The 55993-nt window shown below is 67.9% G+C and carries 49 protein-coding genes and 1 tRNA gene (2 of these 50 cut by a window edge); 24 read left to right on the top strand and 26 right to left on the bottom strand.

Features of this window, described 5'->3' with window-relative positions; all coding sequences use genetic code 11:
- Together JANGC3_RS0116310 and JANGC3_RS0116305 are read left to right on the top strand one after the other, a co-directional pair.
- On the top strand, positions 1–1361 hold the 3' portion of the coding sequence (locus JANGC3_RS0116310) for an SGNH/GDSL hydrolase family protein (protein WP_017877562.1). It extends 4 nt beyond the left edge of the window; only the last 1361 of its 1365 coding nucleotides appear in the window; the start codon falls outside the window, past its left edge; its stop codon occupies positions 1359–1361.
- Between the two features lie 69 nt (positions 1362–1430).
- Complete coding sequence (locus JANGC3_RS0116305; protein ID WP_017877561.1) at positions 1431–2111, top strand: OmpW/AlkL family protein; 681 nt, start codon at positions 1431–1433, stop codon at positions 2109–2111.
- 81 nt (positions 2112–2192) lie between these two features.
- On the opposite strand, the gene JANGC3_RS0116300 is transcribed toward JANGC3_RS0116305, so the two are convergent.
- The gene (locus JANGC3_RS0116300) at positions 2193–3389 is read right to left on the bottom strand and encodes an acyl-CoA dehydrogenase (RefSeq protein WP_026133071.1); all 1197 of its coding nucleotides are present in this window, start codon (positions 3387–3389) and stop codon (positions 2193–2195) included.
- A gap of 62 nt (positions 3390–3451) precedes the next feature.
- A complete protein-coding gene (locus tag JANGC3_RS0116295; RefSeq protein ID WP_017877559.1) occupies positions 3452–3961 on the bottom strand; it encodes a flavin reductase family protein in 510 nt (169 codons plus the stop codon).
- Between the two features lie 207 nt (positions 3962–4168).
- Between JANGC3_RS0116295 and msrA the strand changes: the two genes are divergently transcribed.
- Positions 4169–4708, top strand: coding sequence for a peptide-methionine (S)-S-oxide reductase MsrA (msrA, locus tag JANGC3_RS0116290; RefSeq protein WP_026133070.1), 540 nt, complete (start codon positions 4169–4171; stop codon positions 4706–4708).
- Between the two features lie 76 nt (positions 4709–4784).
- Here msrA and JANGC3_RS0116285 read toward each other — a convergent pair whose 3' ends face one another.
- A complete protein-coding gene (locus JANGC3_RS0116285) occupies positions 4785–6011 on the bottom strand; it encodes an SAM-dependent methyltransferase (RefSeq protein WP_017877557.1) in 1227 nt (408 codons plus the stop codon).
- A gap of 80 nt (positions 6012–6091) precedes the next feature.
- Entirely contained in the window at positions 6092–7297 is a 1206-nt protein-coding gene (pdxH, locus tag JANGC3_RS0116280; RefSeq protein WP_026133069.1) for a pyridoxamine 5'-phosphate oxidase, read from the bottom strand.
- Between the two features lie 101 nt (positions 7298–7398).
- Here pdxH and tcdA point away from each other — a divergent pair, with 101 nt between their 5' ends.
- Positions 7399–8250, top strand: coding sequence for a tRNA cyclic N6-threonylcarbamoyladenosine(37) synthase TcdA (tcdA, locus tag JANGC3_RS0116275; RefSeq protein WP_035787760.1), 852 nt, complete (start codon positions 7399–7401; stop codon positions 8248–8250).
- Between the two features lie 3 nt (positions 8251–8253).
- Here the strand turns inward: tcdA and thpR are convergent, their stop codons facing one another.
- Positions 8254–8775, bottom strand: coding sequence for an RNA 2',3'-cyclic phosphodiesterase (gene thpR / locus JANGC3_RS0116270; RefSeq protein ID WP_017877554.1), 522 nt, complete (start codon positions 8773–8775; stop codon positions 8254–8256).
- Positions 8776–8864: 89 nt separating this feature from the next.
- Between thpR and JANGC3_RS0116265 the strand changes: the two genes are divergently transcribed.
- Both JANGC3_RS0116265 and cysK read left to right on the top strand, forming a co-directional pair.
- Entirely contained in the window at positions 8865–9338 is a 474-nt protein-coding gene (locus JANGC3_RS0116265) for an FKBP-type peptidyl-prolyl cis-trans isomerase (protein WP_081612012.1), read from the top strand.
- Positions 9339–9439: 101 nt separating this feature from the next.
- Positions 9440–10369, top strand: a complete 930-nt coding sequence (gene cysK / locus JANGC3_RS0116260) for a cysteine synthase A (RefSeq protein ID WP_017877552.1) — start codon at positions 9440–9442, stop codon at positions 10367–10369.
- Positions 10370–10885: 516 nt separating this feature from the next.
- On the opposite strand, the gene JANGC3_RS31690 is transcribed toward cysK, so the two are convergent.
- The 5 genes from JANGC3_RS31690 to JANGC3_RS0116240 all read right to left on the bottom strand — a co-directional run bounded on the left by JANGC3_RS31690 (position 10886) and on the right by JANGC3_RS0116240 (position 13758).
- The gene (locus tag JANGC3_RS31690; RefSeq protein WP_081611886.1) at positions 10886–11299 is read right to left on the bottom strand and encodes a VOC family protein; all 414 of its coding nucleotides are present in this window, start codon (positions 11297–11299) and stop codon (positions 10886–10888) included.
- Positions 11300–11473: 174 nt separating this feature from the next.
- Entirely contained in the window at positions 11474–11806 is a 333-nt protein-coding gene (locus JANGC3_RS34135) for an IS66 family transposase (protein WP_051068318.1), read from the bottom strand.
- Positions 11807–11835: 29 nt separating this feature from the next.
- Positions 11836–12264: an IS66 family transposase gene (locus tag JANGC3_RS34130; RefSeq protein WP_051068316.1), complete on the bottom strand. Its 429-nt coding sequence runs from the start codon at positions 12262–12264 to the stop codon at positions 11836–11838.
- 151 nt (positions 12265–12415) lie between these two features.
- Complete coding sequence (locus JANGC3_RS0116245) at positions 12416–13444, bottom strand: cation diffusion facilitator family transporter (RefSeq protein ID WP_017877550.1); 1029 nt, start codon at positions 13442–13444, stop codon at positions 12416–12418.
- Entirely contained in the window at positions 13441–13758 is a 318-nt protein-coding gene (locus JANGC3_RS0116240) for an ArsR/SmtB family transcription factor (RefSeq protein WP_017877549.1), read from the bottom strand. Before JANGC3_RS0116240 ends, JANGC3_RS0116245 begins: the two co-directional genes overlap by 4 nt.
- 212 nt (positions 13759–13970) lie before the next feature.
- Here JANGC3_RS0116240 and JANGC3_RS0116235 point away from each other — a divergent pair, with 212 nt between their 5' ends.
- Both JANGC3_RS0116235 and JANGC3_RS0116230 read left to right on the top strand, forming a co-directional pair.
- Positions 13971–14408 (top strand): ribosomal maturation YjgA family protein, encoded by a 438-nt coding sequence (locus JANGC3_RS0116235; RefSeq protein ID WP_157406685.1) that lies wholly within the window; start codon positions 13971–13973, stop codon positions 14406–14408.
- A 143-nt stretch (positions 14409–14551) separates the two neighbouring features.
- Positions 14552–15775, top strand: a complete 1224-nt coding sequence (locus JANGC3_RS0116230) for a benzoate/H(+) symporter BenE family transporter (RefSeq protein WP_017877547.1) — start codon at positions 14552–14554, stop codon at positions 15773–15775.
- Between the two features lie 20 nt (positions 15776–15795).
- Here the strand turns inward: JANGC3_RS0116230 and pdxR are convergent, their stop codons facing one another.
- Positions 15796–17319, bottom strand: a complete 1524-nt coding sequence (pdxR, locus tag JANGC3_RS29470) for a MocR-like pyridoxine biosynthesis transcription factor PdxR (RefSeq protein ID WP_017877546.1) — start codon at positions 17317–17319, stop codon at positions 15796–15798.
- A 163-nt stretch (positions 17320–17482) separates the two neighbouring features.
- Between pdxR and JANGC3_RS0116220 the strand changes: the two genes are divergently transcribed.
- From JANGC3_RS0116220 to JANGC3_RS0116205, 4 genes are all read left to right on the top strand, one after another.
- Positions 17483–18610, top strand: coding sequence for an ABC transporter ATP-binding protein (locus JANGC3_RS0116220; protein ID WP_017877545.1), 1128 nt, complete (start codon positions 17483–17485; stop codon positions 18608–18610).
- A gap of 35 nt (positions 18611–18645) precedes the next feature.
- The gene (locus JANGC3_RS0116215) at positions 18646–19677 is read left to right on the top strand and encodes an ABC transporter substrate-binding protein (RefSeq protein ID WP_026133066.1); all 1032 of its coding nucleotides are present in this window, start codon (positions 18646–18648) and stop codon (positions 19675–19677) included.
- Positions 19678–19760: 83 nt separating this feature from the next.
- On the top strand, positions 19761–21041 hold the full coding sequence (locus tag JANGC3_RS0116210; protein WP_026133065.1) for an ABC transporter permease: 1281 nt from the start codon (positions 19761–19763) through the stop codon (positions 21039–21041).
- A gap of 7 nt (positions 21042–21048) precedes the next feature.
- Positions 21049–21885 carry an ABC transporter permease gene (locus JANGC3_RS0116205; protein ID WP_017877542.1) on the top strand — a complete coding sequence of 279 codons (837 nt, stop codon included), beginning with the start codon at positions 21049–21051 and terminating at the stop codon, positions 21883–21885.
- A gap of 17 nt (positions 21886–21902) precedes the next feature.
- Here the strand turns inward: JANGC3_RS0116205 and JANGC3_RS0116200 are convergent, their stop codons facing one another.
- The 3 genes from JANGC3_RS0116200 to JANGC3_RS0116190 form a co-directional block, all read right to left on the bottom strand.
- Positions 21903–24722: a M16 family metallopeptidase gene (locus JANGC3_RS0116200; protein WP_026133064.1), complete on the bottom strand. Its 2820-nt coding sequence runs from the start codon at positions 24720–24722 to the stop codon at positions 21903–21905.
- Between the two features lie 170 nt (positions 24723–24892).
- A complete protein-coding gene (locus JANGC3_RS0116195; protein WP_017877540.1) occupies positions 24893–25402 on the bottom strand; it encodes a hypothetical protein in 510 nt (169 codons plus the stop codon).
- 8 nt (positions 25403–25410) lie between these two features.
- Positions 25411–26139 carry a hypothetical protein gene (locus JANGC3_RS0116190; protein ID WP_017877539.1) on the bottom strand — a complete coding sequence of 243 codons (729 nt, stop codon included), beginning with the start codon at positions 26137–26139 and terminating at the stop codon, positions 25411–25413.
- A 302-nt stretch (positions 26140–26441) separates the two neighbouring features.
- On the opposite strand from JANGC3_RS0116190, the gene JANGC3_RS0116185 reads away from it, so the two are divergent.
- The gene (locus tag JANGC3_RS0116185) at positions 26442–28211 is read left to right on the top strand and encodes a tetratricopeptide repeat-containing diguanylate cyclase (protein ID WP_232429716.1); all 1770 of its coding nucleotides are present in this window, start codon (positions 26442–26444) and stop codon (positions 28209–28211) included.
- Positions 28212–28268: 57 nt separating this feature from the next.
- Here the strand turns inward: JANGC3_RS0116185 and JANGC3_RS0116180 are convergent, their stop codons facing one another.
- Complete coding sequence (locus JANGC3_RS0116180) at positions 28269–28907, bottom strand: SDR family oxidoreductase (RefSeq protein WP_017877537.1); 639 nt, start codon at positions 28905–28907, stop codon at positions 28269–28271.
- 102 nt (positions 28908–29009) lie between these two features.
- A complete protein-coding gene (locus tag JANGC3_RS0116175) occupies positions 29010–29492 on the bottom strand; it encodes a CinA family protein (protein WP_026133063.1) in 483 nt (160 codons plus the stop codon).
- Between the two features lie 344 nt (positions 29493–29836).
- On the opposite strand from JANGC3_RS0116175, the gene JANGC3_RS0116170 reads away from it, so the two are divergent.
- The 3 genes from JANGC3_RS0116170 to JANGC3_RS0116160 are packed head-to-tail and all read left to right on the top strand — an operon-like array spanning position 29837 to position 34658.
- Complete coding sequence (locus JANGC3_RS0116170) at positions 29837–30097, top strand: YfiR/HmsC family protein (protein ID WP_017877535.1); 261 nt, start codon at positions 29837–29839, stop codon at positions 30095–30097.
- A complete protein-coding gene (locus tag JANGC3_RS29465; protein ID WP_017877534.1) occupies positions 30094–32103 on the top strand; it encodes an ATP-binding protein in 2010 nt (669 codons plus the stop codon). Before JANGC3_RS0116170 ends, JANGC3_RS29465 begins: the two co-directional genes overlap by 4 nt.
- Positions 32100–34658, top strand: a complete 2559-nt coding sequence (locus tag JANGC3_RS0116160; protein WP_017877533.1) for an EAL domain-containing protein — start codon at positions 32100–32102, stop codon at positions 34656–34658. The genes JANGC3_RS29465 and JANGC3_RS0116160 overlap by 4 nt, the downstream gene beginning before the upstream one ends.
- A 94-nt stretch (positions 34659–34752) precedes the next feature.
- Here JANGC3_RS0116160 and thiL read toward each other — a convergent pair whose 3' ends face one another.
- Positions 34753–35718, bottom strand: a complete 966-nt coding sequence (gene thiL / locus JANGC3_RS0116155; protein ID WP_017877532.1) for a thiamine-phosphate kinase — start codon at positions 35716–35718, stop codon at positions 34753–34755.
- Between the two features lie 51 nt (positions 35719–35769).
- Positions 35770–36654, bottom strand: a complete 885-nt coding sequence (locus tag JANGC3_RS0116150) for a LysR substrate-binding domain-containing protein (protein WP_026133062.1) — start codon at positions 36652–36654, stop codon at positions 35770–35772.
- 101 nt (positions 36655–36755) lie between these two features.
- Here JANGC3_RS0116150 and JANGC3_RS0116145 point away from each other — a divergent pair, with 101 nt between their 5' ends.
- Both JANGC3_RS0116145 and JANGC3_RS0116140 read left to right on the top strand, forming a co-directional pair.
- On the top strand, positions 36756–37757 hold the full coding sequence (locus JANGC3_RS0116145) for a hypothetical protein (protein WP_035788754.1): 1002 nt from the start codon (positions 36756–36758) through the stop codon (positions 37755–37757).
- A 34-nt stretch (positions 37758–37791) separates the two neighbouring features.
- Positions 37792–38079, top strand: a complete 288-nt coding sequence (locus JANGC3_RS0116140) for a DUF1330 domain-containing protein (RefSeq protein ID WP_017877529.1) — start codon at positions 37792–37794, stop codon at positions 38077–38079.
- A 9-nt stretch (positions 38080–38088) separates the two neighbouring features.
- Here the strand turns inward: JANGC3_RS0116140 and JANGC3_RS0116135 are convergent, their stop codons facing one another.
- A complete protein-coding gene (locus JANGC3_RS0116135; RefSeq protein WP_157406681.1) occupies positions 38089–38805 on the bottom strand; it encodes a hypothetical protein in 717 nt (238 codons plus the stop codon).
- 307 nt (positions 38806–39112) lie between these two features.
- On the opposite strand from JANGC3_RS0116135, the gene JANGC3_RS0116130 reads away from it, so the two are divergent.
- Positions 39113–41431, top strand: a complete 2319-nt coding sequence (locus JANGC3_RS0116130) for an NADP-dependent malic enzyme (protein ID WP_017877528.1) — start codon at positions 39113–39115, stop codon at positions 41429–41431.
- 342 nt (positions 41432–41773) lie between these two features.
- Here the strand turns inward: JANGC3_RS0116130 and JANGC3_RS0116125 are convergent, their stop codons facing one another.
- From JANGC3_RS0116125 to JANGC3_RS0116110, 4 genes are all read right to left on the bottom strand, one after another.
- The gene (locus JANGC3_RS0116125; RefSeq protein ID WP_017877527.1) at positions 41774–42769 is read right to left on the bottom strand and encodes a response regulator; all 996 of its coding nucleotides are present in this window, start codon (positions 42767–42769) and stop codon (positions 41774–41776) included.
- On the bottom strand, positions 42766–46110 hold the full coding sequence (locus JANGC3_RS0116120; protein WP_017877526.1) for an MHYT domain-containing protein: 3345 nt from the start codon (positions 46108–46110) through the stop codon (positions 42766–42768). Before JANGC3_RS0116120 ends, JANGC3_RS0116125 begins: the two co-directional genes overlap by 4 nt.
- A 128-nt stretch (positions 46111–46238) precedes the next feature.
- A complete protein-coding gene (locus tag JANGC3_RS0116115; protein WP_017877525.1) occupies positions 46239–47732 on the bottom strand; it encodes a UdgX family uracil-DNA binding protein in 1494 nt (497 codons plus the stop codon).
- Positions 47708–48979 carry a putative DNA modification/repair radical SAM protein gene (locus JANGC3_RS0116110; RefSeq protein WP_017877524.1) on the bottom strand — a complete coding sequence of 424 codons (1272 nt, stop codon included), beginning with the start codon at positions 48977–48979 and terminating at the stop codon, positions 47708–47710. Before JANGC3_RS0116110 ends, JANGC3_RS0116115 begins: the two co-directional genes overlap by 25 nt.
- Positions 48980–49361: 382 nt before the next feature.
- Here JANGC3_RS0116110 and JANGC3_RS0116105 point away from each other — a divergent pair, with 382 nt between their 5' ends.
- The gene (locus tag JANGC3_RS0116105; RefSeq protein ID WP_017877523.1) at positions 49362–50543 is read left to right on the top strand and encodes a GGDEF domain-containing protein; all 1182 of its coding nucleotides are present in this window, start codon (positions 49362–49364) and stop codon (positions 50541–50543) included.
- A gap of 20 nt (positions 50544–50563) precedes the next feature.
- Here the strand turns inward: JANGC3_RS0116105 and JANGC3_RS0116100 are convergent, their stop codons facing one another.
- Positions 50564–51469 (bottom strand): hypothetical protein, encoded by a 906-nt coding sequence (locus JANGC3_RS0116100; protein ID WP_157406679.1) that lies wholly within the window; start codon positions 51467–51469, stop codon positions 50564–50566.
- Between the two features lie 219 nt (positions 51470–51688).
- Here JANGC3_RS0116100 and JANGC3_RS0116095 point away from each other — a divergent pair, with 219 nt between their 5' ends.
- Positions 51689–52981: a type II toxin-antitoxin system HipA family toxin gene (locus tag JANGC3_RS0116095; protein WP_017877521.1), complete on the top strand. Its 1293-nt coding sequence runs from the start codon at positions 51689–51691 to the stop codon at positions 52979–52981.
- Complete coding sequence (locus tag JANGC3_RS0116090) at positions 52982–53272, top strand: helix-turn-helix domain-containing protein (RefSeq protein WP_017877520.1); 291 nt, start codon at positions 52982–52984, stop codon at positions 53270–53272.
- Positions 53273–53298: 26 nt separating this feature from the next.
- Here JANGC3_RS0116090 and JANGC3_RS0116085 read toward each other — a convergent pair whose 3' ends face one another.
- The gene (locus JANGC3_RS0116085) at positions 53299–53916 is read right to left on the bottom strand and encodes an FMN-dependent NADH-azoreductase (RefSeq protein ID WP_017877519.1); all 618 of its coding nucleotides are present in this window, start codon (positions 53914–53916) and stop codon (positions 53299–53301) included.
- 41 nt (positions 53917–53957) lie between these two features.
- Here JANGC3_RS0116085 and JANGC3_RS0116080 point away from each other — a divergent pair, with 41 nt between their 5' ends.
- On the top strand, positions 53958–54974 hold the full coding sequence (locus tag JANGC3_RS0116080; RefSeq protein ID WP_081611884.1) for a LysR family transcriptional regulator: 1017 nt from the start codon (positions 53958–53960) through the stop codon (positions 54972–54974).
- 164 nt (positions 54975–55138) lie between these two features.
- Here JANGC3_RS0116080 and JANGC3_RS0116075 read toward each other — a convergent pair.
- Positions 55139–55225: transfer RNA gene (locus JANGC3_RS0116075), tRNA-Leu, on the bottom strand.
- Between the two features lie 148 nt (positions 55226–55373).
- On the opposite strand from JANGC3_RS0116075, the gene JANGC3_RS0116070 reads away from it, so the two are divergent.
- On the top strand, positions 55374–55993 hold the 5' portion of the coding sequence (locus tag JANGC3_RS0116070) for an APC family permease (protein ID WP_017877517.1). Its footprint extends 1342 nt past the window's final position; 620 of the gene's 1962 nt are visible here — the first part of the coding sequence; it begins with the start codon at positions 55374–55376; its stop codon lies beyond the right edge, outside the window.

The following is a 55993-nucleotide window of genomic DNA, read 5'->3' as shown; positions in this document are numbered from 1 at the left end:
AGCATAAAAAATTAGCGCTGGCCCTGCTAAGCGCGGCGGCGCTGGCCGCTTGCGGCGGCAACGGCAGCAGCGGCGGCGACCAAAACAACAAAGTCAAATACAGCGCCCAGGTGGTCTTTGGCGACAGCCTGTCAGACGTCGGCACCTATCGGGTCGGTGCGGTATTGGCGCTCGGCGGCGGCAAATTCACCATCAACGGCGACAACACCGCCATCAACAAGGAACTGAACGGGAAAAACTGGATCGAGCTGATGGCCGCGCAATTTGGCTTGCCCGCCCCTTGCCCCGCGCAAACCGGCTTGAACGGCGACGCCAGCCTGGGCTTTGCCGTACCGGTGGTGAACCATGCCGGCTGCTACGGCTACGCCCAAGGCGGCGCGCGCGTGACCGCCGACATCGGACCGAACAATGCGGCGACCGGCTCGCCGCTGGGCGCGCTGACGCTGCCGGTGGCCAAGCAGATCCGCAACCACCTGGCCGCCGTGGGCGGCAAGTTCAAGGGTGACGAGGTGGTCTTCGTGACCGTCGGCGGCAACGACATCGCGGCCTTGCTGGGCGTGCTGAAGAGTGGTGCGACGGCGGCCGGCGTCGCCGCCGGCAAGACCACCTTCGCCACCACGCTGGCCGGCCTGCTGGCCGCCGGCGCCACCAATCCCGCCGCCGCCGGCCCGCTGATCGGCCTGGCGATCCAGACCGAGGCGGCCAAACCGGGCGCCACCGACAACACCATCGTCCAGGCCGCGGCGACCGCCGCCTTTATGCAAGGCAACGCCAGTGCGGCCGACCCGGCCTATGTCGGCGCCCGCGCGCTGCAGGCGAAAACCGCCGGCGAAGCGGCCGGCCAGCAGGCCGGTCTGGATTACGCCACCGCCAGCGCCCCGGGCGCCGTCGCCGCCATGGCCCAGGCCGGCGTCGAGACGGCCGACCTGGTGAAAACCGAGATCATCGGCAAGGGCGCCAACTATGTCGTCGTCAACAACTTGCCGGACTTTGCCAACACGCCGGTCGGCAAGTCGCAGAACGCCCAGATCCACGCGCTGCTGGTGACGATGGTCGACGCCTACAACGCCAAGCTGCTGGCCGGCCTGAACGGCCAGGCCAAGGCCTTGTACGTGGACCTGTATGCGATCAGCCACGACCAGATCACCAACCCCGGCCCGTATGGCCTGAGCAACACCAGCACGCCCGCCTGCGGCGCCAACGTGCTGGAAGGCTCCGCGCTGGGCTGCACCGGCCGGAACGTGATCGCCGGCGACGTCAGCCACTACATGTTCTCCGACGACCGCCACGCGACGCCGTACGAGTATTCGCTCATTGCCAAATTCGTGGCCAAGGAAATGATCGTGCGCGGCTGGCTGTAAGGCAGGCAAGCGGCGGCGCCGTCCCTGCGGCGGGCCGCCGACACAACAATGTAAAGAATAGGAGAGAACATGACATTCAAACTCAATAGCGGCGCGCGGTTGCTGGTCCTGGCGGCGGCGCTGGCGGCCGCGTCGGCGGCGTCGGCGCAAAGCGCCGGCCAGTGGACGCTCAAGGTCGGCGTCAACAAGATCACGCCGAAAGTCGACAGCGGCGACGTGTCCGCGCCGGCCCTGCCGGGCACCAAGGCGGCCGTTGGCAGCGACACCAAGCCGGTGCTCATCGTCGGCTACGGCGTGACGGACAACATTTCGGCCGAACTTCACCTGGGCGTGCCGTACCAGCACACCATCAGCGGCGCCGGCGCGATCGACGGCACCGGCAAGCTGGGCACGGTGGAAGCCTTGCCGCCGACGCTGCTCGCCCAGTACCGCTTCTTCACGCCGGCCGCCAAGTTCCGTCCCTACGTCGGCCTGGGCGCCACCTACGCCTACTTCCAGAAGGCGCGCGGCTCGGCGCAGATGACGGCGATCACCAATGTCGGCGGCCAGTCCACCACTTTCAAGCTCGACAACAAGCTGGCGGCGACGCTGCAGGCCGGCCTGGCGATGGCGATCAACGAGCGCTGGTACGCCGACCTCGCCGTGACCAAGACCTTCCTGAAAACCACCGTCAGATTCTCGACCGGGCAGACGCAGGACATCACGCTCGATCCACTGGCGGTGAGCTTCGGTATCGGCTACAAGTTTTAAACCGGTACGCGGAAAAAAACCAGCGGCAAAGAGCCGGGGTCGGACCTCCAGGTCCGACCCGGTTGCCGCGCCGCCGTGTTGTTACGAGAACGCCTGGATGCCGGTCTGGGCGCGGCCCAGGATCAGCGCGTGCACGTCGTGCGTGCCTTCGTAGGTGTTGACCACCTCCAGGTTGACCATGTGGCGGATGACGCCGTATTCGTCGGATATGCCGTTACCGCCCAGCATGTCGCGGGCGACCCGCGCGATGTCCAGCGATTTGCCGCAGGAGTTGCGCTTCATCATGGAAGTGATTTCCACGGCGGCGGTGCCGGCGTCCTTCATGCGCCCCAGTTGCAAACAGCCTTGCAGGCCCAGCGTGATTTCGGTCTGCATGTCGGCCAGCTTCTTTTGCACCAGCTGGTTGGCGGCCAGCGGCCGGCCGAACTGCTGGCGGTCGAGCACGTACTGGCGGGCGCGGTGCCAGCAATCCTCGGCCGCGCCCAGCGCGCCCCAGGCGATGCCGTAGCGCGCCGAATTCAGGCAGGTGAACGGCCCCTTCAGGCCGCGCACGTCGGGGAACGCGTTCTCTTCCGGGCAGAACACATTGTCCATGACGATTTCGCCGGTGACCGAGGCGCGCAGGCCGAACTTGCCGTGGATCGCCGGCGCGCTCAGCCCGGCCATGCCCTTGTCCAGCACGAAGCCGCGGATCGCGCCCTCGTCGTCCTTGGCCCAGACCACGAACACGTCGGCCACCGGCGAGTTGGTGATCCACATCTTGGCGCCCGACAAGGCATAGCCGCCCGGTACTTTTTTGGCGCGGGTGATCATCGAACCGGGGTCGGAGCCGTGGTTCGGCTCGGTCAGGCCGAAGCAGCCTATCCATTCGCCGCTCGCCAGCTTCGGCAGGTATTTCTGGCGCTGCTGCTCGGTGCCGAACTCGTAGATCGGCACCATCACCAGCGACGACTGCACGCTCATCATCGAGCGGTAGCCGGAGTCGACGCGTTCGACTTCGCGGGCGATCAGGCCGTAGCTGACGTAGTTCAGGCCGGAGCCGCCGTATTCGCTTGGAATGGTCACGCCCAGCAGGCCCAGCTCGCCCATTTCACGGAAGATCGTCGTGTCCATCTTTTCGTGGCGGAACGCCTCGACAATGCGCGGAGCCAGCTTGTCCTGGCAATACGCGGCGGCGGCGTCGCGCACCATGCGCTCGTCATCGCTCAGTTGGTTCGACAGCAACAGGGGATCGTCCCAGTGGAATTGCGCTTTACGGCTGGAGTCTGCTTGGGTCATGGTTTGTCCTGGTCTCGTTAGGCTGTTGGTCTTGTATAGACTGCTTTGCCGATGCGTCAATTCTAGCGCGTTTGTGTGCTGTCAAATTGTCCGTTATGAAAAATCAGTGAAGCTTGGGGTGTCGTCGCGCATTGTTCGACTTCGCCGACGAAAATAACGTGGTCGCCTTCGGGGTAGCGGCTGCGGTTGTGGCATTCGAACCAGGCCGAGACGCCCTTCAGGATAGGCTGGCCGGTGCGCGACAATTCGTAGTCGACGCCGTCGAAGGGGTTGTCGCTGCGGCGCGAGAACAGCTTGGCCAGGTGGGCCTGGTCGGCGCCCAGCACGTTGATCACATAATGCGAGTTGCCGCTGAACACGGGCATGCTGTTGGCGCCGGCGCCCAGGCTCCACAGCACCAGCGGCGGCGTCAGCGACACCGAGTTGAAGGAACTGGCGGTCAAGCCACGGAAGCTGCCGTCGGCCAGGCGCGTCGTGATGACCGTCACGCCGGTGGCGAACTGCGACAGGGCCTGGCGGAAGTGCGCGGTGTCGAATTCGGGTGCCGGTGCGCGGGGGGAGCGAGTGTTCATGGGGGGGCCTGTATCTTTTTTGCCATTATGCCAAAGATTGCGGCGGCGGGCGCGATCACGCACGATCATGCCACATCCGCCCGGCGCGGCGTCCGCGCGCGGCCACTTGCTGCGCCGTCGCAATGGCGCAACGATAGGCAGTGCATCCGAGCACGGTTTGCGTTACAGTAATCGACACAGGTAGTCATCACTTTTTTGGAGCGCGCTATGACAACGGATGGGAAGAATGAAGTTGCCGTACTCGGAGGCGGGTGTTTTTGGTGCCTTGAAGCGGTCTATCTTGAAATGCGCGGCGTTACCCATGTCGAGTCCGGCTATACCGGGGGCCAGCAGACCGATCCGACCTACGAGCAGGTGTGCGCCGGCACCACCGGCCACGCCGAAGTGGTGCGCGTCGAATTCGATCCGACCCTGATCAGCTATCGCGACTTGCTGGAAGTGTTTTTCACGATCCACGACCCGACCACGCTGAACCGCCAGGGCAACGACGTCGGCACGCAGTACCGTTCGGTAATTTACTTCCAGTCGCCGGAGCAGGAGGCGGTGGCGCGCCAGGTCATCGCCGAGATGGCCAACGTCTGGGACGCGCCCATCGTCACCCAGCTGCAGCCGCCGCAGACCTATTACAAGGCCGAGGATTACCACCAGGATTATTTCCGCCAGCATCCGCTGCAAGGCTATTGCGCCTTCGTCGTCGAACCCAAGGTCAGCAAGTTCAGGAAAACCTTTTCCAATCGCTTGAAGTAGGCTGGCGTTCGCGCGCCGCCCGCCTCGTTGAAACCACGGGCGAAGGGCCGGCGGCGGTCAAGCTAGTTGTCGCCTGTCACGGCGCCGCCGAGCGCCCCTGCGCCTGGTACATGTACTTGCGCGACCACGGCAGCGCCGCCGCCGGCCGGCCCGCCTTGCCGCAGACGATTTGGTACAGGCTGATCAGGTCGTGCTCGAAGGCGTAGCTGCAACCGGCCAGGTAGACGTGCCAGATGCGGAAGCGCTTGTCGCCGGCCAGTCGGCGGATCTCGGCGGCGTTGGCCTCGAAATTCTCGGTCCAGATCGCGCATGTGCGGGCGTAGTGGCGCCGCAGGTTTTCGACGTCGAACGCTTCTAGCTGTCCCTGCTGCATCGCCTTCAAGACTTGTCCGATGTGCGCCAGTTCGCCCTGCGGAAACACGTAACGGCCGATGAATTCGCCGCCGCCGTACGGCGCGCCGCCGTTGTCCGGGTCGGTCGTGGTGATGCCGTGGTTCATCGCCAAGCCGTCCGGCGCCAGCAGCGCGTGGACCGCGCCGAAATAGTCGGGCAGGTGGCGCAGGCCGACGTGCTCGAACATGCCGACGCTGGTGATGCGGTCGAACTGGCCGCGCACGTCGCGGTAGTCTTGCAGGCGGATGTCGACCAGGTGGTCCAGGCCGGCCCGGGCGACGCGCTCGCGCGCCAGCGCGTACTGGTTTTCCGACAGCGTCACGCCGACGCAGCGGGCGCCGTGGCGCTGCGCCGCGCGCAGCACCAGCGCGCCCCAGCCGCAGCCGATGTCGAGCAGGCTCTGGCCCGGGCGCAGCCGGATCTTGGCGAGGATGTGGTCGATCTTGCGCAGCTGCGCCGCTTCCAGGGTTTCGTCGCCGCGCTCGAAGTAGGCGCAGGAATACACCAGGTTCGGGTCGAGGAACTGGGCGTAGAACTCGTTGGAGACATCGTAGTGGTAGCGGATCGCGGCGGCGTCGCTGCGCTTGTCGTGCGCCACGCCGCGCGCCAGGCGGGCGAACGCGCCTTCGCTCTTCAGGCTGGCGCGGGCCAGCGCGTTGACGATGGCGATCATGTCGCTGGCGGCGCCGCGCACTTCGATGGCGCCCTCGACGTAGGCGCCGCCCAGGTTCGACAGCGACGGCGTGAGCAGGTAGCGCGCCGCCGAGGCGCGCGGCAGGCGTATCGTCACGCGCGGCGCGTCGGCGGAAAAATCGACCTGTTGGCCGTTCCACAATTCAATGCGCAGCGGCAGCGCGACCTGCTTGCGGACGCCGGCGACCCAGGCGCTGAGTCGGTTTTGTGCGAACACGTTTGCCTCCCAAGGCGGCGCCCGCCGCGTTGCCGCGCGGCGCCGCCGGTTCAGATGGGACCAAGCGTGCCCGCCGCCAACTAGGGTTGCAGGCGCTCGATCCGCCAAGTGCCGTCGGCTCGCCGCGTAAACACGATACGGTCGTGGAAGCGCGAACGGCGGCCCTGCCAAAATTCGACGCGCTCGGGCACCAGGCGGTAGCCGCCCCAGTGCGCCGGGCGCGCCGGCTGGTCGCCGGAACTGGCGGCGACGCAGGCGAAATTCGCTTCCAGCTCGGCGCGGCTGGCGATGGGCGCGCTTTGCTTGGACGCAATTGCCGCCAGGCGGCTCTGCAGCGGACGCACGCCGAAATATTCGTCGCTTTCCGCCGCCGAGGTTTTCTCGACCCGGCCCTCGATACGCACCTGGCGCTCCAGCTCGGGCCAGAAAAACTGCAGCGCCGCGTGCGGGTTGTCGGCCAGCTGGCGGCCCTTGTCGCTGTCGTAGTTGGTGAAGAAGCTGAAGCCGCGCTGGTCGAACTGCTTGACCAGCACGATGCGCGAACTGGGCTTGCCGTCGACGCTGGCGGTGGCCAGCGTCATCGCGTTGGGCTCGTTCACCTGGGCCTTCAGGGCCTCGTCAAACCACTTGCCGAACTGCGCCATCGGCTCGGCCAGCACGTCCGTTTCCATCAGGCTGGACTGGCTGTAGTCCTTGCGCAGCCCGGCCAGCAAGCTGCCGGGATGGGCGTTGCCGGCGGCGGCCGGCGCCGGCTCGCCGATGCCGCGCCGCTTCTGCATCGCCGTGCCCAGTTGCGCCATCTGCCCGGCGCTGAAAATGCGCTTGGCCATCGGCGCCAACTGGCTTTCCTCCTTCGCCATGTGGGCCTGGTAGGCGGCGGCGAAGCCGGCCACGTCGGCCGCCGACAGCGTCGCCGCGCTGCCGTCGGCGATGCGTTCCAGTTGCGTCTTCAAGCTGCCCCACGCGGCGTCCATCTGGCGGTGGTCGGCCAGGATCTCCGGCACCAGCGCCGTCAGCAGCGCCGCGTCGGCACCCTCCGCGGTCGCTTGCAACATCGGCATCAAATCCTCTTCCTCGTCCTCGTGGTGCAGGTGGGCCGCCTTGTTAAAGTACTGGAGCACCGCCTTGGCGCCTTGTTGTGCATCAAAGTTGGCGCCATACTGGGCCAGATGGCTCAGCAGGTTTTGCATGGTTGTAATTTGCTTGCGTATCTTGTCGTGGCAATGTTTCAGCACGGCGATCGGCTGGTCAAAACCGGGAATGGCGTCGAACAATGGGGCGGTCATATGTGCTTTCGTGGCTACGGTCAAAAAAATCGTGTCTTGCTGGTCTGGTCTGTGCGCACATTTTAGAATAGATGGACTGCCGCGTCCGTTAAAATGGCGCCATGAACACAATCACTAATGCTATTTTTCCGGCAACCTTGACCGAGATCGATTTTGAGCGCCGCTTCGGCGGCATCGCCCGCCTGTACGGCGCCGCCGCGCTGGCGCGTTTCCGCGGCGCCCACGTGTGCGTGATCGGCGTCGGCGGCGTCGGCTCCTGGATAGTCGAGGCCTTGGCCCGCAGCGCCATCGGCGAACTGACGCTGATCGACCTCGACAACGTGGCCGAATCGAACATCAACCGCCAGATCCAGGCCACCAGCGCCACCATCGGCCAGGCCAAGATCGCCGCGCTGGCCGAGCGGGTGGCGCTGATCAACCCGTTCTGCCGGGTCAACCAGATCGAGGACTTCATCACGCCGGACAACCTGGCGCAGATGCTCGGCGCGCGCCACTACGATTACGTGATCGACGCCATCGACAGCGCCAAGGCCAAGGCCGCGCTGATCGCCTTCTGCCGCGACCGCGCGCTGGCGCTGATCACCATCGGCAGCGCCGGCGGCCAGACCGACCCGACCCGCATCGACGTGCGCGACCTGGCCAAGACCGAGCAGGAACCCTTGCTGAAAAAGGTGCGCAAGATGCTGCGCACCGAGCACGGCTTTCCGCGCGGGATCAAGAACAAGTTCAACGTCGACGCGGTGTTTTCCATGGAGCCGCTGCAATTTCCCGACAACGAGGCCAGTTGCTCGGTCGACGGCGACGAGCGCAACGGCGTCACCGGCCTGAACTGCGCCGGCTTCGGCTCGAGCATGGTGGTCACGGCCAGCTTCGGCATGGTGGCCGCCGCGCACCTGTTGCGCAAGCTGGCGGACGGCGCGACGGCCGCGGCGCCGGCGCCGCACGGCGACTAGCGACTACTCCAGCCGGCGCGCGCCGATGACGTGGTAGCCGTCCGGCCCCGTCGACGCCGCCAGCACCAGCTCGTCGGCGCGCCAGCGCAGCGGCGCGAACGCCGGCGGCGGCGCCGCCGGGGCCGGCGCCTTGCGCGCCAGCGTCACGTGCGGGCGGAAGCGGTCGTGCTCGAACTCGGGCGCGAAACCGGCCTGCGCCAACAGCCGCATCAGCTCGGCGCGCAGCGCCAGCAGCGCCGCCGGCGGCGCGCCCATGCCGGCCCAGGCGATGCGCTGGCCGCTGAAATGGCCGTAGCAGTCCAGCTCCAGCGTCATGGCCGGCGCCGCCACCGCTTGCAGGATGGCGCACAGCGGGGCCAGGTCGGCGTCCGGGCGTTGCCCCAGGAACGCCATCGTCAAATGCAGCTTGGCCGGCGCCGACGGCTTGCCGGCCACGCCTTGCTGCAGCCGCGCCAGCGCCGCGCGGGTGGCCGGGTCGGGCCACAGCGCGAAAAAAAGCCGGTGCTGTCGCGTTGCCGTCGTCATGCGCCTCCGCCAGTTTGCTATGATGATGTCGCGCTTTGCTTGGAAGCACGCAAGCAGAGATTCACCGAACCTCCTTGAAAGAATACATCATGACGCGTTGTTCCGTTTTATTCGCTTTGATTTGCTCGGTCGCCGCCTCGATGGCGTACGCCGCCGACCCGGCCCCGGCCGCCGCCGCCGCCACCGCCGCCATGTCGGCGGACACGCCCGGCCCGCTGGCCGACAAGCTGATCGTCACCGACACCAAGGTCGGCACCGGCAAGGAGGCGCAAGCCGGCATGGACGTGCAGGTCAACTACACCGGCTGGTTGTACCGTCCGATGGCCAAGCTGTCGCACGGCAAACAGTTCGACAGCTCGGTCGGCCGCGGCCCGCTGCCGTTCAAGCTCGGCACCGGCCGCGTCATCAAGGGTTGGGACCAGGGCGTGGCCGGCATGAAGGTGGGCGGCAAGCGCACCATCATCATTCCGAGCGAGCTGGCCTACGGCGCGCGCGGCGCCGGCGCCGACATCCCGCCGAATTCGGCGCTGATATTTGACGTCGAGCTGGTCGACGCGAAATAAAGCCGTCCGGGCGCTGTTTGGCTGTCGTTTTTGGCAACACCGGGGGAAAACGCGGTAGACTAAAGATTCCATCCCTAGTCCTCGCAGCGGAGACCCCAGCCATGCATATCGCCCAAGACGTCACTGAACTGATCGGCAACACGCCGCTCGTTCGTATCAACCGGATGGCGGCCGGTACCTCGGCCACCATCCTCGCCAAGCTTGAATTCTACAATCCGGCCCATAGCGTCAAAGACCGCATCGGCCTGTCGATGATCGCGGCGGCCGAGGCGGCCGGCCAGATCGGCCCCGACACCGTCATCCTCGAACCGACCAGCGGCAACACCGGCATCGCGCTGGCGATGGTGTGCGCCGCGCGCGGCTACCGCTGCGCCCTGGTCATGCCCGACACCATGAGCCGCGAACGGCGCATGCTGCTGCGCGCCTACGGCGCCGAGCTGGTGCTCACGCCCGGCAGCGAGGGCATGCTGGGGGCCATCAAGAAGGCCGAGGAGATGGTCGCCGCCGACCCGCGCTACCTGATGCCGCAACAGTTCAACAACCCGGCCAACCCGGCCGTCCACCGCGCCACCACGGCCGAGGAGATCTGGCGCGACACCGACGGCCAGGTCGACATCCTGGTGGCCGGCGTCGGCACCGGCGGCACCATCACCGGCGTCGGCGAGGTGCTCAAGGAGCGCCGCCCGGGCTTTCGCTGCGTCGCCGTTGAACCGGAGGCGTCGCCGATGCTGTCGAAGGGCGTCAAGGGCGCGCATCCGATCCAGGGCATCGGCGCCGGCTTCGTGCCGGCCGTGCTCAACACCGCCATCTACGACGAGATCATCTGCGTCAAGAACGACGACGCCTTCACCACCGCGCGCCGCGCCGCCAAGGAGGAGGGCCTGCTGGTCGGCATTTCCTCGGGCGCCGCGCTGTGGGCCGCGCTGCAACTGGCGGGGCGGCCGGAGAACGCCGGCAAGGTCATCGTCACCATCATCCCCTCGTTCGGCGAGCGCTACCTCAGCACGCCGCTGTTCGCCGGCCTGGAGTAAGCCGGCGCCTAGCAACACGACGTGCCGCCGGGGGCGAATCGTAATACCGCTAGTTAAGGATTTTCGTAGGTCGGGTTAGCCCAACGGGCGTAACCCGACTGGCGTCGGCAGCGGCTCGGCGATCGCGCCGGCGGCGGCTGGGTGCAGTGGCACGTAGCGGACTTTGCTCCCCATGCCCAGCACACGCAAATGGCGAATGCCGCGCCGCTCCTGCAGGTCGACTAGATGCAGCGCGTACAGCTCGGCGCGTCGCAAGCCGTGGTACAGCAGCCTGGCTTGGTGCGTTTGAAAACAAACGTGCTCGCACTAGATGCGGTTTTCGGCTCGAATTCACTGAAAATGACGGGACCTCCATGCTCACGCTATCTGCAAATGAGCTTGCAATCGACGGCGCTTGCTTGCATTCAATGACAACGTGCTCGCGCTATTTGCAAATGAAGGTCCATGTCTGCACTTCCCTCGACGTTTTCGGCAGTCTAAATACCCAGCCGTTCACGCGTAATCACTGAGCGCTACTCATCCTGGTTGGTGGCACACTGCTTCAATGTTGTTGCCTTCTAAATCAATGACAAAGGCTCCATAGTAGTTAGGGTGATAGTCTGGGCGGAGGCCAGGGGCACCATTGTCTTTTCCTCCGGCGGTGATCGCTGCGAGGTAAAAAGCATCCACTTGCGCACGAGCTTCTGCCCGCCATGCTAGGTGGCAGCCGGTAGTCGCTGATGGGCCCCCGTATGGTGATGGGCCATCGATGAACCATACGTCGGCTTTTTTGCCGTCAGGCTCAGAGGAGTCAGGGTAAGCAAACCCCAACATGTTCACGCCGTAGTTGCCTTCGAAGCATACGCTGTAGCCCAATGGCGCAAGTGCCGCGCTGTAAAACGCTTTAGCACGACCAATATCGGTCACGCGGAAAGTCATGTGGTCAAGCATGGTGAGTTACTCCTGAGGTAGATTGTTGTGTGCGATTGACGCCTATTAACTGTACATGCATACAGTATTAATGGCAAGACATTAACACTGTATATACCTCAAGCCCTGCGGTAGACATAGCTGGCCCGGCACTGTCCTGTTCGACTCCCACCATCCGCCGGCACGTCGCATTGCTCATAGCTGTTCCGGCAGGCCGTGCGCCCGTGCCGTTAAGGTACATCCCAAGGCGTCATAGACAGTGCGGAAGGCGGCGACATCGTCAGAGTTGAGCGTGCGTTGCTGTCGCCGGGCCGCTGTGCAAACCCGGTTGGCGCCGAGTAGCAATTGCGTCATCGAATCGGGCCATTGCTGTCCGGTGATTTCTTTCACGTAGACCCGTTCGCGCAACAAGTGGGCATTGCACAGGGCGTGAATGGAACCGTCGAGCCGCCAATACGGTGCCCAGCAATCATGCACCAGCACGCCGAGGCGCTTGGGTAAGATGCCATGCGCCTCGATCGCTTCCAAGCCCCGCTTGGCATGCACGCCATACCAGGTCAGCGTGACACTGGCGCGATGTGTAAGCAGTGCAGTTTGCCGGCCACACGCAGACCGGACTCGTCGGCATTGAGCACCGGCGCGGCGCGCAACTGATCGGCAATGCAGTCCGCCGTCGTTTGCAGGGCCGCGCTCGCTTCGGCCACCCACGCCAACAAAGTGGCCGGCGAGACCGCGAGGCCGTACACATCGGCGATCAACTCGGCAGCGCGCGCGTATGGCAGCATTTGGCCGTGAATCAGGTGCACGGCGAGGGCACGCACGTTCGGCCCGTACTGCACCATGTCGGTCACGTCGGAGCGGAAGCTGCTTACATGGGCCTGGCCGCAGCGGCACGTCACGGCCGGCGTGCGGTATTCGATGACGTCAAATACGCTGTTCGGCACGTCAATAATTTGGCGCCGCTCGGCCACTTGTGCCTGATCCATCGGCAGTGCGCTGTGGCAGCGCATGCAATGTGGCGGCAAGGGGTGATCGACCGTCTCGGTTGGTTCGGCAACCCGCTTCAGCGTCGTACCTTTGTGGCCATCGACATGCGCGGCCGGGCATAGATGGAATGCCGCGTGCGACACCTCAGCGTCAGGCCGGCTTGCCGTGCAGGCTGCAGGCGTGCGCGGTGGTGCCCAGTTCGACCTGCAGCGTGCTGTGGCCGATCGCGAAGCGGCTCTTGAGCTGCTCGGCGATGGCGTCGATGGCGCCGTCGCCGGGGTAGCCGTCCGGCATCACCAGGTGCGCGGTCAGCGCCGTCTCGGTGGTGCTCATGGCCCAGATGTGCAGGTCGTGCACCTCGCTGACGCCGGCGCTGGCGCGCAGGAACAGCTCGACCTTGGGGGCGTCGACGTTGTCGGGCACCGCCGCCATCATCAGGCGCAGCGCGTCGCGCAGCAGCGACCAGGTACCCAGCATGATCAGCACCACGATGACGATGCTGGCGGCCGGGTCGAGCCAGGTCCAGCCGGTGAAGATCACGGCCACGCCCGCCAGCAGCACGCCCAGCGAGATGGCGGCGTCGGCCGCCAGGTGCAGGTAGGCGCCGCGGATGTTCATGTCGTCCTTGCTGCCGGCCATGAACAACCAGGCCGAGACGCCGTTGACGGCGATGCCGATCGCCGCCACCACCGACACGGTGGCGCCGTGCACCGGACTCGGGTTCAGCAATTGTTGCACCGCCTCCCAGGCGATCGCGCCGCAGGCCAGCATCAGCAACATGGCGTTGAACAGCGCCGCCAGCATCGACGAGCTGCGCAGGCCGTAGGTGTAACGGCTGCTCGGCTTGCGCTGCGACAGGATCGCCGCGCCCCACGCCAACGCCAAGCCGAGCACGTCGGACAGGTTGTGGCCGGCGTCGGCCATCAGCGCGGTCGAGTTGGCGATGAAGCCATAGACGAACTCCACCACCACGAATATCGAATTCAGGGCGATGGCGATGGCGAAGGCGCGGCCGTGGCTGGTCGGATCGCCATGGTGGTGGTGGCCGTGGCCATGGCCGTGCGCGTGGCCGTGGCCGTGCTTGTGCTCGGGCGGCGCGGCGTGGTCGTGCCCGTGCCCGTGTTTGCCGGCGTGGCCGTGGTCGTGGCCGCATTGGCCGTGTTCGTGCTGTCCGCTCATGCGTCGCTCCCTGTTGCCGGTTCGGCGATATGTTCGAGCATATCGGTGAGTACGCCGCTGATGTGGGCATCGGCGGCGGAATAAAACACTTGCTTGCCCTGGCGCTCGGATTTGACGATGCGCGCCGCGCGCAGCAGGCGCAGGTGGTGGCTGACCAGCGAGCTGCTCAGTTGCAGCGCGGCGGCGATGTCGCTGACGGCGGTCGGCGTCTCCAGGCAGCACAGCACGATGCGCAAGCGGGTCGGGTCGCCCAACAAGTGGAACAGGTCGGCCAGTTGCGCGACCGCGTTATCGGATTCGTTGAAGGTGGTCATGGAATAACATGTGAAGAGATGTTCACATGTTAGGCTTGTTTATTGGAAAGGGCAAGTGCAAAATCCGTTCCGTCCCCCATGCCGTTAAGTTGGCGGGCCGGCAATGCTGAAAATAAACCCAAGGCGAACAGGCGCGGCCTGGCCTTGGTTTGAATGAATGCAACGCCGAAGCCGCATAACTTGATGACACCCGCCACCGTAAAAAGGAAAACATGTCGTACTCTCTGCACTATTTGGACGCCCAGTACCGCGCGCCGCGCCGGCGTTGGTTGCAGTTCGCCGGCCTGGTCGCGGTGGTCGGCGTCGGCCTGGCGTCGCGCGCCTACCCGCTCTTCCCGGCCGCGCTGGGAAAATATCCGGGCGACGCGCTGTGGGCGTTGATGATCTTCGTCGGCCTGGGCCTGCTGTGGCCGCGCGCCGCCAGCGCCACCCTGGGCGCGGCCGCGCTGCTGCTGTGCTACGCCGTCGAGTTCAGCCAGTTGTACCAGGCGCCGTGGATCGTCGAGTTGCGCTCGCATACGTTGGGGCACCTGGTGCTCGGTTCGCATTTCGGCTGGACCGATTTGATCGCCTACGCCGTCGGCGCGGGTGCCGGCGCGCTGCTCGACATGCTGCCGCGGCGGAACAGCAGGCGTCTTTTTCGACCATAACAGTTGCGCCTACCGGCAACTGTGACGGTCACAATGTCGAATTGCTGCATCTGTCATGGCTGGCGCGGCGCCGGTATGCTGGGATTCGCACGGCCAGCGCATCCCGCGCCCGCCGCGCCTCTCCAGCTGCGGAAGCCTTCACAATGCATATCAAAGATTTTTCCCTGTCCGCCGTCGTCGCCGGCTTGCTTGCCGTGTTCATCAGCTTCGCCGGGCCGGTGGCCATCGTGTTCCAGGCCGCCAGGCTGGCGGGCTTGTCGGAGGCCATGACCTCGTCCTGGATCTGGGCCATCTCGCTGGGCAGCGGCGTCGCCGGCCTGCTGCTCAGCTACCGGCTGAAGATGCCGGTGCTGGCGGCCTGGTCGACGCCGGGCGCGGCGCTGCTGGTGGTGTCGCTGCCGGTGGTCGGCATCCACCAGGCCGTCGGCGCCTACATCGTGTCGGCCTTGCTGGTACTGGCGCTGGGCCTGTCGGGCGCGTTCAAGGTCTTGCTTGAGCATGTACCGAAAGGCATCATCGCGGCGATGCTGGCGGGGGTGCTGTTCAATTTCGGCGCGCAAGCCTTCGTCGCGATACCGGGCCGTCCGGCGCTGGTGCTGTGCGTGCTGCTGGCCTTCTTGCTGGGCAGGCGCCTGGCGCCGCGCTACGCCACCGCCGCCGCGATGCTGGTCGGCACCTGCTTCGTGCTGGCGGGCGGCGACACCCATCTGGGCGGCGTCGCGCTGACCTACGCGACGCCGGTGCTGATCGCGCCCGCGTGGTCGTGGCACGCGGTGTTCAGCGTCGCCCTGCCGCTGACGCTGGTCACCTTGAGCGGGCAGCACGTGCCCGGCCTGGCGGTGTTGCAGGCGTCCGGCTACCAGCCGCCGGCCAAGCCGATCGTCGCGCTGACCGCCTTCGTGTCGCTGCTGTTGGCGCCGTTCGGCGCGCACGCCATCAACCCGTCGGTGATCGCCGCCTCGATTTGTACCGGCGTCGAAGCGAACCCAGACCCGGCCAAGCGCTACGTCGCCGGCATCGCCGCCGGCGTGTTCTATTTGCTGATCGCCGTGTTCGGCGGCACGCTGGGGCAGCTGATGGCGGCGCTGCCGAAGGAGCTGGTGGTGACGCTGGCCGGGCTGGCGCTGGTCGGCTCGATCACCACCGGCCTGGTGGGACTGGTCAGCAACGAAGGGCACCGCGACGCCAGCGTCATCACCTTTTTGGTGGCGGCGTCGGGGATGAGTTGGCTGGGGCTGGGCGCGGCGTTCTGGAGCCTGGTCATCGGCGCGCTGGCGTATGTGATTTTGCATCAGCGCTGGGGCGGCGGCGCCCGCCGCGCAGGCGGTTGCGAGCCGGCGGCGCTGAAAGTTAAGCCCAGTCCGTAGGTCGGATGACCCGACCGACGCTAGGATGTTGGCAACGGCGCGGCGCCGGCCGGCCAGTAGGCGCGGATGATGGCGGCGAGCCTGGCGAAGGCCGGCCCGATCTGCTCGCTGGGCACGGCCGCGTAGCCGAGCATCAGGCCGCGCCGCGCGCTGCGCGCGTCCATGTAGTAGCGCGACAGCGGCCGCACCGTCAGCCCCTGGCGCGCCGCCTCCTGGCAAATCGCCAGGTCGTCGCAGTCTTGCGGCAGGCACAGCGCCAGGTGCAGGCCGGCTTCGCCGCCGGTGGTGGCGACGCTGCCGCCGAAGTGCAGCGCGATGGCGTCGCGCAGCAGGTGCAGGCGCTCGGCGTACAGCATGCGCATGCGCCGGATGTGCGAGGCGAAATGCCCCTCCACCATGAAGTCGGCCAGGATCGCCTGGTTGAACGTCTGGCCGCCGCGGTACAGCTCCGACAGCCCGGTGCCGAACACCGGCGCCAGCGCCTTCGGCACCACCAGGTAGCCGACGCGCAGCCCCGGAAACATGGTCTTGCTGAACGTCCCCATATATAACACCCGCTCCTGCGCGTCCATGCCCTGCAAGGACGGCAGCGGCCGGCTGGCGTAGCGGAATTCGCTGTCGTAGTCGTCCTCGATAATCCAGGCCCGTTGCGTCGCCGCGTAGTCGAGCAGGGTGCGCCGGCGCGACAGGCTCATCACCGTGCCCAGCGGGTACTGGTGCGACGGCGTGACGATGATGAAGCGCGGCGGCTGCAGCAGGTCGGCGGGACGCATTTGCATGCCCTCGCCGTCGACCGGGATCGGCACCGTCTCGATGCCGATCGATTGCAGCACGCTGCGCGTGCCCCAGTAGCACGGGTCTTCGACCCAGGCGCGTTCGCCGTGGTCGCCCAGCAGGCGCGCCGCCAGGTCCATCGATTGGTGGATGCCGGTGGTGATGAGCACTTGGCCGGCGCTGCAGTTGACCGAGCGCGCCACCCGCAGGTAGTTGGCGATGGCCTCGCGCAGCGGCAGGTAGCCGCCGGCGTCGGCGTAGGTCAGCAGCTCGGCGCGCGAGCGGCGCCAGTGCTTGTTTTGCAGGCGGCTCCAGATTTTGTTGGGAAATAACGTCACATCCGGTATGCCCGGCATGAACGCGCCCCACTGCACGTTGTTGACGCCGGCCTGGCCCACCAGACGGGCGCCGCGCTGCGACAGCCCGACCTCGTCGCGGCTGGGCGGCACCGCGGGCGCGGCGCTGGCGGCCCCGGCGATGCGGTCCGGCACGGTGTCGGCGACGAAGGTGCCGGAACCGGCGCGGGTCTCCAGGTAGCCTTCGGAGATCAGTTGTTCATAGGCGTAGGTGACGGTATTGCGCGACACGCCCAGCTCCAGCGCCAGGTAGCGCGACGACGGCAGTTGCAGGCCGACCGGCAGCGCGTGCGACCAGACCGCCTCGCGCAGCACCTGGTAAATCTGCCGGTTCACCGGCTGGCGCTGGCCGCCGGCGTCGAGCGTGCGGTCGATGCGCTGCAACAGAAAATCCGATAGCGAGGCGATCCGCAAAGTGGCTCCATAAGAAAAATTAAAGTGGCTCTGTATTGTAGTGCCATTGCCGCCTTAGTATGGCTTGTCATGTCGCACAAGCAAAGATTTACAGCGCGCGCAGTGACTGGCGGTGCGATCGAGCAGACGCAATTACAACAACGACGGACGCGGGAGACATGAGTTGGAACCTTTAAGCACCAGTAACAGCACCAGCGGCGGCAACGGCGCGCGCGACCACCTGGTCGAGTTCCGCGGCGTGAAAAAAACCTACGACGGCGAAAACCTGGTCGTCAAGCACCTCGACCTGAACATCGAGCGCGGCGAATTCCTCACCCTGCTGGGGCCGTCCGGCTCGGGCAAGACCACCTGCCTGATGATGCTGGCCGGCTTCGAGTTCCCGACCGGCGGCGACATCCGCCTGGACGGCAAACTGCTCAACAAGGTGCCGCCGCACAAGCGCGACATCGGCATGGTGTTCCAGAACTACGCGCTGTTCCCGCACATGACGGTGGGCCAGAACATCGCCTATCCGTTGCAGGTGCGCAAGGTCGACGCCGGCGCGCGCGCCGAGAAGGTCAAGCGCGCCCTCGACATGGTGCAGATGGGAAAATTCGCCGACCGCTATCCGGCCCAGCTTTCCGGCGGCCAGCAGCAGCGCATCGCGCTGGCACGGGCGCTGGTGTTCGACCCCAAGCTGGTGCTGATGGACGAGCCGCTGGGCGCGCTCGACAAGCAGTTGCGCGAGCGCATGCAAATCGAGTTGAAGGACTTGCACCAGCGCCTGGGCGTGACCTTCGTCTACGTCACCCACGACCAGAGCGAGGCGCTGACGATGTCGGACCGGGTCGCCGTGTTCGAGCACGGCGTGATCCAACAACTGGCGGCCGTCGAGACTTTGTACGAGCGGCCGGAAAACCAGTTCGTGGCCGGCTTCATCGGCGACAACAACCGCTTCACCGGCAGCGTCGAGGCGCGCGACGGCGACGCCTGCCAATTGCGCCTGGGCGACGGCACGCTGCTGCGCGGCGTCAACGCCAACGCGCTGAAGGTCGGCGACGCCGCCGTGGCCTGCATCCGGCCCGAGCGCATCCGCCTGCTGGCGCCCGGCGCCGAGTCGGCCAACGCGCTGCCGGTGACGGTCAGCAGCCTGATTTATTTCGGCGACCATGTGCGGGTGCGCTGCGCGCTGCCGCGGCAAGACGACTGCTTCATCAAGCTGAACTTGAAAGACCCGGCCCTGCCGGGCCTGTCCGCAGGATCGCCAGTGCGGCTGGACATCGATCCGGCCCATTTGCGCGTGTTTATCTGACCGTAGTTTCCACCGTTAAGACAAGAGGAATTGAAATGAAATTATTGTTTACCCCTGTTTTGCTGAGCGCGGCCCTGGCCGCCGGCCCGTCCCACGCGGCCGACATCACGGTCGTCAATTTCGGCGGCGCCAACGGCGCGGCGCAGAAGGCGGCGTTCATCGAGCCGTTCCAGAAAAGCGGCGCGAACAAGGTGGTGATGGTGGAATACAACGGCGAAATGGCCAAGCTCAAGGCCATGGTCGAAAGCAAGAAAACCAGCTGGGACGTGCTCGAGGTGGAGTCCGGCGACATCGGCCGCGTCTGCGAGGAGGGGCTGGTGGAAAAAATCGACTTCGCCAAGATCGGCAAGAAGGCCGACTTCATGCCCGAGGCGATCCACGAGTGCGGCGTCGGCGTGTTCGTCTGGTCGACCGTGCTGGCCTACAACGCCGACAAGCTGAAGGCGGCGCCGAAAAACTGGTCCGACTTCTGGAACACCGCCAAGTACCCGGGCAAGCGCGGCATGCGCAAGGGCGCCCGCTACAACCTGGAATTCGCGCTGATGGCCGACGGCGTGCCGACCAAGGAAGTCTACAAGGTGCTGGCCACCAAGGCCGGCGTCGAGCGCGCCTTCAAGAAACTCGAAGAGCTGCGCCCGAACATCCAGTGGTGGGAAGCCGGCGCGCAGCCGCCGCAGTTCCTGGTGGCCGGCGACGTCGTCATGTCGACCGCCTTTAGCGGGCGCATCGACTCGGCCCAGCGCGAGGGCAAGAACCTGCAAGTGAGCTGGGCCGGCAGCATCTACGACCTCGACTACTGGACCATCCCGAAGGGCACGCCGAACAAGGAGGCGGCCGAGAAGTTCATCGCCTTCGCCAGCTCGGCCGAGGCGCAGAAAACCTACTCGACCAAGATCGCCTACGGCCCGGCCAACGTCACCGCGCTCAAGCTGCTGGACGCGAAAACCCTGGCCAGCCTGCCGACCTCGGCCAACAACGCCAAGGACGCGGTGCAGAACAACCTGAAGTTCTGGACCGACCACGGCGAAGACCTGGAGCAGCGCTTCACCGCCTGGGCCTCGAAGTAAGCTCTACCCTCGGCGGCGCGGGCGCGGTGATCATCCGCGCCCGCGCCGCCCGCCGTTTCATCTGACCGATAGCGCCCACCACTATGACTTCCATGGCCACCGCCGCCCCGATCCACCCAGCGCCGGCCGAGACCTCGCCGGCGCAATTGAAGCGCGACCTGCGCAAGGCGCAAACCCGCAAGCGCATCGCCGCGCTGGCGCTGATCGCGCCGCTGGCGATCTTCCTGATGCTCACCTTCGTCGTGCCGATCGCCGCGCTGTTGATGCGCGCGGTGGAAAACCCCGAGGTCGCCGCGACCCTGCCGAAAACCGTGCAGGCGCTGTCGGGCTGGGACCGCACCGGCCTGCCGGGCGACGCCGCCTACGCCGCGCTGGTCGACGACTTGGCCGCCGCGAAGGCCAACAACAGCACCGGCGCGCTGGCGCGGCGCATCAACTCCGACTTGCCGGGCGCGCGCTCGGTGGTCATGAAAACCATGCGCGCGCTGCCCCTGCTGGACGCCGCCGGCCAGCCGCTGGCGCCGCCGCGGATCAAGCCGGCGCTGCTCGACATCGACGAGCAGTGGGGCAAGCCGGAGTACTGGCAAACCATCGCCAAGAACGGTTCCTACTATTCGCCCTACTACCTGCTGGCGGCGGTCGACCTGAAGCAGGACGCCTTCGGCCACGTCTACCGGGCCGACCCGGAGCAGTCGGTGTACCAGCAGATCTTCGGCCGCACCTTTTGGATCAGCCTGGTGGTGACGCTGTGCGCGCTGGCGCTCGGCTATCCGCTGGCGTACTGGCTCTCGGGCATGCCGGAGCGGCGCGCCAACCTGTTCATGATCCTGGTGCTGATCCCGTTCTGGACCTCGATCCTGGTGCGCGTGGCGGCCTGGATCGTGCTGCTGCAATCGGAGGGCCTGGTCAACAAGGCGCTGCTGGCGCTGGGCCTGACGCAGGCGCCGCTGGAGCTGCTGTTCAACCGCTTCGGCGTGTACGTCTCGATGACGCACATCCTGCTGCCGTTCATGATCCTGCCGCTGTACAGCGTGATGAAGTCGATCCCGCCGACCTACGTGCGGGCCGCCGTCTCGCTGGGTAGCCACCCGTTCGCCGCGTTTTGGCGCGTCTACGTGCCGCAAACCTACCCGGGCGTCGGCGCCGGCGCGCTGCTGGTGTTCATCCTGGCGCTGGGCTACTACATCACGCCGGCGCTGCTGGGCGGGCCGAACGAGCAGATGGTCAGCTACTACGTCGCCTATTTCACCAACGTGACGATCAACTGGGGCATGGCCTGCGCGCTGGGCGCGCTGCTGTTCGCCGCCACGCTGGTGCTGTACGGCGTGTACCGGCGCTTCGCCAAAATCGATGTGAGTATGTGAGGACGCCATGAAGATATCTTTGCCGCTGTTTCCGCCCTATACCTCGCTGCCCGAGCGGGCCTGGTTCTTCGCGCTGCGCGGCTTCAACGCGCTGGTGCTGCTGTTCCTGATGCTGCCGATCCTGGTGATCATCCCGCTGTCGTTCTCCGACAGCAGCTTCCTGTCGTACCCGATCCCCGGCCTGTCGCTGCGCTGGTACGACAACCTGCTGCGGTCGGAGGAGTGGATGCGCGCGGCCCGCAACAGCTTCATCGTCGCGCCGCTGGCGACCCTGATCGCCACCGTGCTGGGGACGCTGGCGGCGGTCGGCCTGAACAAGGCCGACTTCCCCGGCAAGGGCTTGCTGATGGCGGTGCTGATCTCGCCGATGGTGGTGCCGGTGGTGGTGGTGGGTGTCGGCGTGTACCTGCTGTTCGCCAAGATCGGCCTGTCCGACAGCTACACCGGGCTGGTGCTGGCGCACGCGGCGCTGGGCGCGCCGTTCGTCGTCACCACCGTCTCGGCGACGCTGCAGGGCTTCAACCACAACCTGGTGCGCGCCAGCCTGAGCATGGGCGCCTCGCCGTTGATGACGTTTTTCCGCGTCACGCTGCCGGTGATCGCGCCGGGGCTGATCTCGGGCGCGCTGTTCGCCTTCGCCACCTCGTTCGACGAAGTGGTGATCACGCTGTTCCTCGCCGGCCCGGGCCAGGCGACGCTGCCGCGGCAGATGTTTACCGGCATCCGCGAAAACATCAGCCCGACCATCGCCGCGCTGGCGACGATTTTGATCATCTTCTCGACCTGCCTGCTGCTGGCGCTGGAATGGCTGCGCGGGCGCAACAAGGCCGCCGCCAGGATGTAAAGGCGCCGGGTGGACTTTCAGCGCACGTTGCCGTCGGCGTCGCGGTACTCGACCGGCGCCAGCTTCAGCTTGTCCAGCTGCGGCTCGACCGTGGCCTTGTCGCCGACGCCGATGACGATCAGCTTCTCCGGCCGCAGGTATTTGCGCGCCGCCGCCTGCACCTGGGCGCCGGTGACGCCGGCGAAGCGCCGCGGCAGTTTGGCGTAGTAGTCCAGGCCGAGGTCGTAGACGTAGGTGTTGGCCATGCTGGCGGCGATGCCCTGGTTGGTCTCGAACTGGCCGGGCAGCGACAGCACCTGCGAATTGCGCGCGTTGCCCAGCTCCTTCGGCTTCATCGGCCGGGCGATCATGTCGCGCACCTCCTTGAACATCTCCGCCACGGCCGGGCCGGTGGCGTCGGTGCGCACGCTGGCGGCGATCGAGAACGGACCCGGCGCGCGGCGGTACTGGAACTGCGAACGCACGCCGTAGGTGTAGCCCTTTTCCTCGCGCAGCTTGGTGTTCAGGCGGCTGGTGAACAGCCCGCCCAGGGCCGCGTTGAGCACTTGCAGCGGCGCGAAGTCGGGCGTCTTGCGGTCCGCGCCGATCAAGCTCAGGCGCAGCGCCGTTTGCGGCGCGCCGGCCTTGTCGACCAGGATCACCCGCGCCTTGCTGGTGTCGACCGTGCCGGCCGTGGCCGGCGCCACGTCGCCGCGCCGCCAGGCGCCGAACTTGGCCTGCGCCAGCGCCTCCAGCTCGGCGCGCGTGATGTCGCCCGAGACCACCAGCGCGGCGTTGTTGGGCAGGTAGTGCTGGCGCCAGAATTGCTGCAGTTCGGCGCGGCTGGTGGCCTTCAGCGCGGCCTCGGTGCCGAGCTGGCCGTAGCCGTACGGGTGGCCGGCGCCGTACAGCGCGGCGGCCTCGACGCGGGCCGCCACCGCGGCGGCGTTTTCGCGTTCCTGCGCCAGGGCGCCGAGGCGGCTGGCGCGCTGGCGCTCGACTTCGGGGTCCGGGAAGGCCGGGCGCTGCACGATGTCGGCCAGCAGGTCCAGCGCCGGGGCGAAATGGGCCTTCAGCGCGAACACCTGCGCCACCGAGGCGTCGGCCGTCGAGCTGGTGTCGAGGAAGGCGCCGAGCTGGGCGATGTCGTCGGCGATCTGCGGCGCGCTGCGCGTCGTCGTGCCTTCCTCCAGCAGTTGCGCGGTAAAGCTCGACAGGCCCGGGCGCGCCAGCGGATTGGCTTCCGAACCGGTCTTCAGCACCAGTTGCGCCGACACCATCGGCAGCGCCGGGTTGAAGTTGTGCAGCACCGTCAGGCCGTTCGGCAGCGTGAACGCGGCGCCCTGCGGCAGCGCGATGCGCGGCTGCGGGCCGGCTTTCGGCGCGCGCATGCGCCACGGCTCGTCGCGGTTGACCGGGCCGGACTGGCCCGCCTTGGCCTTGCCCGTCGCCGGCGCCGGCGTCGCCACCTCCGGCCCCAGGTCCGGCGTGCCGGGCACGCCGTGCACCACGGCGCGCGCGGTGTTTTGCAGCTGGGCCGCCAGCACGCGCCGGATGTCGGCCACGCCGACGCGGCGCAGCCGCTCGATGTCCCGGCCCAGGTAGCCGGGGTCGCCGAGGTACTGGTTATAGTGGTTGAGCTGGTTGGCCAGGCCGGCGCCGCCGACCTTTTCGATCTGGCTCAACATGGCCGTCTCGAGCGTGTTGCGGGCCCGCTCCAGCTCCTTCTGGGTCGGGCCGTCGGCGCGCAACGCCTGCAGCTCGGCGTCGATGGCGGCCTCGATTTCGGCGGCGTCGTGGCCGGGGCGGGCGGTGACGTCGACGATAAACATCGACGTCAGCGCGTTCGAACTTTGCGCCGCGCCGACGTCCTGGGCGATCTGCTTGTCGTACACCAGCGTCTTATACAGCCGGCTCGCCTTGCCGCCGCCGAGAATGTGCGCCGCCAGGCTCAGCTCGGCGTCGCCGGCTTGGTAGGCCGGCGGCGTCAGCCAGCCCATCATCACGCGCGGCAGTTCGACCCGGTCGGCGACGACGGCGCGCCGCTCGGCGCGGATCGGCGGCGTCGCCACGTCCAGCTTCGGCAGCGCCGGGCCGCGCTTGAAGCTGCCGAAGTACTTGGCCACCATGGCCTTGGTCTTGGCCTTGTCGATGTCGCCGGCGATCACCAGGCTGGCGTTGTTGGGACCGTAGTAGCGCGTGAAAAATTGCCGGATGTCGGCCAGTTTGGCGGCCTGGATGTCGGCGTGCGAGCCGATCACCGACGCGTAGTACGGGTGCCCCTTGGGAAACAGCAGGTGGTACAAGCCTTCCTCGACTATACCGTAGGGGCGGTTTTCCACGCTCTGGCGGCGCTCGTTGCGCACCACGTCCTGCTGGTTGCTCAGCGCGGTCTGGTCGAGCACGTCGAGCAGGTAGCCCATGCGGTCCGAATGCGTCCACAGCGCCAGTTCGAGCTGGTTCGACGGCACCGTGTCGTAGTAGTTGGTGCGGTCGAAATCGGTGCTGCCGTTCGAGTCGGTGGCGCCTGCGCCCTCGAGCAACTGGTCGGCCAGGCCGCGCGGCATGTGCTTGGTGCCGGCGAACATCATGTGCTCGAACAAGTGGGCGAAGCCGGTCAGGCCCGGCTCCTCGTTGGCCGGGCCGACGTGGTACCACAGGTTGACGGCGGTGACGGGCAGTTTATGGTCCTCGACCAGGATCACTTCCAGGCCGTTCGGCAGCGTGTATTTTTCAAAGGCGATGCGCGGCACCGGCGTCATTGCGGCGGCGTCGGCGGCGAAGGCCGGGACCGGCGCCACGCCGCCGTAGAGGGAAAGGAGCAGGGCGGGTACGGCCAACAATGTGCAAGGCTTCATGCGTGCGATCCGTTATCAAAGGTTGAATATGCGGTGTCGCCCGGCGAGTAGGGAAGGGCGGCGGGAATGGCAATGCTAGCAAATAATCGGGCGAAGGCGGGGGCCGGCGCGAGCGTGGCGCTGTCCGGGGATCGCCGCCCATACACCGCCAATACATAAACAGTCGCGTGCTACGGTTTTTGCATTTCGGCCTGGACCAGGGCGCGGCTTTTCGGGTCGAGCTTTTGCACCGCGCGCGCCAATTTGTCGCCCTGCTCGATGGCGGCGCTTTGCTGCGGCGTCAACGCCAGCGCCGTGACCGCCGGCGCCGGTATCACCGGCGGCTTGGCCAGCCAGGCTTGGCCGGCCAGCACCAGCAGGGCGCTGAACGCGGCGACGGCGGCGGCGCCGCCCAGCAGGCGCCAGTCGCGCGGCGCGAACGGCGCGGCGGCCTGGCTGGCCACCGCCAGGGGCGGCGCATCGCCAGCCGGCGCCAGCGGCGCGGCGGGCGCGCCGGCGGCGGCGCCGCGCGCCTGCCGCGCCAGCTCCTGCGCCGCGGCGTCGAGCAGCGCCACCTGGCGCTCGACCGTGTCGGCCAGCACCGCCTCGTTCAGCGCCACCAGCGCGAAGATCGGGTCGTCGCAGTCGACCTTGATGCCGGTCTTCTCGAACACCAGCGCGCGCAGTTTTTGCCGGTCCATCGCGCCCCCTACCACTGTACTTTATCGAGCTGCTCGAAAATGTCGCGGTAGACGACCTTGATGCGCTGCTTCTCCATGATGTTGAATTTGTCGTTTTGCAGCACCTCCTGCATCGTCAGGCGCGCCGTGTTCATCTTCTTGATGTCGGCGCCGAAGGTGTCGGCGTTGCGCTGGCTGAGCGTGACGCTGCCCTTGAGCCGGCCCGCGTGCTCGCTGTAGGACTGCGATTCGACGAACAGCTTGCCGGAGGCCGATTGCAGCAGGCCGAAATGCTCGTTCTGCCACAGCACCAGCGGCACCGTGGTGGCCTTGGCCGTCGCCACGAAGCCGGTGGCGGTGTCGTGCAGCGTGTCGCCGCCGCCGACGATGGTGTGGATGTAGACCTGGCGGCCGGATTCCTGCAGCAGCGAGAAGCAGTCGTTTTCGATCAGGTAGCCCATCAGCGGCGAGAAGGTGTTGGCGCCGTTGTCGATGACGCAGTTGCCGTCCTCCTCGAGGATGTCGATCATCAAGGCGTCGAAGCGCTTCGGGTCGATGTTGCGGGCATCGGTCATCACCGGCACGTGCTTGACGTCCATCGCCTTGTAGCGCGAGAAGGTGGCGTTCTCCTGGTCGGTGTCGTAGCAGCGCAGCGGCCGCTCGTCCTTGCCCGCTATCCATTGCGCCAGGATGGTCGACACCAGCGTCTTGCCGATGCCGCCTTTGCCCTGCAGGATGAAATGAACCGTGTTTTGCATTGCAATACTCCAAAATGAGTCGAACAGCATTCAACAACTACCAATCAATCCGCGGCGCGCCCGGCCGCGCCGGCGCCGGGACGCGTCAATCCAGCGTCGAGGGTAAGTCTTTTGCGGCGAGATGGCAACCGCCGCGCCGGGGCCGGCCGCCACGGGCCGCGCCGGCGGCGGATATATTTTCCGCCGCTGCCTGAAAAAGCGGCAGCGCGGCGTCGAATGTGGGTATCATGTCGACTTAATGAAATGCAATATTTATGGTCGAACGCTTTCGCCCCTTGTGCCCCGAGAAGGATACCCGCGCAGTGCCCAAAGCCCGCCACGACAAGACCGAGATCGATCGCCTCAACCTGCAGGGCCTGTCCTGCCTGGTCGCCAACCGGCGGCAGGCCAGGCGCCTGACCCGGCTGGCGCTGGTGTCGGCCGCCGCGCTGCGCTACGAGCGCGGCGCGGCGCGCGCGCAGATCAACCAGCTGTGGCTGAGGTATTACGCCGGCCTGGCCGGCCAGCCCGAGCCGCTGTACCAGGCGCTGCACCGGCGCTTCGAGGCGTGCGGCGACCTCGAGGGCAGCATGGCGCTGGAGGTGGTGCTGGGCGCCTACGCCAGCCGCGGCGGCGAGCTGGCGCTGGCGGCGCGGCATTTCGACAACGCCCGCGCGCTCGCTTCGCACATTCCCGACTCGTTGCACAAGTTCATGCTGCACACCCGCCTGGGGATTGACGCGCAAAGCCGCGGCGACGGCCGCGGCGGGCCGCGCAGTTTCCTGCTGGCGCTCGACATCGCCGAGCGCTTCGGCAGCGCCGCGCACCGCGTCAACAGCCTGTCGAACCTGGCCTCGACGCAGCACGACCTGGGCAACGACGAGGACGCCATCCCGCTGCTGGGCGAGGCGCTCGACATCATCGGCCACCAGCAGTTGCACCAGCAGCGCGCGATCGTCTCGGCCAACCTGGCGATGTGCCTGCTGGCCAGCGGCAAGGCCGGCGAGGCGCTGGCGCTGGTCGAGCCGTTTTTCGACGACGCCGAGGCCGACGTCGGCGTGCGCGCCTTCGTGCTGTGCATCGGCGCCCACGCGGCGATCCTGGTGGGCCGGCTCGACGCCGCCCAGGAGCTGCTGCGGCGCGGCCAGGCCTGCGCCTTGCAGGGCCGCGACCTCGACGAGCAGATGCACGGCTGGCTGGTACAGGGCACGCTCGACCAGGCCCGCGGCGCGCCCGGGGCGGCGCTGCTGGCGCTACAGCGCGCCCACGCCATGCTGGAGCTGACGCGCAACCCGTATTACGAGCGGCAGATCTACCAGGGCCTGGCCACGCTCCACGCCGGGCTGGGCGACTGGCGCGCCGCCTTCGGCTTGCTGCGCCAGTACCAGGCGCTGTTCGAGGCCAGCAGCAAGTCGGCGCGCGAGTCGCGCCTGCTGATGCGCCACCTGGAGGGCGAGATGCGCACCCTGAAGGGCGAGCGCGACAAGGCGCTGGAACTGCAGGCGGCGCGCCAGCTTGAAAACCAACAGCTCGAGCACCTGAACCGCGAGTTGGCGCAGCAGATCATGCACGTCAATTCGCTGCAGGACAGCCTGCGCGAGCAGGCCATCCGCGACCACCTGACCGGCTTGTACAACCGGCGCCATTTCGAAACCTGCCTGAACGCCATTCTGCACGAGTCGGACGGCCGTTTCCCGGTCAGCGTCGTGCTCGTCGACCTGGACTTCTTCAAGCGCGTCAACGACAACCACGGCCACGCCTTCGGCGACGAGGTGCTGGTGCAGTTCGCCCGCCTGGTCGAGGGCCAGTTGCGCGCCAGCGACCTGCTGTGCCGCTACGGCGGCGAGGAGTTTTGCCTGCTGATGCGCGAGGCCGACAGCGCCATCGCCGCGCGCAAGATGGCCGATATCGCGGCGCGCTACCGGCAACTACTGGTGCGCCAGGGCGGGCACGCGCTGCGCGGCTGCACCTTCTCGGCCGGCATCGCCGAATACCCGCGCCACGGCGCCGGCCGGCATGAATTGCTGACGCGCGCCGACGGCGCGCTGTACGCCGCCAAGCAGGCCGGCCGCGACCGCGTGCAAGTAGCCTAGCCGGCCCGGCGGAGCGCGGCGCGGCGGCCGCGCCGACCGCCCCGGCCCGACCGGCCGCTAGCGCCGCTGCGGCGCCGCGCCCTGCTCGCCGCGGCCGCTGCGCGGCTCGAGCGTGGCGCTGTCGACGCCGGCGCGCGAGGCCGCCCGCAGCTCGGCCCAGGTGACGGGGGCGCCGTGGGTCACATGCCAGATCCCGCTCTCCTCGTCGATCAATAGGTCAAGGCAGGCGTGCAGCAGGTCCGGCACGTAGGTCGGCGACACCGTCAGGTCGGCGGCGGCGGCGAACGGTTGGCCGCGTTCGAGCGCCGCCAGCGCCCGCGCCAGGAAATTGCAGTCGTCCCACGGCCCGAAAAAGGCGCTGCTGCGCACCACCAGCGCGGCCGGCGCGGCGTCGAGCACGCGCCGTTCCGCCTCGGCCTTGCTTTTGCCGTAGATGTTGAGGGGCGCGACCGCGTCGGCTTCGACGTGGGGCGCCAGTTTGCCGCCGTCGGACACCAGGTCGCTCGAAAAGGTCAGCAGGCGCACCTGGCGGCGCTGGCACTCTGCCGCCAGCACCGCCGCGCCGGCGCTGTTTTCCCGGAAACAGCGCGCGACGTCGGTTTCGGCCTGGTCGACCTTGACGTAGCCGCTGGTGTTGACCAGCGCCCACGGCCGGTAGTGGCGCGGCGCCGCATTCCGGGCCGCCCCACATTTCAAGCGGGGCGGCGGCGCTGTCGTGCTGTGGCGTGGGCATGGGGCCTGTCTCCGCTGGCGCGATGCAGGTTCGATGCCAACCCCGGCCGAAAAGTTCGCGCCGCCTCAGCCGACGAAGCGCAGCAGGCCCTTGAGCGCGTGCGCCACGGCCTGCTCGCGCACCGCCTGGCGGTCGCCGGCGAAGACCAGCCGCTCGGTGTGGCTGCGTTCGCCGATGCGCCAGCCGAAGCAGACCGTGCCGACCGGCTTGCCCGGCACCGCCCCGGCCGGGCCGGCGATGCCGGTGGTGGAGACGGCGACGTGGGCGTTGCTGTTGGCCAGCGCGCCGCCGGCCATCGCCGCGGCGACCTCCTCGCTGACGGCGCCCAGTTGCGCGATCAGCGCCGCCGGCACGTCCAGCAGCCCGGTTTTCGAGGCGTTCGAATACACCACGAAGCCGCAGTCGAACCAGCCGGTCGAGCCGGCCACCTCGGTGATCGCCTGCGCCACGCCGCCGCCGGTGCAGGACTCGGCGGTGCTCAGCAGCAGGCCCCGGGCTTGCAGCGCGCGGCCCACCTGGGCCGCCAGGTCGGGAATGTCGTTGCTCATGTGTGGCTCCTTGAGGATGGAACAGGGCGGCGCCGGCGGCGCCGGCATGGCGTGATTCTAGCCTGCCGGCGGCATGGTCAGCCCTGCAACATGTCAAAAAATTTCACCCGCCGACCTTGAAAATGCGTACACTTGTTTCCAATCAGAACGCTAAAAATGTCCATTCAACACACTCCGCCGTGGCTTGGCGAGCCTGCGCGAGCGGCTCGCCCGCGACCCGGGGCAGCGCCGGCTCGGGAACCGATTTTGCCAACACACGATACCGACCGCTCCGCGATGGGGAGCGCCATGTTGCTGAACCGCCTGTCCGGGCCGCGCCGCTGGCGCGCGTCCGCTCGCCCGCGATGGCGGCGCTGACGCGCGCCGGCGCCGCGCGGGCGCAGCGCCAGGTCAAGGCCGCCTACCTGTATCAATTCGCCGGCTTCGTCGAATGGCCCGAGGGCAGCTTCGCCCGGTCCGACAGCGCGCTTGGCGGCATGATCAACTTCGTCGTCGCCGACCAGAAGCTGCGCGTCGAGGTGGCGCTGAAAGCGCTGGCCTCGGCGCGCCTGCGCATCAGCGCGCGCACGCTGTCGGCCGCCTACAACGTGCGGGGGGCCCCGTGATCCGACTGCGCTCGATCCGCCTGAAGCTGCTCGCCGTGGTGCTGTCGACAACGCTGGTGGCGTTGCTGGTGTCGATCGGCTCGATCATCGCCTACGACCTGCGCGCCTACCACCGCACCGTGCTGGCCGACATGGCGAGCCAGTCCGAGCTGCTGGGGCGCATGACGTCGGCGGCGCTGACCTTCGACGACCGGCGCCTGGCGCGCGAGAACCTGGCGCTGCTGCGCATCCGTCCCGGCGTGCAGGCCGGCGCCATCTACAACGCCGGCGGCGCGCTGTTCGCCAGCTACCTGGCGCCCGGCCAGGCCGAGGCCTTCCCGGCCCGCGCCGAGGGCGACGGCGTGCGCGTCGACGGCAAGCGCCTGTTGCTGTTCAAGCGCATCGTCGACAACGGCGAGCTGCTCGGCACGGTCTATCTGCGCGCCGACTACCAGCTGGCCGGGCGCATCGGCGACTACCTCGGCATCGCCGCCGGCGTCACCGTGCTGGCGCTGCTGCTGGCCTGGTTGGTCACGCGCCGGCTCGATTACATCATCACCCGGCCCATCCTCGACATCGCCGACGCCGCCCGCGAGGTCGTCGAGACGGGCGATTATTCGCGCCGCGCGCGCAAGTTCAGCGACGACGAGGTGGCCCGGCTGGTCGACTCGTTCAACCAGATGCTCGCCGAGACCGAGCACCGCACGCGCGCGCTGGAAACCTCGAACCGCGAGATCGCCCGCGAGGCCGAGCAGCGCAGCCTGGCGCAGGCCGAGGTGATGCGCCTGAACCTGGACCTGGAGCGGCGCGTGCACGAGCGCACCACGCAGCTTGAGGTCAGCAACGGCGAGCTGGCCATGGCGGTGGCGCAGGCCAAGAGCGCCAACCACGCCAAGTCGGCCTTCCTGTCGGCCATGAGCCACGAGCTGCGCACGCCGCTCAACGCGATCCTCGGCTTCGCCCAGATCCTGAGCTCGGAGCGCTTGCCGTCGACGCTGGCGCAAAAGAAGGAGTTCGCCAGCCACATCCTGAAGTCGGGGCGCCACCTGCTGACGCTGATCAACGAGATCCTCGACCTGGCCAAGGTCGAATCGGGCACGCTCGACCTGTCGCTCGAACCGGTGGCGCTGCAGGACATCCTCGACGAATGCCACGCCATGGTCGCGCCGCTGGCGCAGCAGCGCGGCGTGCGCATGCTGTTCCCGCAGGGCTGCGCGCTGAACGTGCAGGCCGACCGCACCCGCCTCAAGCAGATCCTGCTGAACCTGCTCTCGAACGCCCTCAAATACAACCGCCCGGCCGGCAGCGTGGTCGTCGACTGCGCGCCCAACGGCGCCGGCGCGGTGCGCCTGTCGGTGCGCGACAGCGGCGTCGGGCTGGCGCCGCGGCAGCTCGAGCGGCTGTTCCAGCCGTTCAACCGGCTCGGCCAGGAAACCGGCGCCGAGGAGGGCACCGGCATCGGCCTGGTGGTCACCAAGCGCCTGGTCGAGCTGATGGACGGGCGCCTCGGCGTCAGCAGCGAGATCGGCGTCGGCAGCGTGTTCTGGGTCGAGCTGCGCGCCACCGAGCCGACCGCGCTGGCGGCGCCGGCGGTGCCGGCCGAGGAGGCGGCGGCGCTGGCGGCGCCGGGCGCGCCCGTCACGCTGCTGTACGTCGAGGACAACCCGGCCAACCTGCGCCTGGTCGAGGAGATCGTGCGTTTCCGCCCCGAGCTGCGCCTGCTGTCGGCGCCGGACGGCCACCTCGGCATCGAGCTGGCGCGCGCCCACCAGCCGCAGTTGATCCTGATGGACATCAACCTGCCCTGCGTCAGCGGCATCGACGCCATGAAGCTGTTGCGCAGCGACCCGCTGACGGCGCACATCCCGGTCATCGCGCTGACCGCCAACGCCATGCCGCGCGACGTCGAGCGCGGCATGGCGCTGGGATTTTTCCACTACCTGACGAAACCCATCAACATCGACGAATTCACCCAGGCCATCAACAGCGCGCTGGCCCACGTCGCAGAAAAGGGCGGGCCGACATGATCACCCAAGCCGACATCCACGGCGCAAAAATCCTGCTCGTCGACGACCAGGCCATCAACGTCGAGCTGCTCGACTATTTGCTGAGGAGCACCGGCTACCTGGCGGTCAGCTCGACCACCGATCCGCGCCGGGTGGCGGCGCTGCACGCCGAGCACGACTACGACCTGATCATCCTCGACCTGCACATGCCGGGCATGAGCGGCTTCGACGTGATGGCGGCGTTGAAACCGATCGAGGCCGGCGCCTACCTGCCGGTGCTGGTGGTGACGGCCGACCCGGAGAAGAAGCTGGCCGCGCTCGACGCCGGCGCGCGCGACTTCGTCAGCAAACCCTTCGACCCGCTCGAGGTGCTCACGCGCATCCACAACATGCTCGAGGTGCGCCTGCTGCACCGCGAAGCGCGCCAGTACAGCGCGCGCCTGGAGCGCACCGTGCTCGAACGCACCGCCTCGCTGCAGCGCTTTCGCAGCGCCATGGACGCCACCGCCGACGCCATCTTCCTGGTCGACCCGGCCGGCGCCGCCCTGCTCGACGTCAACGAGGGCGCCTGCCGCATGCTCGGCTACAGCCGCGCGCAACTGCTGGCGATGGCGCCGGCGCGGCTGCTGCCGGCGCCGCCGGCGGGCGCGCCGCGCGACCCGGCGCGCGCGCCGCTGCTGGTGGAGTGCGAGCTGGAGCGCCACGACGCGGTGCCGGTGCCGGTCGAACTGTACTGGCAGTGGCAGCAGCAGGTGGAGCCGGGGCGGGTGCTGATCGCGGTGGCGCGCGACATCAGCGAGCGCCGCGCCGCGCAGGAGCGCATGAAGCACCTGGCCCATTACGACAGCCTGACCGGGCTGCCCAACCGCACGCTGTTCTACCAGACGCTGGAACACGCGATCGGGCTGGCGCGCGAAAAGGCCTGGCGCATCGTCGTGCTGTTCATCGCGCTGGACCGCTTCAAGAACGTCAACGACTCGCTCGGCGCGGCGCTGGGCGACGAGCTGCTGCGCCAGTTCAGCAACCGCCTGGTGCAGTGCGTGCGCCTGCGCGACACGGTCGGGCGCATGGGCAACGACGAGTTCGCGCTGATCCTGACGATGACGCGCGACCAGCAGGACGCCGTCAACGTCGCCAACCAGGTGCGCGAGGCGCTGCGCGCGCCGTTCGACCTGGGCGGCCACGCGGCGGCGCTGACGGCCAGCATCGGCATCGCCATGTACCCGGACGACGCGGTCGAGCCGGAACCGCTGATCAAGTACGCCAACACGGCGATGGCGCGCGCCAAGCAGGCCGGGCGCGACGGCTACCGCTTCTTCACCGCCGGCATGAACGTCCAGGTGCTGGCCCGGCTCGACCTGGAGCTGGCGCTGCGGCGCGCCCTCGACCAGGGCGAGTTCGTGCTGTACTACCAGCCCAAGGTGGACCTGCGCCGCGGCCGCCTGAGCGGGGTCGAGGCGCTGCTGCGCTGGCGCCGGCCCGGCTACGGCCTGGTCGCGCCGGCCGAGTTCGTGCCGCTGCTGGAGGACACCGGCCTGATCGTGCGCGCCGGCGCCTGGGTCGTCGACGAGGCCTGCCGGCAGATCGCCGCCTGGTGCGCCGGCCCGGTCGGCGCGGTGCACGTGGCGGTGAACGTGTCGAGCCGGCAGTTCGCCGAGGGCGACCTGGAGGGCGGGGTGCGCGCCGCGCTGGCGCGGCACAAGGTCAACCCGGCGCTGCTCGAACTCGAGCTGACCGAGTCGGCGCTGATGGTCAACGCCGAGCGCACCATCGTGGTGCTGGGCAACCTGAAGAAAATCGGCGTGAAGATCGCCATCGACGATTTCGGCACCGGCTATTCCAGCCTGTCCTACCTGCAGCGCTTCCCGATCGACAAGCTGAAGATCGACATCGCCTTCGTGCGCAACATTACCACCAACCCGAACGACGCCGCCATCGCGCTGGCCATCATCAGCATGGCGCACAGCCTGAAGCTGGGGGTGATCGCCGAGGGCGTCGAGTCGCGCCCGCAGCTGGAATACCTGCGGCGCAACCGCTGCGACGAAATCCAGGGCTACTACTTCAGCCGGCCGCTGCCGGCCGCCGAGCTGGGCCTGCTGGTGGCGGCCGGCACCGGCCTGCCGCGCGAGCCGGACCAGGCGGCGCAGCCGTCGCAGACCCTGCTCATCGTCGACGACGACGTCAACGTGCTGTCCTCGCTGCACCGGCTGTTCCGGCCGGACGGCTACCACATCCTGACGGCGGCGTCGCCGGCCGAGGGCTTCGAGATGCTGGCGTTGCACCAGGTCCACGTGATCGTCTGCGACCAGCGCATGCCGGTCATGAGCGGCACCGAATTCCTCAGCAAGGTCAAGGAAATGTACCCGGAGACCATCCGCATCATCCTGTCCGGCTACACCGGGCTGGAGTCGGTGCTGGACTCGATCAACCGCGGCGCGATCTACCGCTTCTACACCAAGCCGTGGGACGACACCCAGTTGCGCGACAATATACGCCTGGCCTTCCACCACTACTGGCTGGTGAACCAGGCGGTGCCGGCGCGCCCCGGCGACGCCCAGGCCGACCCGGCCATCTGAGCGCCGCGAACAAGCGAAAAACCGGCGGCAAAGAGCCGGGCTCGGACCTTCAGGTCCGAGCCCGGGCTGACGCCGGCGGTTTTTTTCGGCCCGCCTACGCCTTGAAGTGGTCGAAGCCCTGCAGCCGCAGGTCGAGCGGGCGGCCGGCGCCGTCGACCAGGCGCAGGCCGGGCGCGGCGTCGATGGCGCCGACCCGGGCCACCGGCGTGGCGGCGCCGGCGGCCAGCGCCAGCACCGCGTCGCGCGCCGCCGCCGGCGCCGTGAAGCACAACTCGTAGTCGTCGCCGCCGGCGGCGGTGAAGCTGCGCCGCAGCGCCTGCGTCTGGCGCGCCAGCACCGGCCCGGCCGGCAGCGCGTCGACGTCGAGCGTGGCGCCGACCCGCGACGCGGCCAGAATGTGGCCGAGGTCGCCGACCAGGCCGTCCGAGATATCAATCGCCGCGTGCGCCAGGCCCGAGCGCGCCAGTGCCAGCCCCAGCGCCACCCGCGGCGCCGGCGCGTGCATGCGCGCCGCCGCCCGCTCCAGCTCGGCGCCGTCCAGCGCCAGCTCGGCGCGGTAGCCGGCCAGCGCCAGGCGGGCGTCGCCCAGCGTGCCGCTGATCCAAATGTCGTCGCCGGCGCGGGCGGCGGCGCGGCGCAGCGCCGCGCCGGGCGCCAACTCGCCGAACACCGTGATGCAGATGTTCAGCGGCCCCTTGGTGGTGTCGCCGCCGATCAGCTCGCAGTCGAAGGCGTCGGCCAGCGCGAACAGGCCGTCCGAAAAGCCGGCCAGCCAGTCGCGTTCTGCCGCCGGTAGCGCCAGCGCCAGCGTGAAGGCGACCGGGCGCGCGCCCATCGCCGCCAGGTCGGACAGGTTCACCGCCAGGCTCTTGTGGCCCAGCTTGCGGGCCTCGGCGCCGGCGAAGAAATGCCGGCCCTCGACCAGCATGTCGGACGAAATCGCCATCTGCATGCCGGGCGCCGGGGTCAGCAGCGCGCAGTCGTCGCCGATGCCGAGCGTGGCGCGGCCGGCGCGCGGGCGCGCGAAATATTGTTTGATGAGGTCGAATTCGGAGAGCATGGCGCCATTGTACCGAATGGCGGCGTACGTGCCCCTTTGCCGGGCTCCCGCTCAGCCGAGCCGCTCCAGCGCGAAGTCGACAAAGCTGCGCACCTTGGCGCTGGGGCGGGTTTCGGCGCGCCGCACGATGTGCATGGCGCGCTCCGGCAAGTTCCAGTCGGGCAGCAATTCGACCAGTTGGCCGGACGCGATGAACGGTTCCAGCAGCGCCCCGGTTTGCACCGCCACGCCCATGCCGGCCAGCGCCGCCGCCACCAGCGCCTGGCCGGTGTTGCTGGCGAAGCCGCCGCGCACCGGCGCGTGCACGCTGGCGCCGGCGCGCGCGAAGCGCCAGGCGTGGTCCGGCCCCCAGGCGGCGAACGCCAGGCAGTTGTGTTGCGCCAGGTCGGACGGGTGCAGCGGCGCGCCGCGGCGCGCCAGATAAGCCGGGCTGGCCACCGCGTGCATGCGCTCGGGCCGCAGCGGCCGGGCGACCAGGGCGTCGTCGCGCAGCGCGCCGGCGCGCACGGCGACGTCGAAACCCTCCTCGGCCATGTCGACCACGCGGTTGTGCAGCGCCAGGTCAATGTGCACCTGCGGGTGCAGCGCGGCGTAGGCGCCGATTACCGGCACCAGCCGGTGGCTGCCGTAGGCGACCGGCGCGGTGACGCGCAGCACGCCCTGGGGGCTGGCGCGCACGGTCTCGGCGACGTGGTCGGCCGCCTCGACGCTGGCCAGCACCTCGCGGCAGCGTTCCAGGTACAGCGCGCCGATTTCGGTCAGCACCTGGCGGCGGGTGGTGCGCTCGATCAGTCGGGCGCCCAGCTGCTGTTCGAGCGCGCGCACGTGCTTGCCGACCATCAAGGCGGAGATACCCAGCGCGGGCGCCGCCGCGGCGAAGCTGTCGGCGCTGGCGGCGGCCACGAAGACCCGCATGCTATGGAGTTTATCGCTCATATTCATAATTATAAGTTACGGGTGGCCTAATAATTGGCGTATTTATCGCATCGATTATTTCGACAATAATGGCTCCATTGCAAAGTCAAATGGAGTCGGGAATGCGAATTGTGACGATCAAGCGCGCCGGGGCGCTGGTGTTGGCGGCGTTAGCCGCGCTGGCGCAGGCCGCGCCCGAGGCCGCGGCGACGCGGGCGTTGCCGCCCGACTGGTATCCGGAAAGCGTGGCGGCGGGCGCCGACGGCGCCCTATATGTCAGCAGTTGGCGCCAGGGCGCCGTGGCGCGGCTGGGCGGCGCCGGCGGCGCCGCCGGCATTGTCGTGGCGCCGGCCTCCAACGGCCTGGCGAACGGCCAGGGCGTGCTGGTCGACGCCGCCCGCCGGCTGCTGTGGGTGTGTTCGGCGGCGTTCGGTTTCACCAGCGTGCCGCTGACGCCGAGCGCGCTCAAAAGCTACGACCTCGACAGCGGCGCGCCGCGCGCCAGTTATCCCTTGCCGCCGGGGGAGGGTGGCGGCCCCGGCCAGTGCAACGACGTGGCGCAGGACGCCGCCGGCACGCTGTACGTGACCGACGCCGCGCAGCCGCGCGTGCTGCGCCTGCGCTCCGGCGACGCGGCCTTGCAGAGCTGGGCCGCGGACGCCGCCTTCGCCGCCGGCGCGCAAGGCTATACGCTCAACGGCATCGCCATCGACCGCGACCAGATTTACCTGAGCGCGGTGGCGGCCGTGCCCTACCTGTTGCGCGTCGGCGTCAACGGCGACGGCTCGGCCGGCCCGGCGGCAAAAATCGCCTTGCCGCGCGCGCTCAAGAACGCCGACGCGCTGCGGCTGGCCGGCCCCGACCGCCTGGTCATTTTCGAGAGTAACGCCTTTGGCGGCGACGGCGCCTATGGCGGCCAGATCACGCTGGCGCGGCTGGCGGGCCGCGGCGCCACGCTGCAAACCATCGTCGCCGGCCTCAACGAGCCGTCCTCCGGCGCGGTGGTGGACGGGCGCGTCTATTTTGTCGAATCGAAATTCGCGCTGCTGTTGCGCCACAAGGACGCGGCGCCGCCGCCCGACGTGCCCTTCAACGTGCAGTCGCGCGCGCTGCCGGCCGACTAAGCCTTCCATCCGCCACCACCACAGGAGCAAGGACATGACCGCATACGCCATCGGTTCGATCACCATCCACAACACGGATTGGCAAAAAGAGTACGGCGAAAACATGCCGGCGCTGATACAAAAGCACGGCGGCACGGTGCTGACGAGGGCGCCGGCCGTGGCGCTGGAGGGCGCGCCCTTGTTGCCCGGCCTGGTCGTGATGATCGCCTTCCCCGGCGCCGCGCAGGCGCGCGCCTGGTACGACGACCCGGCCCATGCGCCGCTGCGGCAATTGCGCCAGCGCGGCGCGCATTTCGACCTGATGCTGGTCGACGGCGTCTAGCCCTGCGCCTCAGGGTTGGGTGGTGGTCGCCTGCTCGTGCGACGGGCAGTTGGTGGTTTTCGACGGCAGGCCGTTCTTGATGATGTCCCTGCCGTTCGGCGTCTGGACGCCGTCGAAGGTGACGCAGTAGGTGCCGCCGGCGCCGACCACCTTGTGGCGGCGCCGTCCCTCGCCGGCGGGATCGATGAGTTCCTGGACTTTCGGCGCCTCGAACCAGCGGTTGGGCACGGCGTCGGCGGCGTCGGCGAAACCCTTGGCCAGGCGGGTCTGCGGCGTATTTGCCGGCGCGCTGAAGCGCAAGCCGGGGCCGGCCTTGCGCAATTGCCTGTCGATGGCGCCGACGTCGCGTTTGGCTTGTTGCAAGATATCGTCGATCCTCGGGGCCGGCGCGGCGCGTTCGGCGACGGCCGCTTGCACCGTGGCGGCGGGCGCGGTGGCGGCAAGCGGCACCGGCAGCAGCGTCGCGGCGGCGGCGCGCGGCAGGGCCGGTGGACGCCCCGCGACGCGACGCGCGGGCAAGGCCGGCAATGCCGGCAATGCCGGCACCGCCGTTGGCGGCGTCAGGCGCAGCCACTGGATGGGGTTGCCGGGCTCGGCCGGCTGCTGTGCCTGCGGCGGCGTCGGCCGGCTCAGCGTCCACGCATACAGCAAGGCCAGATGGATGGCGAGGGTCAGCGCCGCGCCGGCCAGCGGGCGGTGGCGGGGCGTGAATGTCGGTGTAGGCATGGTCAGGCAGCATAGCAAGCGGCACCTCATATTGCAACATTTGCAATACTTATTTACAAGTTTCGAGTGGGATTGCCACGCCGCGTCGCCCTCGGGACGGAGGCTTGGCATTGATGCGCATCACACATCCATCGCTATAACTGATCGGATTTATTGGCTTAATAGAAATTTCCTTCGGTTTTTTGGAATAAATTATGCGTTTTGGTGATAACGGACTGTCGCTTGGGGAAAATACCTAGCTAATTGAAAGAATCCGTCTGATAAAATCGTACGCTTTCCGATCGAACAAATAGGAAGGCTGCACAGAATGGATTCGTCATCTGATCAAAAAGAGGAATTACGTCAACAACTGCGCCTTGCCGCGCTCGAATACCACGAGTGCCCGAGACCTGGCAAAATCAGCGTCACGCCCACCAAACAACTCACCAACCAGCGCGACCTGGCGCTGGCCTACTCGCCGGGTGTGGCGGCGCCGTGCGAAGAGATCGTCATCGATCCCGCCAACGCCTATAAATACACGGCGCGCGGCAACCTGGTCGCCGTCATCACCAACGGCACCGCCGTGCTGGGCCTGGGCAACATCGGCCCGCTCGCCGCCAAGCCCGTGATGGAAGGCAAGGGCGTGCTGTTCAAGAAATTCGCCGGCATCGACGTGTTCGACATCGAGATCAATGAGCTGGACCCGGACAAGCTGGTCGACATCATCGCCTCGCTCGAGCCGACCTTCGGCGGCATCAACCTGGAAGACATCAAGGCGCCGGAGTGCTTCTACATCGAACGCCAGTTGCGCGAGCGCATGAAGATTCCGGTCTTCCACGACGACCAGCACGGCACCGCCATCATCGTCGGCGCCGCCATCCTGAACGGCCTGCGCGCGGTCGGCAAGGACATCAAGCACTGCAAGCTGGTGGTGTCGGGCGCCGGCGCGGCCGCGCTGGCCTGCCTGGACCTGATCGTCGACCTCGGCTTCCCGCTGGAAAACATCTTCGTCACCGACCTGGCCGGCGTGGTCTACAAGGGCCGCGTCGAACTGATGGACCCGGACAAGGCGCGCTTCGCGCAGCAAACCTCGCTGCGCAGCCTCGGCGAAGTCATCGCCGGCGCCGACATCTTCCTCGGCCTGTCGGCCGGCGGCGTGCTGAAACAAGACATGGTGCGCCAGATGGCGCCGAACCCGCTGATCCTGGCGCTGGCCAACCCGAATCCGGAAATCCTGCCGGAAGACGTCAAGGCCGTGCGCAGCGACGCCATCATCGCCACCGGCCGTTCGGACTATCCGAACCAGGTCAACAACGTGCTGTGCTTCCCGTACATCTTCCGCGGCGCGCTCGACTGCGGCGCCACCACCATCACGCGTGAAATGGAAATCGCCGTGGTGCACGCGATCGCCGAGCTGGCCCACGCCGAGCAGTCCGACATCGTCGCCACCACCTACGGCATCAGCAACCTGGCGTTCGGCCCGGAATACCTGATTCCGATGCCGTTCGACCCGCGCCTGCTGATCCAGATCGCGCCGGCGGTGGCCAAGGCCGCCTTCGAGTCCGGCGTGGCGACGCGCCCGATCAAGGACCTGCAAGCCTACGCCGACAGCCTGCAGCAATTCGTCTACCGCAGCGGCACCTTCATGAAGCCGCTGTTCCAGGTGGCGAAAAGCACCCCGGTCGAACTCAAGCGCATCGTCTACGCCGAGGGCGAAGAGGAGCGCGTGCTGCGCGCCGTGCAAGTGGTGGTCGACGAGCGCCTGGCGCGGCCCATCCTGGTCGGCCGCCCGGCCGTGCTGGAGTCGCGCATCGAGAAGTTCGGCCTGCGCCTGAAGCAGGGCCAGCATTTCGACGTCATCAACCCGGACCACGACGAGCGCTACCGCGACTACTGGCAGGCCTACTACGCGATGAGCAGCCGCAAGGGCGTCACCGAGGAATACGCGAAGCTGGAAATGCGCCGCCGCCACAGCCTGATCGGCGCGATGATGATCCACAAGGGCGACGCCGACGGCATGATCTGCGGCACCTTCGGCACCACCGACCTGCACCTGAAATATATCGACCAGGTGCTGGGCATGGGCGCCGGCAGCAAGGTCTACGCGGCGATGAACGTGCTGATCCTGCCGGAACGCCAGTTGGTGATCGTCGACACCCACGTCAACGAGAACCCGGACGCCGAGCAACTGGCCGAGATCACCATCATGGCGGCCGAAGAGATGCGCCGCTTCGGCCTGAGTCCGCGCGCGGCGTTGCTGTCGCATTCGAACTTCGGTTCGAGCAACAGCGCCTCGGCGCAGAAAATGCGCGCCGCGCTGGCCATCATCAAGGAGAAGGCGCCGGAACTGGAAGTGGACGGCGAGATGCACGGCGACACCGCGCTCGACTCGAAGCTGCGCAACAAGATCATGCCGCATTCGGACTTGAAAAACGACGCCAACCTGTTGGTGATGCCGAACATCGACGCCGCCAACATCGCCTACAACCTGCTCAAGACGGCGGCCGGCAACGGCATCGCGGTCGGCCCGATCCTGCTGGGCTGCGCCAAGGCGGTGCACATCCTGACGCCGTCGGCGACGGTGCGGCGCATCGTCAACATGACGGCGCTGTGCGTGGTCGACGCGGTGGCCCAGCGCAAGGCATAAAGCGGCGCCGCGGCCCTTTTCCGGGCCGCGGCAGCCGGCGCCGTCAAGCTTGTGGTTGACGCGCATCAAACCCCACGCCGATTGTTGTGCAGGCGTGGGGTTTTTCATTTGAGTTGACAATTGTCAAGTTCGAACGCGCGCCAGCGCCTAAGATGCAAGGGAACTCTCGGCCCTCCCAGCGGTCAACGATGACGAAGTAACCCATTGTTTATTTCCGGCTGATCGTGCGACGCAACAGCGCTGTCAGTGCGGGAGTTCACCATTTCAGTTGGCGCCAGCCGGGTTTGCCGCGTCGTGTCACGGCGCGGGGCTAAACCGATCCACGACAAGCGCGTTAACGGCCTACTTCTCGGCCCAGCGTTCCTTGATGGCGACGATCGCCGGCAGCTGCGCCAAAAACAGCTCCACCAGCGCGGCGTCGAAGTGGCGCCCGCGCTGCTCCAGCAGGAAGTCCACCGCCGCCTCGACCGACCAGGCTTCTTTGTACGGCCGCGCCGACGTCAGCGCGTCGAACACGTCGGCGATCGCGACGATGCGCCCGGCCAGCGGAATCGCCTCGCCCGCCAACCCCTTCGGATAACCGCTGCCGTCCCATTTCTCGTGGTGCGTCAGGGCGATGACGCGGGCGAGCGCCAGCATGCCGCCGGCGTGCTCGCCGATGATGTCGCCGCCGATGGTGGCGTGGGTTTGCATCACCGTCCATTCGGCGGCGTCGAGCCGGCCCGGCTTTTGCAGGATACTGTCGGGGATGCCGATCTTGCCGACGTCGTGCATCGGCGCCGCGTGCAGCAGGTCGTCGGCCTCGTCCTGGTCCATGCCGGCGGCCACCCCCAGCAGGCGCGCGTAGTGGCTCATGCGGATCACGTGCAGGCCGGTTTCGTTGTCCTTGTATTCGGCCGCCAGGCCGAGGCGCTGGACGATGGCCAGGCGCGATTGCTTGAGCTCGTCGACGTGCACCAGCGACAGGTGGGTGCGCACGCGCGCGCGCACGATGGGCGGGCTGACCGGCTTGGTGATGTAGTCGACGGCGCCGGCGTCGAAGCCGATCACCTCGTCGCGCGGGTCGCCCAGCGCGGTGACGAAAATCACCGGGATGGCGCAGGTGGCCGGGTCGGCCTTGAGCTGGCGGCAGACGTCGTAGCCGCTCATGCCGGGCATCATGACGTCGAGCAGGACCAGCTCGGGGCGCTCGCGCCGCGCCAGCTCCAGCGCCCGCTCGCCGTCCTTGGCGAACAGCAGGCGGTAGCCCGATTGCAGGATCTGGCGCAGCAGTTGCAGGTTGCTGGCCTCGTCGTCGACGGCCAGGATCAGCGGCAGTTTGTCGTGCGGGTGGCTCATGTCGGTTCCGGATTGAGAATGCCAAGGATGCCTTGCACGGCGCCTTGCGCCAGCGCGAAGTCGAAGTCGGCCAGGGCCAGTTGCAGCGCCGCCAGTTCGCCCGCCGCGCGCCCGCCCAGGCTGGCCGCCAGCGCCGCCAGCGCGGCGTCGTCGAGTTCGCCCCGTTGCAGCGATTGTAGCAGCATCGCCGCGCCGGCCCGGGCCGCGTCGGCGTCGAAGGCGCCGGCCGCGGCGGCCGCGGCGGCGCGCGGCGCCGGCGCGTCGGCGCGGATCGCCTGCAGCGCCGCCGGCCACTGCGCCACCAGGCGGCTCAGCACTTCGCTGCGGGCGGCGGCGTCGTCGCCGCCGCCGGCCAGGCACAGGTGTTCGACCTGGCCCAGCGTGGCGGCCAGTTGCTCCATGCCGAGGTTGGCGGCCATGCCGCGCAGCTTGTGCGCCTGCGCCTGCGCCGGCGCGTAGCGGCCGGCCTCGATGTGCGCCGCCAGCGCGTTGGCCGCGCCGCCGTGCTCGCGCTCGAAGTTCGCCAGCGCGCCCAGGTAGGCGTCGGGGCTGTCGGCCCAGCGCTGCAGGCCGGCCTTGCGGTTGAGTACGCGCCGGCCGGGGCCGGCCGGCGCCGCCGCGCCCGCCGCCGGCCCGCTTTCCAGCCCCAGCACGCGGGCGATTTCATGCGACAGCGTGGTCCAGTCGACCGGTTTGGAGGCGAAGCCGTCCATGCCGGCGGCGGCGCTGGCCTTGCGGTGGGCGTCGAGCACGCTGGCCGTCATCGCCACCACCGGTACCCGCGGGCGGCCGTCGCGCAGCGCCGCGGCGCGGATTTCGCGGGTCGCCGCCAAGCCGTCCATCAGCGGCATTTGCACGTCCATCAGGATCACGTCGAACACTTCCCCGGCCGCCAGCCGGGCCGCCTGGAGGCCGTCGCCGGCGCTGCGCACGCTGTGGCCGCGCTTGCCCAGTAGCAGCGCCAGCAGTTCCAGGTTTTGCGGCACGTCGTCGGCCGCCAGCACCCGCAGCGGCGGCAGCGCGAACGCGTCGCGCGCGCCGGCGGCCGGCGCCGCGCGCCGCCCCGGCACCAGCGGCAGCAGCACGTGGAAGGTGGCGCCGCGGCCGGGGCCGCTCTCGGCCCAGATGCGCCCGCCCATCAGCGTCACCAGCTGGCGGCTGATGGTGGTGCCCAGGCCGGTGCCGCCGTAGCGCCGCGTCATCGAGGCGTCGGCCTGGGTGAACGGCTCGAAAATGGCGTCGAGGCGGTCGGCCGGGATGCCGATGCCGGTGTCGCTGACCTGGATGTGCAACTGGCCCTCGCGCGTCGCCGCGGCCACGGTGACGCCGCCGGCGGCGGTGAACTTGACGGCGTTGCCGAGCAGGTTGCCGAGCACCTGGCGCAGCCGCAGCTCGTCGCCGTACAGCTCGGCCGGCAGGTCGCCGGCCAGCGCGATGTCGACCGTCAGTCCCTTGCCGCGGGCGTTGCCGCCGTAGGTCGACGAGAGTTCGTCGAGCAGCGCCAGCAGGTTGTAGTCGCCCAGTTCGAGTTCGACCGCGCCCTTGTCGAGCTTGGCCGTGTCGAGGATTTCGTTGAGCAGGCGCAGCAGCGAGCGGCCGGCGTGGCGCACGGTGTCGAGGTGGTGGCGCTGCTGCGCGTCGAGGTCGCTGTCGAGCAGCACGTCGGTGAAGCCGAGGATGGAATTCATCGGCGTGCGGATTTCATGGCTCATGTTGGCGACGAAGCTGGCGCGCGCGGCGGCGGCCTGCTCGGCGGTTTCCTTGGCGCGGCGCAGGTCCTGCTCCATGCGCTGGCGCTCGCTGATGTCGAGGATGACGCCGTCGATCCAGTGGCCCTGGCCGCTGGCGTCGGGGCCGACGGCGCCGTGTTCCCACATCCAGCGCAGCGTGCCGTCGGCGTGGCGCAGGCGGTATTCGACCAGGTAGGGCTGCGCCGCGGCCTGGCTGTGCGCGACGGCGGCGGCGACGCGGCCGCGGTCCTCCGGCAGGATCAGCGCGTTCAGGGTGCGCAGCGGCGGCTGGCCGAGGAAGTCGGCGGCCGCATAGCCGGCCACGCGCTCGATGCCGTCGCTGAGGAACAGCGCCGGGTGGCCCGGCGCGCTGCTGCAGCGGAAGGCGATGCCGGGGATGTTGCCGATCAGCGAGCGGAATTGCTGCTCGCTGTGGCGCAGCGCCAGCTCGATGGCGCGGCGTTCGCTGATGTCGCTGATGAACAGCACGAACAGCTCGCTGTCGGCCAGGCGCGCGTGGCCCAGCGCGCGCCGCAGCGGCACGCTGGAGCCGTCCTTGCGCAGGCCGCAGATTTCGGCGTCGAGCACGCCCTCGCCGCTGCGCAGGTAGCCGAGCAGTCCCTCGCGCTCGGAGCGGCCGGGGTCGGCCATCAGCACGCTGATGTTACGGCCCAGCACCTCGGCGCGCTTCCAGCCGAAGATGCGCTCGGCCGAGGCGTTGAATTCGTGGATGGCGCCGCCGCGGTCGACGGTGATGACGCCGTCGATGGTGGTGGTGAGCAGCGCGCGCATCCAGCTTTCGTTCTGGCTGAGCTGGCGGAACATTTCACGGTAGCGCAGCAGGCCGTTGGCCGAGGCGGCGAAGATGGTGAAGGCGACGGTGATCAGCGTCACCGCCAGCGCCACGAAGGCGCTGCTGGCGCCGACGGCGTTGCCCGGCGGCGGCGTGCCGACGAAGCGCGCCGCCGCCATGCCGGTGTAGTGCATGCCGGCGATGGCGCAGCCCATCACGCTGGCGGCCAGCAGCAGGCGCACGTCGCGGCCGAGGTATTGGCGCAGGCCGCGCAGGCCGAAGCGCACCCACAGCGCCAGCGTTGCCAGCAGCACCGCCACGACGATCGACAGGCCGAACATGAACGGGTCGTAGCGCAACGCCAGGCTCATGTTCATCGCCGCCATGCCGGTGTAGTGCATCGCGCCGATGCCGGCGCCGGTCAGCGCGCCGCCGGCCAGCAACGCGCCGGCGCTGAGCGTGCGCCGGTTCAGGATCGACAGCGCGACGCCGGAGGCGGCCAGGCTGGGCAGGATCGACAGGATCGTCAGCGCCGGGTCGTAGTCGACGCGGGTGCACAGGCTGAAGGCGAGCATGCCGATGAAGTGCATGGCCCAGACGCCGCAGCCCAGCGCCAGGCTGCCGGTCAGCAGGGCGATGCTGCGCAGGGCGCGGCTGGGATGGGCCGTGCCGCGGCCGGCGATCTGCAGCCCCATCCAGGAGGAAAAGATGGCCACCAGCACCGACAGCGCGACCAGGGCCGGATCGTAGCGGCCGTAGTTGAGCAGGCTCGGATCGGCCGGCGGCGAGAACAATTGCAGCAGCGTGGGTAGGAACATGGGGCGACGGCGGGACGGGTGGATAACAAATGCTTCGGTCTAGAAACCACCATAACACATTTCCTCTGGGAAACAAGGCCTGCACGCGTGTTGTTGCGTTCCCGCACCAGCGGCGGCGCCGCCGGCCGTCAGCCGTCGCGCCCGTCGCGCAACTGGCGCGCCCGCGCCAGGCCGGCGACGATCACGTCCAGCGCCTGTTGCCTGGCGGCCGCGTCGGGCAGGCGCAGCACGTAGGACGGGTGGTACAGCGCCAGCACCCAGCGGCCCTGGTGGCGCAGCGGCCGGCCCAGCGCCTGCTTGAGCGTGGCGCCGGCGTCGCCCAGCACCGCCTTGAGCGCCGTCGCGCCCAGCGCCACCACCACCGCCGGTTGGCCGCGCTCGATCTCCCGCTCCAGCCAGACGCGGCAGGCGTCGACCTCTTGCTGCGCCGGCGTCTTGTGCAGGCGCCGCTTGCCGCGCGGCTCCCATTTGAAATGCTTGACCGCGTTGGTGATGTAGACGGCGTCGCGCGCCAGCCCGGCCAGCGCCAGCGCGCGTTCGAGCACGGCGCCGGCCGGGCCGACGAACGGCAGCCCGGCCAGGTCCTCCTGGTCGCCCGGCTGCTCGCCGACCAGCATGATCGGCGCCGTGGCCGGGCCGGCGCCGTCGACGGCCTGGGTGGCGTGGCGCCACAGCTCGCAGCGGCGGCACTGCGCCAGCGCGCCGTCGCCGTCGCCGTCGCGGCGCGGCCCGGCGCCGCCGGCGGCGATGCGCACCACGCTGCCGGCGCGCTCGGCCACGCCGGGCGCCTGGCCGGTGCGGCGGGCGCCGGCGGCGGCCTGCGCCAGCATCGCCGGCACCACCGCGCCCTCGGGCAGGTTTTTCCAGAAGCGCGCCGGGATGTGGCTGTGCAGCAGGCGCCGGTTCAGCCGCGCCGGATTGAAGATGCTACGGTAATAGGTCAGCCACAGCGCCTCGCCGGCGTCGTCGACGTCGGCGGCGCCGCGCATCCGCGGCGGCAGGCTGTGCAGCGCGGCGCCGTCCCACAACACGGTCGCCTCGGGCGTGGCGATCATCCACGTCGCGCCGCCCATGCGCGCGGCGAAATGCGGCGCCACCTGCGCCAGCACGTCGTGCACCGGTTCGTACCAGGCGACGAAGCGCGGCGCCCCGGCCGCCTCGGGGCGTTCGCGAAAGCGCACGTAGGCGTGCATGTCGTGCTGCTCGCGCTGCACCGCCTTGACCATCGCGTGCAGCCGCGCGCCGTCGGGGTCGGCGGCCGACATGACGTCGCGTTCGCCGCGCCGCCAGCGCCACACCACCCGGTACAGCAATGCCCAGCGCGCGTCGGCGCGGAAGCGCGCGGCCGTTTGCAGCAGGTCCACCAGCCGGCGCGGCAGTTGCATCGCGCCGGCGGCGGGGCAGGGCGCGCGCGGCCGCGCGACGGCGTCGTCGATGCCGGCCAGCAGGTCGCCGTCGCCGGGGCGACTGATCCATTGCACCGCGTGCGGCGCGATGTCGTGCGCCAGCAACTGGCGCGCCGCGTCGCGCCACTGCTCGAAGCACTGCGCCAGCACCGGCTGCCCGGCGCTCACGGCGGCGACCGCGTCCGGCGGCGTCAGCTTGTTTGCGGCGCCGGCCATAGGTCTAACTGTTGCGGCGCCAGCTGTTGCTGCGCCTGTTGCTGCGGGCCGCGTTGGGGCGCCGGCGCCAGCGCGCGCCGCAGCAGCTCGGACGAGCTGGCCCCCTGCGGCGGCGAATAGTCGGCGGTGACGATGAACGGCGCCGCCTTCTTCATGCTGCAGCGCAGCCGGCTCACGTCGGCGTAGCGGATGCGCCGCAGCCGCCGCAGCTCGACCAGGCGCTTGGCGTTGCGCACGCCGATGCCGGGCACGCGCGCGATCATCGCCGCGCCGGCCCGGTTCAGGTCGAGCGGAAAGTGCTCGCGGTGCGCCAGCGCCCAGGCCAGCTTGGGGTCGATGTCGAGCGCCAGGTTGCCGGCCGCCGGCAACAGCTCGTGCACCTGGAAACCGTAGGCGCGCAGCAGGAAGTCGGCCTGGTATAGGCGGTGTTCGCGCAGCAGCGGCGGCGCTTGCAGCGGCACGCTGTCGGGGCTGTGCGGGATCGGGCTGAAGGCCGAATAATAGACGCGCTTGAGCTTGTAGCTGCCGTACAGGGTTTCCGCCGTCGCCAGGACCTGCCGGTCGTCGCTGGCGTCGGCGCCGACGATCATCTGGGTGCTCTGGCCGGCCGGGGCGAACGCCGGCGCCCCCGGCTCCTGCGCCTTTTCGTCGAGCTTGCGGCGGATCGCGCCCATCGCCAGCTTAATGGTGTGCAGGTTTTTCTCCGGCGCCAGGCGCTCGATGCCGGCCTGCGTCGGCAGTTCGATGTTCACGCTCAGGCGGTCGGCGTAGCGGCCGGCGGCGGCGATCAGGGCCGGGTCGGCGTCGGGGATGGTTTTCAGGTGGATGTAGCCGCGGAACTGGTGCACTTCGCGCAAGGTGCGCGCGACCTGCACCAGTTGCTCCATCGTATAGTCGGCCGAGCGGATGATGCCGGAACTGAGGAACAGGCCGTCGATATAGTTGCGGAAATAAAAGTCCGTGGTCAGCTTGACCACCTCGCGCACCGAAAAGCGCGCGCGCGGCACGTTCGAACTGCGCCGGTTGACGCAATACTGGCAGTCGTAGGCGCAGTAATTGGTCAGCAAAATCTTCAGCAGCGACACGCAGCGCCCGTCCGGCGTGTAACTGTGGCAAATGCCCATGCCGGTGGTGGCGCCGAAGCCGTCCAGGCCGGCCGAACCGCGCTTGGGCGCGCCGCTGCTGGCGCAGGAGGCGTCGTATTTGGCGGCGTCGGCGAGAATTTCAAGCTTGTCGGTCAGTTCCATGGGAATAATTAATTACTGTATAAATATACAGTATGGTACGCCGATTCGCGTCGCCGGTGTGATCCGTTTCGGTCCGTGCACGGCGGCGTTTTTTGCCTGTCCGGCGGCCGGCGATGAGCAGGCTTACGCCGTCGCTCATCCGACCTGCCACGCGCTCGCTCCGGCCGCCGGGAGCATGGGCACAGCAACAACATCCATGGCATACATCCAACGTAAAATTCTCCCGGGCAAAACGTCAATGCCGCGTTACGCTTGCGTTATACTCCCGTTCTGGTGTCGAACCTGGCATGGCCGAGGCCCATGCCAGTAGCAGACAACGCTCCCGCTGCCCGTCCGAAACGCGCCCGCAAGACGGCCGCCCAAGCCCGCCCCATTCGCCCCCATGCCGACCGACATCGCCTCCCTGCTATTCGCCCTGACGCTCAACATGCTGGTCATGTCCGTCGCCCTGCCGTCGGTGATGGGCGAGGTCAACACGGCGGCGCGCCGGGCCCAGGCCGGCATCTTCGCCGGCGCGGTCGGCTGGGCGCTACTGCTGGGTTCCGGGCTGACCGACGCCGGCTCCTGGGCCGACCGCGCGCTGTCGACGCTGGCGATGGCCGGCATCGCCGGCGGCATGGCGCTGAACGCCGTCGCGTTCGACCTGTGGTGCGGGCGCACCACGTCGTCGCGGGCGCCGGCGGCCATCGCCGTGCTGCTCACGCTCGGCTACGGCATCGGCTTTTCCAGCTACGCGTTCCGGGTCGGCTGGGCCAACGGCCTGCTGGCGCTGCAAATGGCGATGGTGGCGGCGACGCTGTGGCGCAAGCCGCGGGTGCCGGTGGGCCGCTGGCGCTGGCTGCTGGTCGTCGCCCTGCTGGCGCAGACCATCGTGACGGCCTGGCGCGGCGTGCTGGGCGCCTTCTTTACCGACCAGTTTCCGACCTTCCTGACCCTGCACCCGGTCAACATCGCCTTCGGGCTGGTGGCCAACGTCACCTCCATGCTGTCGCTGGCGGGCATCCTGCTGGCGCACCGCGACGAGGCGGCGCGCGGGTTGCAACTGCTGGCCACGCTCGACGGCCTGACGGGCGTCTTCAACCGGCGCGCCTGGCTGGTGCAGGCCAAGCTCGACCTGGCCATCAGCGTGCGCTACGACCAGCCGCTGGTGCTGCTGATGCTCGACCTCGATTACTTCAAGCAGATCAACGACAGCCACGGCCACGAGGCCGGCGACCGCGCCTTGCGCTTTTTCGCCGTCGCGCTGCAAACCCTCAGCCGCACCGGCGACGTGCTCTGCCGCTACGGCGGCGAGGAATTCTGCGTGCTGATGAACCGCGCCGACCACGCCGCCACGCAGTCCTTCGACCAGCGCCTGCGCGCGCTGCTGGCCGCGTCGGCGCAGGACCAGCTGGGCCACCAACTGAGTTACAGCGCCGGCGTCGCCACGCGCGTGGGCGCTGGCGACACGCTGGAGGCGATGCTGCGGCGCGCCGACGTCGCGCTGTACGGCGCGAAGGCGCTGGGCCGCGCGCGCACGCTCGACGCCCAGGGGCGAGAGCTGGAGCCAGCTAGCGCGTCCTGAGGCAGCCGCGTCGGTTCCGTTCAGGTGGACGGGCGCAGGCGCCGCATCAGCGCGTCGTAGACCGCGGGTGGCAGCAGCAGTCGCTCAACCACGGTCTGCCGGCTTTGCTTGAGCTTGCCCTTCGCATCGAGATGGTTGTCGAGGGCGTCCAGGTTCAGCACGCGCAGGGTCGGGTCGGCCGTTTCGGCAATCAGTTCAAGCTCGAAGCTCTTCCAGCGCTCCGTTTCGCGCGGCGCGCCGGCATCGACGGCAAGGAGCTGCTCCAGTTGCGTGAAGTCGCCGCGTTCGAATGCCGCGCGCAACGCTGCCGGGGCCGTGTCGTGGCCATCCACTTCGAGTTTCAGCGCCTGCTCGGCCCATCCGCCGCAGCGTTCCGAATACACGCGCGTGCCGGTGCCGACCCAGGCGCTAAACAGCGCCGCCAGCGCGACCAGCGCGGCTTCCAGGCCCCATTGCCAGAGCATCTGGTTCGCCGACGCCGGCTCGGACGGCGTGCCCGCGCCCATGTGACGGCTGATGGACGTGCGGTAGTGCTCCGCCAGCCAGTCGAAAAAGGCCTGCCATTGCGCGACATCGGCCAGCGCCAGCTGGCTGGCGGTCGCGCCGCCGCGATCCAGCGTCAAGGCGATCCAGAGCAGCCACGACGCCCACAGCCCGAAGGCCACCAGCACCAGCGTTGCGAGCAGGTTGAAGGGCAGCGAGCGCGACTTCCCGGCCTGCGCGGCGGAACTGGCGGCTATGCCGATCAGCGCGCCGAAGATCAGCGTCGCCAGAAACGAAAAATAGATGAAGGGGTTGTAATGGATGACCACGGCGTACAGCGCGGCCGACGCGGCAACGCCCGCTCCGCCGGCGAAGAGGACGTACAAGGGAGCCAGCGGGCCGACGCGCCCGGAGCGCACATGATAAATGGGAGATTGCTGCATGTATTGAGTGCCTGATTTTAAGTTGTGGGGGAGCGCGCAAAACGCATGCTGGGTCGGCTATAGTCGTAGAGTTTAATGCAGGCTGTGGAGGGCACGAATTATTAATCAGATAATTTGTCATGTATCGCATGATTGCCGCCCTCAGTTGGCCGCACTTAAGCACTCTTCTATCATGAGTATTCGGGTATGAGCCGATATTAATGCTAGTATCCTGTGTATATGGATGCCACCACCTGCACACTCCAGATCTTCACCGACGATGCCTGGCGCGACGCCGCGGCGCTCGACATGGTCGGCGACCCTGCGCGCGGGGTGGATGCCGCCACGTATCTGATCTACCTGCCCAAGCACGCGATGGCGTATTGGGGCAGAACCGACGCTGCGGCGCTGTCGGTGAACCTCCCGGTCGATTTGAGCACCTATCCTGCCGAGACTTGGCCGCCTTTCCTGATCGACTTACTGCCCCAAGGCTATGGGCGAGCTGAACTCTTAAAGCAACTGGGGAGAGGCGAGGCTGTCGGGCCAGCCGCGGATTGGTCGCTGCTGTGCGCGGGTGCCGGCAACCCTATCGGCAACGTCAGGGTCAAGGAGGCGCACGAGTGGGTCGCCGCGCGCAGTGGCGGCGCGCCCCGTGGATTCACCGTGGGCGAGGTGGCATCCAGGGCCGGCGATTTCAACGAGTACCTGGCGCAACAAGGTTTATTCCTGGCGGGATCATCTGGCGTTCAAGGCGAGTGGCCAAAAATCCTCCTCACACGGGCGCGCGACGGTCTGCTCTACCTCGACCACACGCTCCCGGACGAGCAGGCGCAAGAACACTTCATCGTGAAGTTTGGCCGAGGTACGGACCAGTCATTGGCCAACATCCTGCGTCTGGAGGCGCCGTACATGCGTCTGGCGAAAGGGTTGGGACTGAATGTCTATGCCGACCTTGCCTTGCGCGAACGCGCCTTGTTCATCCCGCGCTTCGATCGGGAGGTGGCGGGCGGGCGCGTGATGCGTTACGCCCAGGAAAGCGTCGCTTCGCTGTGCGGCATCGGCGGATTCGGCGCGGCCCCTTCGCACAACGAGGTGTGCCGGCTACTCGGTGAAGCGGCGACCGATCCGATGCGCGAGGTGATCGAGTATCTCAAACGCGACATCGCCAACATCGCGCTGGGCAACAAGGACAACCATGCCCGCAACACCGCCATCCGGCGCAGGCACGACGGCAAGGTGTCCCTGACGCCGCTGTTTGATTTTGCCCCGATGTGGTTGCACCCCGATGGCATAGCCAGGCGGATTCGATGGCAAGCCGATGATGGCGGCTCGCCCGTGTGGGCCAGCGCCATCGACCAGGCCTGCGCGGCGGCACAGGTGGACCGCGCCGCCGTGGCCGCCAGCGTGCGGATGATCGCCGCGCCGCTGGCAACGCTCTTTGCCGATGCGCGCGCGCTGGGGATAGAGGAACAGTTTCTAAGGCCGTTGGACAAGACGCTTGAAAATGTTCTGTCGCAGTTGGAGAAAATCTAGATGGACAAACGCTTCAAGCCGCTTTCGCCGAGCGAGGAGCTGCAGGCGCGCCGCGCATTGGCCGACGAACTCGCCAGCGATCCCAGCCTGCCGATTCCGGCGGTGATCAGGAAGATCCGCACGGCCCTGCGCTTCACCATCGCGGAGTACGCGCAGTTGTGCGGCGTGTCGGCGCGGACCTTGCAGGATATCGAGCGCGAAGAGTCCAGTCCGACGCTGGCGACCGCCGAAAAGCTGCTGCGGCCGATGGGCATGGCGCCGGGCGCCGCGGCCAAGCCGCGCCGGCGCTGACGCGCCGGCTTTTTATCGCCTGGCGTTTACTTCGCCGCAGCTTGTCCGAGGGCGGGAGCCAACTTCGCCACGAAGCCTGCCATGGTTTCCTCGCCTAAATCAACAGTTTTGGCTCCGCCGCCTGCAATGAACGTCACGTCAACAATGCCGATCACACCAAGGATGAGGCGTAGATATTGGCTGGCGATGTCGCGGTCGCGGATTGGCGAGCCTTCGGTATACACGCCTCCCGATGCTATTAATACTGTCGCCTTCTTATTGATTAAGAGTCCGCGTCCATCGAAGCCGAGCGTTAATCCCTTTCGAACAATGTGGTCGACCCACGCCTTGAGTACGGCGGGAACGTTGTAGTTGTAGACCGGTGTTGCAATGACGAGGTGGTCGGCGGCGAGCAATTCCGCAACGAGCTGGTCCGACAATCGCAACTGGTCTTTCATGTCGGACGAATGCCGATCCACAGGTGTGAAATAGGCATCGAGCCAAGCTGCGGTGACGAAGGGCAAGTCAGTGTTCAGTAAGTCGCGTTCGACGACTTCGCCATCGACGTGGCTGGCCTGCCAATCCGCGACGAAACGACGAGTCATATTGCGGGAGATCGAGTGGTCGCCCCGCGGGCTGGTTTCAATTACCAAAAGTTTAGTCATGAAAAATTTCCTTCCGAAAGAACACTACAGATAAAGGCACAATGGGATTGCATGGCACCAATATATCGGGGAAGCTCCATGTTTGGCAGCGATTAAAATATGATACGATCCATCACTTTTATCGATGTACATTGAATGCGGAGCATGCCGTGATTGGAAGCCTTACACTGGACCAGTTGCGTGTCCTGGTGACGATCGCCGATGTCGGCAGCTTCTCCGCCGCCGGCCGCCGCCTGCATCGGGTACAGTCGGCTATTAGCCAGGCGGTCGCGATACTTGAGGCAACACAGGGTGTCCTGCTGTTTGACCGAAGCGGCCATCGGCCGACTTTGACAGAGACTGGACGGGTTCTTGTTGAGCAAGCGCGCTTGGTTCTTGCCAGCGCTGCCCGCTTCGAGGCGGTGGCCACGGGTACCCGTTCCGGCTTGGAGCCGGAACTCGTCATTGCAATCGACCCCTTGGTTCCCACGGCGCCCTTGATCGATAGTTTGTCCGCCCTGAGCGAAACATTCCCCAGCCTGCCTGTCAGTTTTTCAACCGAAGGGCTAGGCGGTTCGCTGAGGCGCCTGCGCAGCGATTCGGTGGCAATCGGCATCTGCCTGCTACTTCCAGCCGTTCCCGACGACGTCACCGCCTATCCGCTGCTACGCGTGCGTATGCTGCCGGTCGTGGCGCCCGGACATCCACTCGCCTTGCTGGAGCGTCCGGTGGCGCCGGACGATTTGGAAGGGCACGTTCAGCTGGTACTGTCCGACCCTGTTGATCCCGCTGGCGCTAATTACGGACTGTCGAGTTCGAGACTGTGGCGCTTCGTCGACCTTGGCCGGCGCCTGGACTTTCTCATCGCCGGTTTCGGCTGGTGCCGTATGCCCGAACATCTTGTCGCCGGCTTGATTGCGAAGGGGGACTTAACGTTGCTTCAGATCGACGCGGACTCAAGCCCCAAGGAAGGGCTGGCGATCTATGCGGCCCACAAGCGCAGCCGTGCACTCGGGCGGGCGGGACGCTGGTTGCTTGACGACCTGAGGCAACGACTATCGCCGCCCACGCCCGGCTGAGCTACGGCTACAAAAACAGACGGGCGGGGAGGTGGAAGCGTTGGGTAAGATGGTCTGTGATTCCCGCGTACCGGGGATGATGAAATGTACAGGCGAGAAAAAAGCCACTAAACCCTTGATTACATCGGATTTAATGGCTTTTCGGTACTTCTCGATTTGTCTGGTGGTGCCGGGAGCCGGAATCGAACCGGCACGCTGTTTCCAGCGCGGGATTTTGAGTCCCGTGCGTCTACCTATTCCGCCATCCCGGCAACGCGAGACGCATTATCACTGATTTACGGTAATTCGGCAAGTTTTCGCAAAATTTGTATACTTTAACAAGTATTCCATGCGCGGGGAATCGGCGTATCATCTCGGCTACCTTAAGCATTGCGCCGGTTTTGCCGGTCGCCCAGACGCATGAAAAACAAGAAAATCCGCGAAATCATTCTCGGCAAGGCGCTTGATCCGATGAAGGTGGAAACCCGCCACTCGATGGCGCTGGTTGCCTTCCTGGCCTGGGTCGGCCTGGGCGCCGACGGCCTGTCCTCGTCCGCCTACGGCCCCGAGGAAACCTTCAAGGCGCTGGGCGGTCACGCCCACCTCGGCCTGTACATGGCCATCGCCACCGCCGTCACCGTCTTCATCATCGCGCTGGCCTACAACCAGGTGATCGAGCTGTTCCCCACCGGCGGCGGCGGCTACCGCGTCGCCACCAAGCTGGTCGGCCCCTACATGGGCCTGATCTCCGGCTGCGCGCTGGTGCTCGACTACGTGCTGACGATCGCCATCTCGATCGCCTCCGGGGTCGACGCGCTGGCCTCCTTCCTGCCGCTCGGCTTCCAGCCCTACAAGCTGTGGGCCGAGGTGTTCTTCATCGGCTTGCTGATCGTGATGAACCTGCGCGGCCTGAAGGAGGCGATCCAGATCCTGCTGCCGATTTTCCTCGGTTTCGTCGCCACCCACCTGATCCTGATCGTCTACGGCATCGTCGCGCACGCCTCGCACCTGCCCGAGCTGATTCCCAACACCCTGGTTGA

This window comes from Janthinobacterium sp. CG3 (assembly GCF_000344615.1).
In the GTDB taxonomy this organism is placed as follows: Bacteria; Pseudomonadota; Gammaproteobacteria; order Burkholderiales; family Burkholderiaceae_D; genus Janthinobacterium.
This window is presented reverse-complemented; position numbering and strand designations above follow the sequence as displayed.

What these genes read in the sequence shown, in the direction of transcription:
- JANGC3_RS0116305 (WP_017877561.1), top strand. Translation starts at nt 1,431, where the DNA reads ATGACATTCAAACTCAATAGCGGCGCGCGGTTGCTGGTCCTGGCGGCG.
- JANGC3_RS0116300 (WP_026133071.1), bottom strand. Translation starts at nt 3,389, where the DNA reads ATGACCCAAGCAGACTCCAGCCGTAAAGCGCAATTCCACTGGGACGAT.
- JANGC3_RS0116295 (WP_017877559.1), bottom strand. Translation starts at nt 3,961, where the DNA reads ATGAACACTCGCTCCCCCCGCGCACCGGCACCCGAATTCGACACCGCG.
- msrA (WP_026133070.1), top strand. Translation starts at nt 4,169, where the DNA reads ATGACAACGGATGGGAAGAATGAAGTTGCCGTACTCGGAGGCGGGTGT.
- pdxH (WP_026133069.1), bottom strand. Translation starts at nt 7,297, where the DNA reads ATGACCGCCCCATTGTTCGACGCCATTCCCGGTTTTGACCAGCCGATC.
- tcdA (WP_035787760.1), top strand. Translation starts at nt 7,399, where the DNA reads ATGAACACAATCACTAATGCTATTTTTCCGGCAACCTTGACCGAGATC.
- thpR (WP_017877554.1), bottom strand. Translation starts at nt 8,775, where the DNA reads ATGACGACGGCAACGCGACAGCACCGGCTTTTTTTCGCGCTGTGGCCC.
- JANGC3_RS0116265 (WP_081612012.1), top strand. Translation starts at nt 8,865, where the DNA reads ATGACGCGTTGTTCCGTTTTATTCGCTTTGATTTGCTCGGTCGCCGCC.
- cysK (WP_017877552.1), top strand. Translation starts at nt 9,440, where the DNA reads ATGCATATCGCCCAAGACGTCACTGAACTGATCGGCAACACGCCGCTC.
- JANGC3_RS31690 (WP_081611886.1), bottom strand. Translation starts at nt 11,299, where the DNA reads ATGCTTGACCACATGACTTTCCGCGTGACCGATATTGGTCGTGCTAAA.
- JANGC3_RS34130 (WP_051068316.1), bottom strand. Translation starts at nt 12,264, where the DNA reads ATGGATCAGGCACAAGTGGCCGAGCGGCGCCAAATTATTGACGTGCCG.
- JANGC3_RS0116245 (WP_017877550.1), bottom strand. Translation starts at nt 13,444, where the DNA reads ATGAGCGGACAGCACGAACACGGCCAATGCGGCCACGACCACGGCCAC.
- JANGC3_RS0116240 (WP_017877549.1), bottom strand. Translation starts at nt 13,758, where the DNA reads ATGACCACCTTCAACGAATCCGATAACGCGGTCGCGCAACTGGCCGAC.
- JANGC3_RS0116235 (WP_157406685.1), top strand. Translation starts at nt 13,971, where the DNA reads ATGTCGTACTCTCTGCACTATTTGGACGCCCAGTACCGCGCGCCGCGC.
- JANGC3_RS0116230 (WP_017877547.1), top strand. Translation starts at nt 14,552, where the DNA reads ATGCATATCAAAGATTTTTCCCTGTCCGCCGTCGTCGCCGGCTTGCTT.
- JANGC3_RS0116215 (WP_026133066.1), top strand. Translation starts at nt 18,646, where the DNA reads ATGAAATTATTGTTTACCCCTGTTTTGCTGAGCGCGGCCCTGGCCGCC.
- JANGC3_RS0116210 (WP_026133065.1), top strand. Translation starts at nt 19,761, where the DNA reads ATGACTTCCATGGCCACCGCCGCCCCGATCCACCCAGCGCCGGCCGAG.
- JANGC3_RS0116205 (WP_017877542.1), top strand. Translation starts at nt 21,049, where the DNA reads ATGAAGATATCTTTGCCGCTGTTTCCGCCCTATACCTCGCTGCCCGAG.
- JANGC3_RS0116200 (WP_026133064.1), bottom strand. Translation starts at nt 24,722, where the DNA reads ATGAAGCCTTGCACATTGTTGGCCGTACCCGCCCTGCTCCTTTCCCTC.
- JANGC3_RS0116195 (WP_017877540.1), bottom strand. Translation starts at nt 25,402, where the DNA reads ATGGACCGGCAAAAACTGCGCGCGCTGGTGTTCGAGAAGACCGGCATC.
- JANGC3_RS0116190 (WP_017877539.1), bottom strand. Translation starts at nt 26,139, where the DNA reads ATGCAAAACACGGTTCATTTCATCCTGCAGGGCAAAGGCGGCATCGGC.
- JANGC3_RS0116175 (WP_026133063.1), bottom strand. Translation starts at nt 29,492, where the DNA reads ATGAGCAACGACATTCCCGACCTGGCGGCCCAGGTGGGCCGCGCGCTG.
- JANGC3_RS0116170 (WP_017877535.1), top strand. Translation starts at nt 29,837, where the DNA reads ATGGCGGCGCTGACGCGCGCCGGCGCCGCGCGGGCGCAGCGCCAGGTC.
- JANGC3_RS0116160 (WP_017877533.1), top strand. Translation starts at nt 32,100, where the DNA reads ATGATCACCCAAGCCGACATCCACGGCGCAAAAATCCTGCTCGTCGAC.
- thiL (WP_017877532.1), bottom strand. Translation starts at nt 35,718, where the DNA reads ATGCTCTCCGAATTCGACCTCATCAAACAATATTTCGCGCGCCCGCGC.
- JANGC3_RS0116150 (WP_026133062.1), bottom strand. Translation starts at nt 36,654, where the DNA reads ATGAGCGATAAACTCCATAGCATGCGGGTCTTCGTGGCCGCCGCCAGC.
- JANGC3_RS0116145 (WP_035788754.1), top strand. Translation starts at nt 36,756, where the DNA reads ATGCGAATTGTGACGATCAAGCGCGCCGGGGCGCTGGTGTTGGCGGCG.
- JANGC3_RS0116140 (WP_017877529.1), top strand. Translation starts at nt 37,792, where the DNA reads ATGACCGCATACGCCATCGGTTCGATCACCATCCACAACACGGATTGG.
- JANGC3_RS0116135 (WP_157406681.1), bottom strand. Translation starts at nt 38,805, where the DNA reads ATGCCTACACCGACATTCACGCCCCGCCACCGCCCGCTGGCCGGCGCG.
- JANGC3_RS0116130 (WP_017877528.1), top strand. Translation starts at nt 39,113, where the DNA reads ATGGATTCGTCATCTGATCAAAAAGAGGAATTACGTCAACAACTGCGC.
- JANGC3_RS0116125 (WP_017877527.1), bottom strand. Translation starts at nt 42,769, where the DNA reads ATGAGCCACCCGCACGACAAACTGCCGCTGATCCTGGCCGTCGACGAC.
- JANGC3_RS0116120 (WP_017877526.1), bottom strand. Translation starts at nt 46,110, where the DNA reads ATGTTCCTACCCACGCTGCTGCAATTGTTCTCGCCGCCGGCCGATCCG.
- JANGC3_RS0116115 (WP_017877525.1), bottom strand. Translation starts at nt 47,732, where the DNA reads ATGGCCGGCGCCGCAAACAAGCTGACGCCGCCGGACGCGGTCGCCGCC.
- JANGC3_RS0116110 (WP_017877524.1), bottom strand. Translation starts at nt 48,979, where the DNA reads ATGGAACTGACCGACAAGCTTGAAATTCTCGCCGACGCCGCCAAATAC.
- JANGC3_RS0116105 (WP_017877523.1), top strand. Translation starts at nt 49,362, where the DNA reads ATGCCGACCGACATCGCCTCCCTGCTATTCGCCCTGACGCTCAACATG.
- JANGC3_RS0116100 (WP_157406679.1), bottom strand. Translation starts at nt 51,469, where the DNA reads ATGCAGCAATCTCCCATTTATCATGTGCGCTCCGGGCGCGTCGGCCCG.
- JANGC3_RS0116095 (WP_017877521.1), top strand. Translation starts at nt 51,689, where the DNA reads ATGGATGCCACCACCTGCACACTCCAGATCTTCACCGACGATGCCTGG.
- JANGC3_RS0116090 (WP_017877520.1), top strand. Translation starts at nt 52,982, where the DNA reads ATGGACAAACGCTTCAAGCCGCTTTCGCCGAGCGAGGAGCTGCAGGCG.
- JANGC3_RS0116085 (WP_017877519.1), bottom strand. Translation starts at nt 53,916, where the DNA reads ATGACTAAACTTTTGGTAATTGAAACCAGCCCGCGGGGCGACCACTCG.
- JANGC3_RS0116080 (WP_081611884.1), top strand. Translation starts at nt 53,958, where the DNA reads ATGGGATTGCATGGCACCAATATATCGGGGAAGCTCCATGTTTGGCAG.